Raw genomic sequence first — 56,653 nt, 5'->3', positions numbered from 1 at the left:
GGTAGAAGTGGATGTGCTGCTGGATGACGGCACGGTAGGCCGTGCGGCTGTTCCTTCCGGTGCTTCCACCGGGGTCCACGAAGCCGTGGAACTGCGGGATGGGGACAAGGACCGTTTCGGAGGCAAAGGGGTCTCCAAGGCTGTGGACAATGTGAATGACACCATTGCCGACGCCATCATCGGTCTGGATCCCACCCGTCAGGTGGAAATCGACGAAGCCATGATCCGTCTGGACGGCACCCCCAACAAGGGCCGTCTGGGTGCCAACGCCATCCTGGGTGTATCCCTGGCTGTGGCCAAGGCTGCGGCTCTGTCCATCGGCCTGCCTCTGTATCAGTATCTGGGCGGGGTCAACGCCAAGGAACTGCCTGTTCCCATGATGAACATCCTGAACGGCGGTGCCCATGCGGACAACAACGTGGACATCCAGGAATTCATGATCATGCCCGTAGGGGCTGACAGCTTCGCCGAAGCCCTGCGGATCAACGCGGAAATCTACCAGGCTCTGAAGAAAGTCCTGAAGGGCAAAGGCCTGGCTACGGCCGTAGGGGATGAAGGGGGCTTTGCACCCAACCTGGAAAGCAACGAAGAAGCCCTCCAGGTGATTGTGGAAGCCATCGAAAAAGCCGGCTACAAACCCGGTGAACAGGTACGGCTGGCCATCGATACTGCTGCCAGCGAACTGTTCGAAGACGGCAAATACAACCTGAAAGGGGAAGGGGTCGTGAAGACTTCTGCCGAAATGGTGGAATGGTACGCTTCCCTGTGTGAAAAATACCCCATCATTTCCATTGAAGACGGCCTGGCCGAAGATGACTGGGACGGCTGGAAACAGCTTACCGATGCCCTGGGCAAAAAAGTCCAGCTGGTTGGGGATGACCTGTTCGTCACCAACGTGGAACGGCTGAAGAAGGGCATTGAAATGGGCGTGGCCAACGCCATCCTGATCAAACTGAACCAGATCGGTACCCTCACCGAAACCCTGGATGCCATTGAAATGGCCAAACGGGCCGGTTATACCGCCATCGTCTCTCACCGGAGCGGTGAAACGGAAGACACCACCATTGCTGATGTGGTGGTGGGCACCAACGCCGGACAGATCAAATCCGGGGCACCCTGCCGGACCGACCGGGTGGCCAAGTACAACCAGCTGCTGCGGATCGAAGAAGATCTGGGAGCCGCTGCCCAGTACAACGGGATGGATGTGTTCTACAACATCAGATAAAAACGGTCAACGGTCAGCTGGCAACGGTCAGCGGCCGGATGACAAAAAGGTGTGCTGCATGGAGCGTGCAGCACACCTTTTTTACGAAAGGAAAAACAATGATGGACAAACAAGCTGTTTCTGCGGCTTTTGACCGGTATGTCTCTCTTTTTGACCCGGATACTCCGGGGATTTTGAGCAAACAGCGCCATTCCCGGATCGTCTGCGGCCTGTGCGGTCAGCTGGCCCAGGCGCTGGGGTGGTCCCGGGCGGACCAGGACCTGGCCTGGGTGCTGGGGCTGCTCCATGACATCGGCCGGTTCGAACAGGCCCGGCGGTTCCATACCTTCATCGACTACAAATCCATGTACCATGCCCGGTACGGGGTATGGTACCTGTTCGAACAGGGCCATATCCGGGACTTTCTGCCGGAACCGGAGCCGGAACGGGATAAAATCCTGGAGCTGGCCATCCTGTGGCACAACGCCTATGCCGTCCCTGGTGGAGTCACCGGCCGGGCCAGGGATTTTGCCCTTTTGATCCGGGATGCGGACAAGATCGACTTGTTCCGGGTTTACGCCGGGTACCTTGACCATCCGGAACAGGTGTGGCAGATGTCCCTGAAAGATCTGGGCCGACAGGAAATTTCCCCCAAAGTCCTGGCAGAAGCCCTGGAGAAAAAACTGGTCCACACAGAAGTGAAAAAGAATGCCCTGGACTTTTTCACCGGCTGTCTGTGCCAGATCTTTGATTTTACCTATGCCCCCAGCCTGGCCCTGGTCCGGCAGCAGGGCTATTACCAGAAACTGCTGGATTTCCAGCCGGGGAACCCCCAAAGTGCCCGGCAGCTGGACCGGGTAAAAGAAAAAATCCATGAGGTGATATGATTTCCAGCGGCTGCTGACCGTTGACAGCAGGCCCTCTTTTTCTTCATACAAATTCCATATTCCTATGATACAATAAGTATACAATATAATCTGACAAAGACTTTGCAAAAGGAGGAATCACTTTGAACCAACCCATGGGCAGCAGCTATGAGGCATGGCGGCCGGTGCTGGAGAAGGTGCTGGAACAGCTGGTCCGGGACATTAAGGCCTACAACCAGAAAGAAAAGGACGCAACCGGCGAAAACGCCTATGAGCACCTGATCTACCGGGTGAAAGGCACCGCCAGCATGGAGGAAAAATGCCAGCGGAAAGGGCTGCCGGTGACGGCTAAATCGGCCCTCCATGATATCCACGATGCCATCGGACTGCGGATCGTTTGCCGGTTCCTCAGCGACATCGACCGGAATCTCCGGCTGCTCCGGGCCATCCCCGGCTGCACCATCATCCAGGAAAAAGACTACGTACACAATGTAAAACCCAACGGCTACCGGTCCTATCACCTGATCCTTCGGCTGGAGGAACCCTTCCCGGATGTGGAAGGGAATAATCCGGGGATTTTCTATGCAGAGGTCCAGCTCCGGACCATCGCCATGGATTCCTGGGCCAGCCTGGAACACGAAATGAAGTACAAAAAGAGCATCCGGAACCCGGAACTGATCGGCCAGGAACTGAAGCGGTGCGCTGACGAACTGGCGGCCTGCGACCTGTCCATGGAGACCATCCGGAAGCTGATCCGGGAAAACGGATGATCCATTGACCCAGAAAGGAGTCAACCCCAGATGAAAATTTTGCTTGCAGAAGATGAAAAAGCCATGTCCATGGCCCTGTGCGCCGTGCTGGAACATTCCGGCTATGAAGTGGATCCGGTGTACGACGGACAGGCCGCTGTGGACAAAGCCCGGGAAAAGGTCTACGATGCCATGATCTTCGATATTATGATGCCGGTGAAGGATGGAATCACCGCCCTGACGGAACTCCGGAAGGAAGGGGACCGGACTCCAGTGATCATGCTCACTGCCAAAGCAGAAGTGGACGACCGGATCACCGGCCTGGATGCAGGAGCCGACGACTACCTGACCAAACCCTTTGCCATGGGGGAACTGCTGGCCCGTCTCCGGAGCCTGACCCGGCGCCAGGAAGACTTCAACCGGGATACCCTCCAGGCCGGTACCGTGACCCTCAACTGTGCGGAAGGGGAGCTGTCCAGCAAGAGCAGCGTCCGGCTGTCCCCCAAGGAAACCCAGCTGATGAAGTACTTCATGCAGCACCCGGGGAAACCCTGCGAAACCCGGATGCTTTTTGACCGGATCTGGCAGGATGAACAGCAGGAAGACCAGGGCATCGTATGGATCTATGTGTCCTACCTGCGGGAAAAACTCAAGGCCATCGGGGGAAATCTCACCATCGACGGCCATCAGGACGGATCTTTTGTGCTCCAGACGCCGGCCCTGGCCAATTAAGGAGAATTTATCATGGATATGATCCATCGTCTGCGCCGGAAATTCCTGATCCTGGCCTTTGCTGCCGTGGTACTGATCCTGGCCGGGGCCCTGGGACTGATCAACGGCATTACCTATATGAAAATGCGGTCGGAAGTGAACACCCTCCTGACGGCCATTGTCCAGAACGATGGAATCATGCCCTCCCATCAGCCGGGTACCAGCACCGAAAGCTGGCTCAGTGATCCGGAATGGTACAATGACACCCCGGAATTCGCCCATCAGACCCGGTATTTCAGCGTTATTATGGATGAAAGCGGAAAAATCCGCCGGCTGAATCTGTCCAACATCTCCGCCTTCAACGAACTCCAGGCCCTGGAAATTGCCCGTTCCCTGGCGGACAGCACCCAGAGCCAGGGACTGTTCAAGAACAAACGGGCCAGCTACTGCTACAGCGTAACCCCCCGGAATGACGGAGGCAAACTGGTGGTGGTCATGGACTGCACCCGGGATGTGGGGGCCGTGGATGCATTTATGCGGTATTCCCTCCGGTTCGGCCTGGTCTGTGTGCTGCTGTACATGCTGGTGCTCATGTTCCTGAGCAATTACGCTATCCGGCCCTTTGTGGAAAACGTGGCCAGCCAGAAACGGTTCATTACCAACGCAGGCCATGAACTGAAGACCCCCATTGCCATTATTTCCGCCAACGCGGAAGCTCTGGAACTGATCAGCGGCAAAAGCCAGTGGACGGACAACATCCTGTTCCAGGTGAAGCGGGTGACCCGGCTGATCAACGAACTGATCATGCTGGCCAAAATGGGAGAAAAGAATGAGCGGGAACTGAAAAAGGAAACCATGGACATCAGCCACACCTTTACGGAAGTGGTCCAGTCCTTTGCTCCGGTGGTGGAAGGGGAGAAGAAAAAGCTGGTGACGGAGATCCAGCCGGATATCCTGGCTGAAACCGACCCCAAGTATCTTTATGAAATCTTCACCATCCTCCTGGACAATGCGGCCAAATACTGTGACGACGGGGGAACCATCCGGGCCCGGCTGGAAACCCACGGGAAACAGGGGTTCCGGGCCCAGGTGTCCAACGACTACAAAAACGGGGCCGGAGTGGATTATTCCCACTTTTTTGAACGGTTTTACCGGGGAGACGAAAGCCACAACAGCAAAAAGGCCGGCTACGGCATCGGGCTTTCCATGGCAGAAGAGGCCACCCGGCTCCTGGGCGGGAAGATCCAGGTGGAATACAAGGATGGGGTCATTACCTTCGGGGTGACCTTTTAAGAAAAAAGGGAGGTCTTTTTCATGAAGGTGGCCATGCTGGGCACCGGCGCCATTGCTCCTGTGGCCCTGGCCGCCATGAATGCGGCAGTCGGCATAAGTGTGGAAGCCCTCTGGTGCCGGCAGAACAGCCGGCAGCGGGGAGAAACCCTGGCCCGGGACTATGGGATTCCCCGGGTATATACGGACTGCCGGGCTCTTTTCCGGGAAGCGGATGTGGATACGGCGTACATCGCTCTGGTGAACCCGGTCCATTTTGCTTATGCCCGGGAGGCCCTGCTGGCCGGAAAGAACGTAATCCTGGAAAAGCCCTTCTGCACCCGGTGGGCCCAGACCCGGGAACTGGCGGACCTGGCCCGGGGAAAAGGGCTTTTTCTCCTGGAAGCCATGCCCCTGTGGCACGGGGCCCTGTTCCGGAAGATCCGGGAGCTGGTACCGGCCTTGGGGCCCATCCGGCTGGTCCAGGGAAACTATTCCCAGTATTCCAGCCGGTATGACCGGTATCGTAAGGGGGAAGTGCTCCCTGCCTTCGACCCGGCACTGGCAGGAGGGGCCCTGTATGACCTGAACGTGTACAACATCGCCTGGACCGCCGGGCTCTGGGGCCTGCCGGAAAAGGTCCTGTATGCCCCCAACCGGGGGTGGAACGGCGTGGATACCTCCGGAGTGCTGCTCCTGGGATACCCCGGGTTCCAGGCATCCCTCTCCGCCGCCAAAGATTCTGACAGCCCCTCCGGGTTCCTGGTCCAGGGAGAAAAAGGCTGGCTGAAAGTGGAAGGGAAGCCCATCCACCCGGAAAAACTGGAGTGGACCCTGATTCAGGGCCCGGACCAGGACCAGTTCAGCACCGCCGCTGTGAAAAAAGCCCAGAACACAAAAACCTGGACCCCGCCGGAACGGGAAAACCGGATGGTGGAAGAGTTCGAGGATTTCACCCGGATCGTGGACGGGAAGAAGAAAGAAGAGGCAGAGAAATTTTTACAGATGACTCTCGCCGCCAGTAAAGTGCTGGAAAGAGCAGCTGGTCATACGATTTGACCGTCCCTGTGGATAGGAAATTTCCGAAAGTTGATGAACGAGTGCCCGACTCCAACGTTGTAGGGGCAGGCCAAAGGCCCCCCCTTCCCGGCCTGCACCTTTTCACCCTTTGTATGGCGGGCGGTCCTGCGGAGCCTTATCGAAAGGTCCGCTTAACCACTGTCCCTTAGTGTAAAGAAGCAGGGACGCCGCTGGAGTTATAGAGGCGGTCGGGCGATGTTCAAGGTAATCAGTGGCCTGAAGAACGCAGACCTGGAGCAGGCCCTGGCAGGAGATTTGTGCGTTATGCCGCTGAAAACCCGGAAAGAGTACCGGAATGCGGTGAGAGAAGTTCTGAAAAGCCGGTATTCGTCCCTCACCTAGATACCCATTCAGTGCAGAATTGCCAATTACGGTCCCAGCAGCAGCCCCATAGGACAGTTGGCAGCAGCACTGAACTGGTGATAAAGACGGTTCCAAAGTCCGCCCTGTGAGGGGCGGGGGACCGTGCGAAGCACGGTGGTGGGGGCATCGGCGACAGCCGATATTTTGCAGGACCGGCCGAAAACAAGGGAGTGTCTGGCAGAAGTAGAAATATGATGAACGCAGTATCCATTGCTGTCTCTCAGGTAGATAGTTTCCATACCACCGTCAAGGTATTCGGTCCTTTCAGAACCTCATGCCCCCACCACCGGGCAAGCCCGGTCCCCCGCCCCTGCAGGGCGGACTTGGCCTTCGGCTTTGCTGGTATTCTGTGCGGGTATACATCGATTTTTCGGGAGCTGGGAGGGCCTTCGCGGGTGTATGGGTATAGAAGTTTTGCCCTCTGGGCGGTCGGGACGGGTTTGCCTGCGGCGAACCCCTACATCGTTGGGGTCAGAGACTCGTACATCTGGCGGGCGGCCGGGCCTGCCGCCCCTACGGTTGGTGCACCCAGCCCCTTAACCACTTAACCACTGTCCCCGCTCCTTGACCATTTCCCCAACCAATGCTAAAATGATAGAATCTGATATGTGGAGGGAATACCTGTGGCTTTAGATATATTGATGGTTCTTGATGTGATCGTGAGCGTCCTGCTGATCGGGTCCATCCTGCTCCAGTCTGGCAAAAGTGCCGGGTTCAGCGGTCTGGGCGGGGGAGAATCCCTGTTTGGGGGCAAACCCACGGACATGGATGAGGCGCTGGCACGGATCACCGTTGTGCTGGGGCTGATTTTCGCTGTTATCAACGTGGCAATTGCCCGCCTGCAGTAAGCAATTAAAGAACGTTCACACATTTCACAGTGGCATTGCCTGGCAGGGTAATGCCATTTTTGCTATGGGGAAGGAGGCGATGGGGATGCTCCAGGGCGCGGAACCGTATTTCTGGCAGGGGCAAAACGGCAAAGGGGTGCTGCTGGTCCACGGCTTTACCGGCAGCCCTTCGGAACTCCGGGAACTGGGGGAGGACCTGCACCGGAAGGGGTATACGGTGGAAGGGCTTCTCCTGGCAGGCCACGGCACGGATCCCCATGATCTGCTGGAGGTAACGGCGGAACAGTGGGAAGCCCAGGTGCGGCAGGGAGTGGCCCATCTTCGGGAAATCTGCGCCCAGGTAACGGTCATCGGCCTTTCCATGGGCGGGCTGCTGACCCTGTATGCCGGAGCAGAGACAAAAGCGGACAAGCTGGTGGTGCTCTCCACCCCCATCTATCTCTACGACTGGCGGGTGTACTTCCTCTGGCTGGCGGACCGGCTGCCCTACTGGGCCATTCCCAAAAATCCCCGGACCATCGACGCTCCTGCCCGGTACAATGTGGCCTACCGGTGCATGCCCATCAAAGCGGTCCACCAGCTGGTGCGGCTGCTGAAGGCGGTGAAGGGAAAATACCTGCCCAAGGTTCGGCAGCCCCTTCTGATCATCCAGTCCCAAACGGACCACACGGTGCGCCCGGAAAGTGCCCTGTACATCCAGGAACATGCCGCCTCAGACCAGAAACAGCTGCTGTGGGTAAAACAGGCCCGGCATGTGATGACATTATACAAAGGCCGGCAGGCCATTTATGCTGCCATCGAGGCCTTTTTGGAGGAATAGAAAATGGAAAATGACAGAGATACCATGTGTTTCGGCTGTGGGAAGGACAACCCGATGGGGCTCCATCTCCACTTCCGCACCGACGAAAACGGCTGCTACACCAGTTTTGTGCCCCAGCCGGTGCACCAGAGCTATGACGGCCGGATGCACGGGGGACTGATCTCCACCCTGCTGGACGAAACCATGGGGAATTACCCTTATATGTATGAACACAAAGTTGCCTATACGGCCCGGCTGGAAGTCCGCTTCCGGCAGCCGGTACGGATTGGGGAACGGATCCATGTGATCACCAAAGTAAAAAGACGAAAGGGACAGCTGCTGGAAATGACCGGCCAGGTAATCCGGGAAGACGGAACCGTGGCGGCCGAAGCGGACGGCAAGCTGATGTATGAGGAGAGAGAATGATCAATACAGAAATGGAAACAAAGATCCTGGGGTACATGAAGGACCATCCCACCGCCCCGCTTTCCGCCGATGAACTGATCCAGGCGCTGGCCTTGAAGGGCGCGGACCTGAAGCTGTTCTGGACGGTGATGGAAGAACTGGAAACCCGGGGCCAGGTGGTGAAGACCCGGTTCAACACCTACGGGCTGCCGGCGGCCATGGGCCTGGTGGTGGGCCGGTGCCAGGTGACCAGCAAGGGCTTTGCCTTTGTGATCCCGGAAGAAAAAACGGAAGACGGGGACCTGTTCATCCCGGCCAGCAGCCTCAGCGGGGCCATGGACGGGGATACGGTCATGGCCCGGGTGATGAAAAGTGTCTTTGACGACCGGCAGGAAGGGAAAATCATCCGGATCCTGAACCGGGCCCATCACAAACTGGTGGGAACCTTCAGCAAATCCGGGGAATTCGGCTTCGTGATCCCGGACAACAAACGGGTGGGCCGGGACATTTACGTGCGCCGGAAGGACTTCAACGGAGCCCGGGACAAGGAAAAGGTGGTGGTGGAAATCACCACCTGGCCGGACGAACGGCGGAACGCGGAAGGAAAAATCGTGGAGATCCTGGGGAAACCCGGGGATATCGGCCTGGAAATCCTTTCCATCATCAAAGACAACGACCTGCCCACCAAATTCCCTGCTCCTGTCCAGGAAGCGGCAGAAAAAGTGGAGCAGAAGATCAAAAAGAAGGAAATCCAGAACCGGCTGGACCGGCGGGACTGGAACATCATCACCATCGACGGGGTGGATTCCAAGGACTTGGACGATGCTGTGTATGTGGAAAAACAGGGGGACAACTACTTCCTGGGGGTCTATATCGCCGATGTAAGCTATTATGTGCAGCCCCACTCCCTGCTGGACCAGGAAGCCTATGAACGGGGCACCAGCGTGTACCTGGTGGACCGGGTGCTGCCCATGCTGCCGGTGGAACTGAGCAACGGCATCTGCAGCCTGAACGAAGGGGAAGACCGGCTGACCATGGCCTGCGAAATGCTCCTTGACGGGAAAACCGGCCGGACCATTTCCTTCACCATTGCGCCCAGTGTGATCAACAACCACCACCGGATGAACTATCCGGATGTACGGGCCATCCTGGTGGACCAGGACGAAGCCCTGCGGAAGAAATATGTGGATATCGTCCCCATGCTGGAAGATATGGGACGGCTCCAGCAGGTACTCCACAAGAAACGGGAACGCCGGGGCGCCATCAACTTTGAACTGCCGGAACAGAAGGTGCTGCTGGATGAGCAGAAGCATCCGGTGGCCATTGTGAAGCGGGAACGGTCCGTGGCGGAAATGATGATCGAAGAATTCATGCTGGCGGCCAACGAAACGGTGGCCGGGTTCATGGCCAAGCACAAACGGCCCTTCATCTATCGGGTCCACGACCTGCCGGATCCGGAAAAGATCCAGAACCTGGCCAAGCTCATGGCTCTCTTCGGAGTCACCCTGAAGGTGGAAGAAAAAATGCGCCCCAAGGATCTCCAGCGGGCCCTGGACAAGGTGGCCGGCAAGCCGGAAGAAAAGCTGATTTCTACAGTGGCTCTCCGGAGCATGCGCCAGGCGGTGTACCAGACGGAAAACATCGGCCATTTTGGCCTGGCAGCCCACTTCTACACCCACTTTACCTCTCCCATCCGCCGGTATCCGGATCTGATGGTCCACCGGCTCCTGCGCCGGCAGCTGGACGGGGAACGGCTGACCCGGCAGCAGGCGGAAGAGCGGACCCAGCGGCTGAGCCTGGTGGCTTCCCACTGTTCCATCCGGGAACGGGGGGCCATCGATGCGGAACGGCAGACGGTGGATCTGAAAATGGCCGAATACATGCTCCAGTTTGTGGGTCAGGAATTCACCGGGACCATTTCCGGGGTGTCCTCCTTCGGGTTCTTTGTGGAACTGGACAACGGGGTGGAAGGCCTGGTCCATGTATCCAGCCTGACGGACGACTATTATGACTATATCGAGGGTCAGTACGCCCTGATCGGCCAGCATCTGGGGAACCGGTACCGTCTGGGCGACCAGGTGAAGATCCAGGTGCTCCAGGTGGATGTGGCGGAACGGAAAATCGACTTCGTCCTGGCCGGCCTGAGCCCGGAGGCGGCGGACCAGATGCGCCGGGAACTGGGACGGCAGAAAAAGACCAAGACCGGTATCGCTACCGGGAAGCTTCGGAATGACACCACCGGCCGGAAATCCGGAGACCGGAAGGAATTCGGAAAGAAGAACAGCCGCAGCCGGAACCGGAAAAAGAAAAAGAACACGGCCCAAAAAGGCCAAGAAACCTCTTTGAGTCAGCTGGTGCCCCAGGGCACGGAAAATGCTGGGAACAGCAGCTCCACCAAAAAGAAAAACAACCGCCGGCGGCGGAGAAGAAGGGATCGGAAACATGGAAAAGCCAGTGAAGGTAATCGCAGAAAACCGGAAAGCCAGGCATGACTACAACATCCACGAAACCTATGAAACCGGCATCGTGCTCACCGGCACGGAGGTGAAATCCCTCCGTCAGGGCAAGGCCAACCTGAAGGATTCCTATGCGGCAGTGACCAAAACCAGCGAGGTGTACCTGTACAACCTCCACATCAGTCCCTATGAACACGGGAACCGGTTCAACGTGGATCCTCTCCGGGACCGGAAGCTGCTGATGCACAAACGGGAAATCCAGAAACTGATCGGGAAGACCAAGGAAAAGGGCTTTACCCTGGTGCCTTTGCAGTTGTATTTCAGCCACGGGCTGGTAAAGTGCAAGCTGGCCCTGGCCACCGGGAAGAAGCTCTATGACAAGCGCCAGGCCATGGCCGACCGGGCTGCCAAACGGGATATCGACCGGGCTATGAAGGAAAGGAACCGGTGATAAGGGGCTGCGGAGGCAGCCCCGTCAACGGTCAGCGGCCGAAGGAATGAACCCGCCTTTACAAGACGGGTTCGTTAGAGACGAATACGACGCAGAAAATCTGGCAGTATGGGGCCTACCTTTCTCAGACGGATTACCGCATTGGCAGGAATCTGCAGAAAAAGTGGCAGGTGAATGTGGGAGTAAATTATCAGTTTTAAGGGAAAAGTAACGGGCAGGAGGCTGCTGCAGAAGCAGTAGCCTTTTTGTTTCCACAAAATATTCACGCAATTTGTATACAAAATACGAAAAACATTGGAAATTTTTTTTTTCCATGCTACAATGTAATCAGCGGGCAGACGGAACCATTCCGGGTTGCCCAAATTGTGTGTTTCCCATTATAGGAGGTATTGATATGAAGGTTTTATGTTATGGTGTAAGAGATGTAGAACTGCCGATTTTTGAGGCCTGCAACAAGGAATTCGGTTACGACATCAAATGTGTCCCTGATTATCTGAATACGAAAGAAACTGCCGAAATGGCTGCTGGCTTTGACGCAGTAATCCTGCGGGGCAACTGCTTCGCCAATAAACAGAACCTGGACATCTACAAGAAACTGGGCGTAAAATACATCCTGACCCGTACCGCCGGCACGGATCATATCGATAAGGAATATGCCAAGGAACTGGGCTTCCCCATGGCTTTCGTTCCCCGTTATTCCCCCAACGCCATTGCTGAACTGGCTGTAACCCAGGCTATGATGCTGCTGCGTCATACCGCTTACACCACTTCCCGTACTTCCAAGAAGAACTTCAAGGTTGATGCCTTCATGTTCTCCAAAGAAGTCCGGAACTGCACCGTGGGTGTTGTTGGCCTGGGCCGGATTGGCCGTGTGGCTGCTCAGATCTTCCACGGCATGGGCGCTACCGTTATCGGGGAAGACGTTTTCGAAATCAAAGGGATCGAAGACTACTGCACCCAGGTTTCCCTGGATGAAGTCCTGGAGAAATCCGACATCATCACCATCCATGCTCCGTACATCAAAGAAAACGGCGCTGTGGTTACCCGCGACTTCCTGAAGAAGATGAAAGACGGCGCCATCCTGGTCAACTGTGCACGCGGCCAGCTGGTGGATACCGAAGCTGTCATCGAAGCTGTGGAAAGCGGCAAACTGGGCGGCTACGGCTGCGACGTTCTGGATGGGGAAGCCAGCGTATTCGGGAAAGACCTGGAAGGCCAGAAACTGGAAAACCCGCTGTTCGAAAAGCTGGTTGACCTGTATCCCAGAGTCCTGATTACTCCGCATCTGGGCTCCTACACCGATGAAGCCGTAAAGAACATGGTGGAAGTTTCCTACCAGAACCTGAAGGATCTGGCTGAAACCGGCGACTGCCCCAACAAGATCAAATAATTTTGCTTCTTCCCAAGGGTGCTGCAATCTGTTGCAGCACCCTTTTCGTGTTATAATAAGGGAAATATGGAATTTCGGGAAAGAAGGGGTCCCTATGCTGGACAAAATCGATCTGAAAACGAAAATTTCCAAAGAAGCATACGCAGAAAAAATAGCAGAGGAAGAAAACCGTCTGGGATTCCTCCAGCGGACAGTCCGGGATGCCAAGATCCCGGTGATCGTGCTGTTTGAAGGGTTCCGGGCCTCCTGGCGGAGCCAGCTGATCAGCAAGGTGATCCATGCCCTGGACCCCCGGGGGTTCCGGGTGTATTCTGCCTCCAAGACCACGGAAAAACAGAAGGAGAGCCCGTTCTTCCTCCAGTTCTGGAAGGAGCTGCCACCGGCCGGGCAGATCTGCATCCATCACCGGGCCTGGTATTTCCTGCGGAACGAACATGCAGTGGGGGATCCGGACGAGGCTTCCGAATGGTACAATGTAAGTTTTGACGAAATCAACAGTTTCGAAAAGGAACTGGTCCAGGGGGGCTATGTGCTGGTGAAGATCTTCACCCACATTTCCAAGAAAAAACAGAAGGAAAACATGGAAAAGGGCCAGGAAACCATGGGCAGCCGGTGGGAAAAACTGGCACCGGGAGGCATCGAAGGAGTCGACTACGACAAATACCGGGATGTGTACGAAGACATGCTGGCGGCCACCAATACGGATCTGGCCCCCTGGCACATCGTCCCCATGGAAGACAAACGGACCGGTACGGAAGCGGTCTTCCGGGTGCTGATCACCGCCCTGGAAGAAGCCCTGAAGGACCGGGAGCGTCCGGTGGATCCGGAAAAAGGCCCGGCCAGGGAACTGACCATTCCGGATATCCTGTCCGGGTACACGCCCTACCAGCCCATGGAACAGGAAGAATACAGCAAAAAGCTGAAAAAATACCAGAAACGGCTGGGGGAACTCCAGTTTGAACTGGCCAAACGGAAAATCAGTACCATTGTGGCCTTTGAAGGCCAGGATGCCGGGGGCAAAGGGGGCGCCATCAAACGGCTGTCCGAATCCTTCGACCCTCTGGGCTACCGGGTGAACCCGGTGAGTGCACCCAACGAATGGGAAAAGCAGTTCCATTATCTCTGGCGGTTCTGGACCAGACTGCCGGCTCCGGGAGAAATTGCCATTTTCGACCGGACCTGGTACGGCCGGGTGTTGGTGGAACGGGTGGAAGGCTTTGCCAAAATCAGCGAATGGCGCCGGGCTTATGAAGAAATCAACGATATGGAAGCCCAGTGGGTGAAGCAGGGGATCATCGTCCAGAAGTTCTGGATGCAGATCGATTCGGAAGAACAGCTGAAACGGTTCCAGGCCCGAGAGAACGACCCCAACAAAACCTGGAAGATCACCCCGGAAGACTGGCGGAACCGGGACAAATGGGATGCCTATGTGGATGCGGTGAACGAAATGCTCTATCGGACCGATACCAAAGGCGCACCCTGGACTGTGGTGGAAGCCAACAATAAACTGTTTGCCCGGCTGAAAGTCCTGGAAACCATGATCCAAAGGATGGAAGCTGTGCTTTAACGTTTACAAACCAGTAAAAAAACAGTACAATGAGGGTTGCTGGAAGTTCTTTCCAGGGTTTCCTGCTGTGCAGGAAAAATTTGACCAATGAGGTGGGAAAGATGGCTGATTTTGCCTTTGCAGAAGCGAAAGGTGTGGAATGGGGCTGTTTTCCTGCCTGGAAACAGTGGGGTGTGGTCCACGGATTCCTTTGCCGGACAGGGGGCTGCAGTTCCCTGTTCCCAGGTGGACTGAACCTGAGTTACAACGTGGGAGATGACCGGGAGAAGGTACTGGCCAACCGGCAGAAAATGGCGGCGGCCCTGGATTTTCCCCTGGAACAGGCAGTGGCCTGTCAGCAGGTCCACAGCACCCATGTGGCGGTGGTGACGGAACAGGATGCAGGGAAAGGCACCCTGACTCTGGCTGATGCCATCCCGGAAACCGAGGGGATGGTCACGGACTGTCACCGGCTGCCTCTGTTGATTTCCTATGCGGACTGTGTGCCCATTTTGCTGGCGGATACCCGGACCGGGGCGGTGGGAGCCGTCCACGGCGGTTGGCGGGGCAGTGTAGGGAAAATCGTCCCCCATGCCCTGAATGTGATGAAAGAAGCCTTTGGCACAGAGCCTGGGGATGTGGTGGCGGGCATCGGCCCTTCCATCGGTCCCTGCTGCTATGAAGTGGGCCAGGAAGTGGCGGACCGGGCGGCGGAATATCCCTCCTGCCTGACCCCTCACGGACCCGGCCACTACATGCTGGATCTGTGGCAGCTGAACACCCTGGAACTGCTGGAAGCAGGGGTGCCCCGGGAACAGATTTACCGGGCGGACTGCTGCACCAGCTGTCACAAGGACCGGTTCTTCTCCTACCGGGCGGAAAAGGGGAAAACAGGCCGCCTGTATGCGGTGATCTATCGAAAATAAAGGAGATGGGGATACCCATGTTGAAGGATAATATTGCGGCCGTGGAAGCCAGGATCCAGGAAGCTCTGGGCAAGCGGACAGAACCCAAGGCCACCGGGGACAAAGTGACCATCCTGGCGGTGACCAAGAACCATCCGGCGGAAATCGTCACGGAAACCCTGGCAGCCGGTCTTACGGAGATCGGGGAAAACCGGGTCCAGGAAGCCATGCACAAACAGGCGGTACTGCCGCCGGGGGGCAACTGGCACCTGATCGGCCATCTCCAGACCAACAAGGCCAAACACGCGGTGGAGCATTTCTGCCTCATTGAAAGCGTGGACAGCCTGAAGCTGCTGAACCATCTGGAAAAAGCGGCGGCGGAACTGGACAAGATCCAGGATGTGCTGCTCCAGATCAACGAAGCGGGAGAAGAACAGAAAAGCGGCTTTGCCCCGGAAGATTTCCGGGCGGCGGTGCCGGAACTGAAGAATTACCCTCACATCCGCATCCGGGGGGTCATGGTGATCGCCCAGGCCACGGACCAGGTGGAAGAGACCCGTCCGGTGTTTGCTGCCGGTTACCGGGATTTCCTGTTCCTGAAGGATGCCCTGCCGGATTCTCCAGTGGATATCCTGTCCATGGGCATGACCCACGACTACTGGATCGCCGTGGAAGAAGGGGCCAACGAAGTACGGGTGGGTTCCGCTCTCTTTGGAGCCAGGGACTACTCTTTAAAATTTTAAACAGAAATGGTGGATCGTATGAAAAAAATCAGCAAGCTCTTGGAATATTTCGGCCTGGTCAACGGAGAAGACAAGCAGGAAACGGACGAAACCATGGAAAACCAGCAGCAGGATGAGGGGAAAGTGGTCCCCATGTTCGGCAGCGGCTCGGCAGGCACCTGGCGGGACAAAAGTTCCGACCGGGAGTACGACAAATATGACAGACCCTACGAAAAGACCTATGAAAAACCTTACGACAAAGTGTTCGACAAGGACTACGACAGCACGGCGGACTCTTCCCGGGAGGAAACGTCTTCCAGCCGGACCGGGGACAAAGTGCTGTCCATGCCGGTGAACCGGAATCCGGTGAGCGTGGTGGTCATCGAACCCATCGACTTCAATGATTCCCAGAAAATGGCGGACTACCTGTGCAAGAACCAGCCGGTGGTGATCAATTTCGAGGATACGGATGCGGACGTGCGGAAACGGATCATCGACTTTATCAGCGGCACCATCTATGCGTTGGACGGGACCCTGCGGAAAATCGGCCGGAATCTGCTGGTATGCGCGCCTCCCAATGTGGATATCGACACGGAAAATACCAATTTTGGATCGGAAGGGAGCAATGATCCATGGCAACGATAAACGGTATCAGTAAAATCACTTTCATCGGCTGCGGCGCTATGGGGGAAGCCATCCTGAAGGGCATCCTCCAGGGAGGCCTGGTCCGGAAGGAACAGGTGACCGCTGCTGTGCCCACTGCCAAACGGCAGGCTTATCTGAAAGAAACCTACGGGATCCCGGTTACCGGGGACAACAGTGCCGCGGCTGCAGATGCGGATCTGGTGATTTTGGCGGTGAAGCCCCAGATGGCCAAAGAAGCGGTAACTGCTGACCTGGTGGCAGCCCTGCCGGAGAAGGCCACTATCCTGTCCATTATGGGCAGCTATGACCTGGCCATGCTCCACGCCCTGGTGCCCGGCCATCCTGTAATCCGTTCCATGCCCAACACCCCTCTGTCTGTAGGGATGGGGATGACGGCCCTGACGGCGGACGGAAAGGTGGCTCCAGAAGTGATGGACGCTGCGGAAGCCATTTTCCAGTCCTGTGGGGAAACGGTCCGGGTGGACGAAAAGGCCATGGAAGCCATTACCGCCATCAGCGGCTGCGGCCCCGGGTATTTCTTTGTGGTCATGGATGCCCTGGCAGATGCCGGTGTCATGGCTGGCCTGCCCCGGGCACTTGCCATCAAACTGGCGGCCCAGACCATGGCCGGCAGCGGCGTCATGGGCCTGAAGACCGGGCTCCATCCTGCCCAGCTCCGGGACCAGGTGACCAGCCCCGGAGGCACTACCATTGCAGGGATCAAGGCCCTGGAAAACCACGGAGTGAGAGGAGCGTTTTACGATGCGGTGCAGGCGGTCCTGGACCGGAGTGCCGCATTGAAGAAATAACATGGCAAACACCACACAACAACGGGAAACAGTATTACGGTATTTCAAGGCCAGCGGGGATGCGGAACTGGCAGCCCAGCTGCTGGATCTGGCGGAAGGGGCCCGGAAAAGCCGGCGGGCCAGGGTATCCGGGTTCCTGGATCCCCACGGCCAGAATGTGGCGGAAATCGTTGCCGCCAACTATCCCCAGGTACGGTATGAAATGAACGGAGGCTTCCAGAATGCCGAACGGCAGAAGGTGGCCTTCATTGCGGACGAATTCTACGGCCAGCCTGATTTTGCCATTACGGCCCTGGAAATCCTCTGGGACAAACGGTATTATGACATCGGCCACCGGGATGTGCTGGGAGCCTTCATGGGCCTGGGCTGCAAACGGGAAATCCTGGGGGATATTGTGTTCATCGACGAGGGGGCCCAGCTGGTGGTGGATACCCCCATGGTGGATTTCATCCTGAGCAACCTGACCAAAATCGGGGCAGCCACGGTGGAAGTGAAAGAAATCCCCCTGACGGACCTGAAGGAAAAGGAACAGAAGATCAAACTGATTTCCGCCACGGTGGCGGCCCTGCGGCTGGATGCGGTGGCGGCCAGCGGCTATGGGGTATCCCGGAGCCGGATGGCGGATGAGATCAAGGGCCAGAACGTGAAGCTGAACTGGCAGGACGCCAAAAGTCCTTCCCAGACGGTGAAGGAGGGGGATGTGATCTCCTTCCGGTCCCGGGGCCGGGTGGAACTGGCGGAAGTCCGGGGGACCACCAAAAAGGGACGGTATGCCATTACCCTGAAACGGTACATCTAAGGAAGGATGTCATTATGATTTTACTGATTCGGCACGGGGAAGCGGATCATCATGTGAAGGAACTGACCGGGGGCTGGACGGATTCGGCTCTCACAGTGCTGGGACAGAAGCAGTTCCAGCAGCTGGCGGACTGCCTGGCCTGGGACTTTTCCGGCCGCAGCCTGCCCCGGATCGTATCCAGCGACCTGCAGCGGGCCCGGACGGGAGCGGAAATCATTGCCCGGAAGCTGGGAGCAGAACCGGTGGAATGTTTTTCCTTCCTCCGGGAAAAGAACAACGGAAAGGCAGCGGGGCTGAACAAAAAAGAGGCCCTGGCCTTTTACCACCCGCCGGAAACCGGCCGGGAGCTGGATCATGTGAACTATGACGGAGGAGAGACCCGGCGGACCTTCTATGAACGGACCATTCAGGGGTTCCGGGAACTGGAAAAGGAAGGCCGGGACCTGATCATCGTGTCCCACAAGGGAACCATCCAGAACATCCTGTTTGCCTGGCTGGGGCTGAGCATCGAAGAAGTGGCGGAAAAACAGATATCCTTCGACATCCGGCCCGCTTCGGTGACAGTGCTGGGCATGAACAAGTGGGGAGAGCATGCGGTATTCGCCCTGAACGACACCTCGTACCAGTGGAAAAAAGGACCTGTAGGGATTTTCAACTTCCCCTTTGGGGCATAAAAAAGGAGATGTTGCACGTGAAAAATATGCGTGCAACATCTCCTTTTTTTATGCTTCCTCCACTTCCGCTTCTTCCATTCCCGGATACTGGTTCATGGCGTCGATCCGTTCCCGGTATTCCTGGTCAGCGGCGTAGCGCTTGTTTTTGGCCCGGCCGATGGTCAGGAAGGGGACGATGATGATGGCAATGGCCAGGTAGCCGCAGTAGCCATACCCGTATTTGATGATGTTGGTCAGACCCACCATGGAAACCGTCATGGACAGGCAGATAATGAACAGGGTCACCAGAGCGGACCGCTTTACGGCGCTGCCGGTGATCTTTTTCAGGCAGTCCATTTCAGAGAAACGGGCGGTGAATCCGAACACCGTGGTCACCCCGGTGGAGATCAGGCAGAGCATGAGGGTTACGGAATAGAGAAGGGTCAGCCAGGGCATGCCCATGGCTTTCAGGCTCATGAGAGTGGGCAGGGGCGTCCTGCCGTAGACCCCGGTCCAGCCCAGGAGCATGCACACGGCCATGGTGAGGGCGGTGGCGTTCATGGCAAAGGACATCCACATGGAATCTGCACAGTTCTTCCGGGTCACCAGGGGAGTGCCCACCACGATCATGGTGGGGATCACCACGCACTGGAAACCGGAATAGGTGAAAGCGTGGAGAATGGCGGTGGGCAGTTTGGCCAAGCCGTTAACGGCAAAATCCTGGGCCATGGCATCCAGGAAGAACCGGGTGCCTTCCACCTGGCCGCCCATGGCGATGCCCACGGAGAAAATGGTAATGGCCATGGCCAGGATGGCAATGCCCATGTAGGTGGTGGCCCGGCGGACCAGGTCAGCCCCGAAAATGGTCAGTACAAAGATTACGGCGCCCACCACACCGATGCCGGTATAGTAGTTGAGGCCCGTCTGGGCGGCCAGGGCGGAGGCGGCCCCGGAAATGGTGGCGGATACGGCCATGAGCACCATGATGTAGAAGAACCCTTCAAAAAGGAATTCAATGCCGGGTACCGGCCGGTACAGATTCTGGAAAAGCTGCCGGTAGCTGGTGAGGTGCCGGCTGTTGTACATGTTCATGGCCTCTTTGATGGTGAGGGTGAACAGGAGCATGGTTACAATGGCGGTAATGGGGCCCAGCCAGCCCAGGCTGATGAAGTAGACGTTTTCCTGGTTGCCGGTGGCGAATCCGCCTCCCGCATGAGAGCTGAACAGCACCGCTCCCACCGAAAAGCACAGGGAGAGGGAGGCCCCTTTGATGGCAGATGTTCCGTTGATCATGATTGTTTCCTCCTTGGAATGACAGTTTCCAGAGAAACGAAAACGCCTTCCGTCTCTCTGCATTGGCAGCAAAGAGACGAAAGGCGTTGGATCCTTCCGCGGTACCACTCTGTTTCGTCCTGGGGACGCGCTCTCGGATACGGCCGGTGGCGATATCCATGCTCTGTAACGGGAGTTCCCGGAGGGACCTACTGCAGGTTCGGTCCAGCCGCTCAGCAGGCAGTTCGGCCCGTCCCATCCACTGCCTCGCAGCAACCGGCAGCTCTCTGGAGCAGGGATTCAGGCGTACTAGTCTGCGTCATCACGTTTCGGCGTTTGTTGACTATGGATGAAATGATACCATGGATACAGTATACTGTCAATGGGGTTACGAAAGAAAAATTATATCAATCCTTTTCGCATATTATTGTTATCAGCGTTCCTTTTCACTTAACCACTTAGCCACTTAGTCTCTTGTCCGCTTAAAAGTGTTATAATATATGGTAAACAATGAATATTTCCATATTGCAGAAGGGAGTCCTGTTGTCATGCTGCTTCATAAAATGATGGATCATTTTCTCCTTTATTATCTGGGGCATTTTGACAAGCACTGTTTCAATGTCCAGATCCATGGAGAGGAGTATACCATTGGTGAGGGGAAGCCGGAATTCACCCTGATCATCCACAAAGACATTCCCAAAAAGGCCCTGCTGGAGTCCACGGAACTGGCTCTGGGGGAGGCCTACATGCGGGGAGACATCGAAGTGAAGGGGGACCTGTTCCACATGCTCTGCACCCTTCTGGAACAGGCGGACCGGTTCTCCCTGGACCGGAACAGTCTCCGGAACATCCTGTACATGTCGGAAAAGAAACAGGACCAGGCCAAAGAAGTGTCCTCCCACTACGATCTGGGGAATGACTTCTACAAACTGTGGCTGGATCCCACCATGAGCTATTCCTGTGCCTATTTCAAGTCCGACAAAGATACCCTGGAACAGGCCCAACGGAACAAGGTGGACTACATCCTCCAGAAGCTGTACCTGAAGCCGGGGATGACCCTGCTGGACATTGGCTGCGGCTGGGGCTTCCTGCTGCTGGAGGCGGCCAAAAAGTACGGAGTGAAGGGCTATGGCTGTACCCTCAGCAAAGAACAGTGGAAAAAGAGCCAGGAACGGATCAAGGCCCTGGGCCTGGAGGGCCAGGTGACCATCGAACTGACGGACTACCGGGACCTGGAGGCCAAGGATCTCCAGTTCGACCGGGTGGTCAGCGTGGGGATGATGGAACATGTGGGCCGTTCCAACTATTCCACCTATATGGAAACAGTGAACCATCTGCTGAAACAGGGGGGAATCTTCCTGCTCCATACCATTACCGGCCACGATGAAGTGGTGTCCGATCCCTGGATCCGGAAATACATCTTCCCGGGGGGCACCCTGCCTTCCCTTCGGGAACTGATCCACCATGCCTATGATGCGGATTTCCGGGTGCTGGATGTGGAAAGTCTCCGCCGCCATTACTGCAGGACCCTTCTGTGCTGGTACAAGAACTTCTGCAAGGTCCACGAACAGGTGGCCCGGTGGAAGGATCCTTCCTTTGTACGGATGTGGGATCTGTACCTGTGCGGCTGTGCAGCGGCCTTTCAGATTGGCTACATCGACATCCACCAGGTGCTCATGACCAAAGGGAACAACAACAGCCTGCCCATGACCCGGTGGTACTGAATCAATAATAATTATCAGTTGCGATAACTTCGAATTCATAGTATAATCACTATAGACTGATAAAACAATATTTTTTTCATAAAGGAGGCTGCATTATGAATATCGCTGTATTGGTGAAACAGGTACCTGCCGTTTCGGATATCCAGCTGTCCGGGGACAACAACCTGGTCCGTGTGGGGGCACCTTCCATGCTGAACCCTGTTGACCTCCACGCCATCGAGGCGGCCCTGGCCCTGAAGGACCAGGAAGGGGGCACGGTAACCCTTGTGACCATGGGCACTGCCCTGGCCAGTGACATCCTCCGGGAAGGGATCGCTCTGGGGGCGGACAAGGGGATCCTGCTGTCCGATGAACGGATGGCCGGGTCCGATACCTTGGCTACCGGCCAGATCCTGGCAGCGGCCCTGGCCAAACTGGGACCGTTGGACCTGGTGCTGGCCGGGAAGCGTTCCACGGACGGGGACACCGGGCAAATCCCTCCGGCCCTGGCCCAGCGGCTTGGCATGACCCTGCTTTCTTATGCAGATGAACTGGAAGTAAAGGACGGCCAGGCCACCATCCGCCGGCTGAACCGGGGCGGGGTGGAAACCCTCCAGGCGGCTCTGCCGGCAGTGATCTCCGTAACGGAAAAATGCGGGAATCCCCGGACTCCCGGCATCCGGGGCAAAATGGCCGCGAAAAAGGCCGTGTTCCCGGTATGGCGTCTGGAAGACATCGACCTGGCTCCGGAAAAAGCCGGGAAGGCCGGCTCCGCCACCAAGGTTACGGAACTGTTCGCTCCGGAACCTCAGCCGGTGGGCACCATGATCCAGGGAGCCACCCCGGTGGAAGCTGCCGCCAATCTGGTGGACGAACTGCGGAAGAAGAACCTGCTGTAAGGAGGCGTTATCATGGAATGGAAAAACAATATCGGAGTCTATCTGGAAACCTCTGACGGCAGGCTCACCTCCCTCAGTGTGGAACTTTTGGGGAAAGCCCGCCAGCTGGCGGCCGCCCGTCCCAATCAGGTGCTGGGCATCCTGGCCGGGGACAATCTGGAAGAAGCGGCCCGGGAAGCCATTGCCTACGGAGCCGATGGGGTGGCCCTGCTCCAGGCCCCCAGTCTGGCCGCCTTTGATGGAGCCCTTTATACGGAAGCGGTGGCCAAAGCCCTGAGCCTGTATACTCCCAGTGTGCTGTTCATCGGTGCATCCCCCAATGGCCGTGACCTGGGCGGCCGGCTGTCTGCCCGGCTGGAGGCAGGGCTGGTGGCGGACTGCATCGATGTGCGGTACGAAGGGGAGGATGATACCCTCACCTGGATCCGTCCCGCCTACACCGGCAAACTGTTCGTGAAGATCCAGACCACCACCCGGCCCCAGCTGGGTACGGTCAGCGACAAGATCTTCCACGGCAACCCCAAGGATGAAACCCGGAAAGGGGAAATCTTCCCGGTTCCCCTGGACAATGCTGAAGCCATTCCCGCTGTGAAGGTGCTGGATTTCACGTCTCTGGAACAGCTGAAGGAAGTGCTGGACCTGGATACGGCGGATATGGTGGTAGGGGCTGGCCGGGGCGTCCAGAACGAAGAAGGGATGCGGGAAGTCCAGGCCTTTGCCAAACGGATCGGCGCCGCTTTCGGGGTTTCCAAACCGCTGGTGGACGCAGGCTGGGCACCCTATGAATGGCAGGTGGGGGTCACTGGCAAGAAAATCGCCCCCAAGATCTACATCGCCCTGGGGATTTCCGGGGCCATCCAGCACAAACTGGGGATCCAGGACGCCGGGCTGATCATTGCCGTAAACAAGAGTCCTGATGCCCCTATTTTCCAGTTTGCCCATTACGGCATTGTGGGGGATCTGTTCGATGTGATGCCGGAACTGGAAAAACTGCTGAAGAAGGACTGACCCTTGACAAATCCTACAAAACTTCTATAATTAACCCTGCGGAATACCCATACGAGGTATAGGGTATTCCAGCAGGAGGTCTATTATGGTAAAAATGATTGTTGGTGTCGAAGGCATGGCCTGCGGCATGTGTGAATCCCATATCAACGAAGCCATCCGGAATGCGTTCCCGGTGGATTCCGTCTCTTCCTCCCGTTCCAAAAAGGAAACGGACATTGTGGCCAAAGACCTTATTCCGGAAGAAAAAATCCGGAAAGTCATTGACCAGACCGGTTACCAGGTCACCAGCTACCGGGTGGAACCGTACGAAAAGAAAAAGGGATTCCTGGCCTGGCTCTTCGGCTGATGCAGGAGACCTATGAGAAAAAAGGATAATTTTGCCGGCACGCTGCCCGGCACCGGGAAGAGTCTGGTGGCTTTTCCCGAAACCTATGTGGTATTGGATCTGGAGACCACCGGCCTGGATCCGGAACGGGACCAGATTATTGAAATCGGTGCCTTGGAAGTGGTCCGGGGGAAGCGGGGGAGGACTTTTTCCACCCTGATCCAGCCCCGGACTCCTTTGTCCGGCCATTACGTTTCTCCCTTCATCACCCAGCTCACCGGCATCACTGACGATATGCTGGCAGCTGCCCCCCAGCCCCGGCAGGCCCTGGAAGCTTTCGGAAAATTCCTGGGCAGCCGGGTGGCGGTGGGCTACAATGTGGGGTTCGACATGGGCTTTCTCCAGCAGCAGTTCCAGGACCAGCTGTACCGGCCTCTGGCCAATGACTGGGTGGATGTGCTGCCCATGGCCCAGACCCTGTTCCCGTTGTGGGACCATCACCGGCTGAACAACCTGGCCGCCTGGTACCATGTAGAGAACAAGGAGGCCCACCGGGCCCTCAGCGATGTGGAAACCACCGAAACCTGTTTCCGGAAACTGAAGGAAGACGCCGGCCGCCAGTATCCCTCCCTGGAGGATTTCCTGGAGAAGGTGCGGCAGAAGCTGAACAAAAAAGACGAAGGCGAGCAGCTGAGCCTGTGGTGAAGCTGCCGGAAAAGGAGAGAAAGATGGATCAGGGAATCGAAGAACTGGCCTGGGAAATGGCCAGGGACTGGAAAGAAAAAGGCTACAGAGACCGGGAAACCTGCGCCGCGGATATGGTGCAGATCATTGAAGAAGAGCAGGACCGGTTCAATCATCGGGAAGCCCAGGAAGAATATTAAAATTTCCTTGACAAACTTTTTCCCGGTGGTATAATGTAAACAATTTCAAAGAGCCAATGGCAATGACGAGGACAACCTGTCAGGGATACAGTACAGAGAAGCCCGGAAGCTGAGAAGGGCCCGGAAACAAATGACAGTCAACCACCTGGGAGCCATCTGCTGAACAAAGTAGGCAAGGTCGTATATCCTGCGTTAAAGGATGCCGAGTGGAACTGGCCCAGCCAGTTCAATAAGGGTGGAACCGCGAGCTTATGGCCCGTCCCTGTAAGGGACGGGTCTTTTTTGTATGTCCGTCCTGACCTTGCTGGTATTTTCAAGGAGGAAATCACTATGTCCAACATTAAAGTAAGCCTGCCGGATGGCAGCGTGAAAGAATTCGAAGCCGGCAGCTCCCTGCTGTCCATTGCCAAGAGCCTGAACCAGAAACTGGGGAAGACCGCTCTCCTGGCTAAAGTGGATGGGGAAAACAAAGACCTGAGCGATGTACTGGATCACGATGCCAAAGTGGAATTCGTGACGCCGGACAGCGAAGAAGGGCTCCATGCCATCCGCCATACCGCTTCCCATGTTATGGCCCAGGCCATCCAGCACCTGTTCCCGGGCACCAAGTTCGCCATCGGTCCTGCCATTGAAAAAGGGTTCTACTACGACCTGGACAGCGACCATGTGTTCACTCCTGATGACCTGCGGGCCATCGAAAAGGAAATGAGCAAGATCATCAAAGCCAACTATCCTCTGGTCCGGAACGAAATCCCCAGAGCGGAAGCCCTGGCCAAATTCAAGGCGGAAGATGAACCCTACAAAGTGGAACTGATCGAAGACCTGCCGGAAGATGCGGTGATCAGCACCTATACCCAGGGTGATTTCACGGACCTGTGCGCCGGTCCTCACTGCCCGTCCACCGGCCGGGTGAAAGCCTTCAAGCTGATGAGCATTGCCGGTGCCTACTGGCGGGGGGATGAACACAACAAGATGCTCCAGCGGATCTACGGCACGGCTTTTGCCAGCAAGGAAGACCTGGAAGCTTACCTGCACATGATGGAAGAAGCGGAAAAACGTGACCACCGGAAACTGGGCAAACAGCTGGGTCTGTTCATGCTCAGCGATTACGGCCCCGGGTTCCCGTTCTTCCTGCCCAATGGCATGATCATCCGGAATACCCTGATCGACTACTGGAGAGAAGTGCACCGCAAATACGGCTACCAGGAAGTCATGACCCCCATGATTATGAACCGGCAGCTGTGGGAAACCTCCGGCCACTGGGATCATTACAAAGAAAACATGTACTTCACCCAGATCGATGGGGACGATTACGCCATTAAACCCATGAACTGCCCCGGCGGCATGCTGGTATATGCCAACGAACCCCATTCCTACAAGGAACTGCCCCTGCGGGTGGGCGAACTGGGCCTGGTGCACCGGCATGAACTGTCCGGCGCACTCCATGGTCTGTTCCGGGTACGCTGCTTCACCCAGGATGATGCCCACATCTTCATGATGCCCAACCAGATTGAAGACGTGATCCAGGAAACCATCCGTCTGTTCGATGAAGTATACGCCACCTTCGGCCTGACCTACCATGCAGAACTGTCCACCCGTCCGGACAACTCCATGGGGGACGATGCCACCTGGGAAATGACCACCAACGCCCTGCGGAAAGCCATGGACGACTTTGGCCTGAAGTATTCCATCAACGAAGGGGACGGCGCCTTCTACGGCCCGAAGATCGACTTCCATCTGAAGGATTCCATCGGCCGTACCTGGCAGTGCGGTACCATCCAGCTGGATATGCTGCTGCCGGAAAAATTCAACCTGACCTACACCGGGGAAGACGGCCAGAAACACCGTCCTGTTATGATCCACCGGGTAGTGTACGGCTCCATTGAACGGTTCATCGGCATCCTGATCGAAAACTACGCCGGTGCCTTCCCTGCATGGCTGGCTCCGGAACAGGTCCGGGTAATGCCCATTACCGACAAGTACAACGAATACGCCAAACAGATCGTGGACAAACTGGAAGCCCAGAAGATCCGGGCCCATCTGGACGACCGGAACGAAAAAGTGGGCTACAAGATCCGGGAAGCCCAGGTCAAGAAAGTTCCTTACATGCTGATTGTAGGGGAAAAAGAAGTGGAAAGCGGTACCGTTTCCGTCCGCAGCCGGGACAACGGCGAACAGGGTGCAATGCCCGTGGACGAATTCATCGCCAAACTCCAGGACGAAATCAAGAACCGGAAGTAATCATAAAAAAACAGGGTTGCTGCATAAATTGTGCAGCAACCCTTGTTTTTTGTCAGCTGGCAACTGTCGGTGGAAATCAAATTTGCAAATTGATTTTGAACAGCATGAACTGTAGGAGGCGCAGGCCCGGCGCCCCGCATACCACATGGACAATCGCTGATTTGGCAGGCGGCCGGGCCTGCCGCCCCTGCGGGAACGATTTATACAGCTGCAGACTGCAGCCGGGGTGTGAATTTTTTCACACCCCCGTTTTTTCCTTACAGCATATGAGCCCGGAGATATTCCCCATCTTCCGGCATCAGATAGGCCGGTGCCACGTCGAATACGGTCAGGCAGCCGGTACGGCCTTCCTGATGGAGGCGATGGGCGGCCCGGGCGTAGGCTACCAGCACACTGGTGGTGAATTCCGGGTTGGAATCCAGTTTCAGGCTGAATTCGACCACATGCTTGTGTTCCCGGTTGTGTCCGGTCACTCCGCTGCGGATCACGAACCCGCCGTGGGCCAGACCGCTGTGGTTCTTCCGGAACTCTTCCTCATCGATGAAATGGACGGTGGTATCATATTCATCAAAGTAGTTGGGCATGGTCACAATAGCCTGTTCCACGGCCTTGGGATCGGCCCCTTCTTCCAGCACCACGTAACATTCCCGGGTGTGTTTCTGCCGGGTGGTCAGTTCCGGCTGGCTGCCGCTGCGCACGGCTTCCAGGGCCGCTTCCACCGGTACCGTGTACTGTTTGGCGTTTTTGACTCCGGGGATCCGCCGGATGGCGTCACTGTGGCCCTGGCTCACACCCTTGCCCCAGAAGGTGTAATCTTTCCCGTCCGGCAGGATGGCATTGCTGTACAGCCGGGCCAGGGAGAACAGGCCAGGATCCCAGCCTACGGAAATGATTCCCAGGTGTCCGGAAGCTTTGGCCGCCTTGTCCACCGCCGCAAAATGTTCCGGAATCCGGGCATGGGTATCGAAGCTGTCGATCACATTGAACAGCCCGGCCATTTCCGGAGTCTGCACCGGCAGATCCGTGGCACTGCCGCCGCAGAGGATCAGCACATCGATGCTGTTCTTCCAGTCTGCCATGTTTTTCACATTCACTACAGGCACATGAGCCGAGGCAATCTTCACCTGGGCAGGATCCCGGCGGGTGAATACCGCTGCCAGTTCCATATCCGTCGCTTTTTCCAGGGCACATTCCACCCCTTGTCCAAGGTTTCCGTAGCCTAAAATCCCAATGCGAATGGTCATAACCAATTTCTCCCCTCATGGTATACAAAAAATAAATGTATACAGTATTTGATAAAATTGCTGATATTCAGCTGTAATATGTTTCATATTCTATCATAAAAGGAGGGCAGTTGTAAATACAAAAGAACCGAAAAGACCTATGGCCGCAGACAGCGGCAGTTATTCTTCTTCCTGATCCGCTTTCTGCTCCTGTTCCCGGGCCATCTTGATTTTGGCCATGATCCCGTCCCATTGTTCCGTTATGGCTCTGGCCATAAGCCGCTTGCCCCGAAAATTCAGGTGCAGGCCGTCCAGGGCGTATCGGGTGGGCAGGTCCTGGTTTTCGTCGAACTGGGTTCCCAGGTCGATGAACCAGGGCAGGCTCCGGATCCACTGGTTCACCTTGGCCATTTCCGCCCTCCAGCCTTCCGCCGTGGGTTCATCGAAGGCCCGTTTGATGTTGGCCGGGTTCACCGGAGGCAGGGTCATGAAAATGGGGGTGATCCCGTTGTCCTCGCATTTTTCCCGGATGCCCTTCAGATCGCTGATCACGCTTTCTCCGCTGACCCAGCCCCGGAGGCTGTTGCTGCCGGTCATGATGATCAGGTATCTGGGATGGAAGGGGACCACGTCCTTGTCGAACCGGGCCAGGGTGGCTTCGCTGGTGTCCCCGCTTTCTGCCAGGTTGATGGTGTCAAAGGGCAGATAATACTGATAGCTGTAGGTGAAATCACTGGGAGAATAGGACAGATCGCCTCCCCCGTGGGATATGCTGTCCCCCAGGGTCCCCACCTGCCAGTTGTCCTCCGGATTCACGGTCATGGGCTGGGGCGGGCAGAACTGGCCCACCGGGTTCCCGGCTTCGTCCACACCCCGTACCCGCCAGTACATGGTGTAGGGCGCATAGTGGGATTCGTCATCGTACCAGTCGAAACCGGTGGATCTGCCCCGTTCCAGCAGCTGCTCCGGTGCGGCTTCCCGGGTGGGGGAAACGGAGCTGGTGTTCAGCACTTCCACCTGATAGTTCCGCACCCCGTGGAGGGGCACCCAGTTGTACACCGGGTACAGCAGGGTGGTGCCGTTGCCGCTGTTGAACCGGCTGATGGGTTCCGGATACAGGGCGGTTTTCTTCTCCGGATCCACATGGACCTTTTCCACAGGCGACAGGGCGGAAACCGGCTTTTCGTCCAGGTTGAAGGACTGGATCTTCACGGAAACATCCCCCCGGGTGCCCGCCGGCAGGGACAGGTTGTATCCGGCCACATAGGTCCGGTCATCGGGCAGGGCTGTGCCGTTGGGCAGGGTTACCGATACATTGTAGTACACCGTCCCCAGAATGGGTTTCCAGCGGAGGGTGGGGTGGAGAGAAGCGGGATGGGCCGCCGTATAGTGGGTGGTGAACTGGGGCACCGGCTGCCGGCGCAGAACGGGAACCGCCGTTTTGGCTGCAGCCACCGGTTTCCGGACGGGAGGCAAGGCAGCCGCCCGGGCCGGAAGTGTCAAAAATCCGGCCCCCATGCATCCAAGGAGCACCGCACGGCAAAGAGTATGGGAAAACGTATGCATAGGAAACAAGACCTCATTTCATATTGTAGTTACAGGGAATATTGTAGCATATTTGGGGGGTGAGGGGGAGGTGAACGAGTGGTTGAGTGGTTAAGTGGTCGGGGATTGGGTGCACAGCCTGCAGGGTCACTTTTCCCGATTCGCCTGAAAGCTGTTTCTTTGGTATAATGGACACAGAACAGCTTGTTTCAGACCGTAGACCTGTTCCAGGTGATTTTATAGAAAGAGAGGGTAAGGAAGGGCAGATAGGGGATTACTGGGTCAATACATCCGGAAACGGAATCATCCGTCTGCTGCTTCAACAGATACAACCGGAAACCCGGGAAAATCTCTTCCATCTTCTTCACAGGGAAGTGGAGGACATCTACCGGTTCGAGATCCTGGATCGAATGCGGGCGGGATTTTCCGTATCCCGTCTGGAATCTCTGCTGGACCATCTCCTGCAGGGAAATGCAAAGGCGTTTGCCGACGGAATGGAAAAATACCTCGAGTAGACAAATACATGCAATCAGGGGGGAAGTCTTTTGCAGCAGCTGCAGCTTGTTTTCAAAAAGAAATGTGTCCATTTTTCAGCTTTCATGAAAAACCGGGGAAAAGATCGTTTGGGTTCTACTCTTTTTTTGGTCCTGGTACTTTACAGTTTTGCTTTTTTATCGATATTCGGTGTATCCAGACAAATTCCTATTGCTTTCCAGGATTATTTGCCCCTTGGTAAATCCCTGGCCGTGGTTTTTGGCCTGGTTTATTTCCTTACCGGCATTTTCCCTTTGAAAGAATTCCGTTCCAAAGCAAGGGCGGCCTTGTTGGCCATACTCAGCTGGCTGGCTGGATACAGCTGGATTTTTTCCATCTGGTCCACAATCCGTACAACATCACCATGTATACCAGACTGTATGTCCGGTATTACCGCAGCGGCATCATGTTCTTCCTGTTTCTGCTGATGGTGGAACTTCTGCTGGCCAATCAGAAGAAAAACAGGTTGCTGCTGTGGATCCAGCAGGGGGCCGCTTTTTTTCTCACATTCTTCCTGCAGCTCTGTCCTTTGGTTTATGTTGGATATTTTATGAAATACCGCAGCCTTTTTGACGATATCTCGCTTCTTTCCATTCTAGCCACCAATGTTAAGGAAGCCGGAGAATACCTGCGTTCCATGTTTTCCGGAGGCCAGCTGGCCATTTTCGCCTGTGGGCTGTTGCTTCTTCTGGCAATCAGCTGGAAATTCAGCATACGGGAACCTCGGAGGAAAATCCTCTACACCAAACTCCAGCAGGCCGTCCTTGTGTTTTTTGTCTTTGTCATGTTTTTCACCGTTGCCTATAAAGGCAGTGCCTATTTCCCTCTGGATGTGTATGTGGGGCTGCATAAACTGGAGGGGGGCCCCATGCACGCATTCGATGCTCTGAAGAAAAACATCCGGAAGAATCAACAACAGATTTCTTTAGACAAAGAGAAAGCCCTGCCCATGAAGTTGCCGGGAACAGTGATCCTGGTGGTGGGAGAAACTGCCTGTCGGGATTATATGGCTGCCTTCAACCCAGAATACCCCTTGGAAACCACCCCTTGGGAATCCAGCATACGGCGAACCGATGGTTTTTTCTTCTTCCCCCAGGCCTATTCCAACTTTTCCAATACTGTGATGGCCCTCAGTCAGTCCCTTACCAGCTCCAATCAGTACAACAACATGCCTTTGGGAGAATCCGTGGATCTGGTCAGTTTGGCCAAAAAAGCCGGTTACCATACCTACTGGTTTTCCACTCAGGGAAAGGGCGAAGTGTGGGATGCGGCCATTACCACACTGGCCAGTCAGGCGGATACCCGGAAATGGATGCCCTGGAAGCATGATGGCCAGCTGTTGGAACTGTTGAAAATGGTACCGGCCGATCAGAACAATTTCATCATCCTCCATTTGAATGGAAGTCACTATCGGTATCGGGACCGGGTGCCCAAAAAGTTTGCCCAGGACCACACCTTCTCTCAAGTCCCGAAGGAAGAGGGAGAGTTCGACACATCTCTGGCCTATACGGATGAAGTGCTTCAGCAGGTATATCAGTACAGCCAGAAACATCTGAACCTTCAGGTGATGGTGTATTTTTCCGATCATGGAGAAAACATGAAATACAAGCATGTTTCCCATCCGTTTACCTTCGATATGGTGCGGATCCCTATGTGGATTTATCTTTCCCCGGCGTACCGCAGAGCCTATCCTGCCACAGGAAAGGCTCTTCAAGCCCATGAAAACACCGTGTTCACCAACGACCTGATTTTTGAAACCGTATGCGGGCTGATCCAGGCTCCGTCCAACCATTACAATCCCCAGTATGACCTTTCCCATCCTGCCTATGCCATTACCAAAGACACCGCAAAAACCATGAGAGGGGAATACAGCATACAGGAAGATTCGATTTGGGAAAAGAAAACAGGAGAGGAAGACTGATTGCGCACCAGTTGCAGGGGCCGCAGGCCGGTTGGCCCGTTTCCGCACGGGTGTACGATGTTTTGCAGGCTGCCCGGCGTGCAGCCCCTACGGTGCCGGTGAACCCATGGTGGTTTGGATCTGCCTTCTTTTATTTTCCCCCTTGCTTTTCCTCAAAAACCTGCTATAATTAGGGCTGTAAGAAGTTTTTAATAAAAATTATTAAAAAGTAGGCTTATCGGATTAACAGTCCGATGGCCACAGTTTCAAGGGGAGGCTTTTCTTATGAAAAAATTCATTTGCAGAGTGTGCGGTTATGTGTATGAAGGCGAAGAAGCTCCGGAAAAATGCCCGCAGTGCGGCGCTCCGAAAGATAAATTCGATGAACTGAAGGAAGGCGTCAAGGAATACGCTGACGAACACGTGGTCGGCGTTGCCAAGGGCGTGGATGAACGGGTTCTGGAAGGGCTGCGTCAGCACTTCACCGGTGAATGCTCTGAAGTGGGCATGTATCTGGCCATGAGCCGTGTGGCAGACCGGGAAGGGTATCCGGAAGTGGCGGAAGCCTACAAACGGATCGCTTTCGAAGAAGCGGAACACGCTGCCAAATTCGCTGAACTGCTGGGTGAAGTGGTCACCGACAGCACCAAGAAGAACCTGGAAATGCGGGCTGCCGCTGAACAGGGTGCCTGCGCCGGCAAGAAGGAAATCGCCACCCTGGCCAAACAGCTGGGCTACGATGCCATCCATGACACCGTCCATGAAATGGCCAAGGACGAAGCCCGTCACGGCCGTGTATTCGATGGTCTGCTGGCCCGTTACTTCGCAAAATAATCCGGTTTGCAGCCGGTAAGGCTGCATCCTGAAGTCCCGCTGGGGAGGGACCGGGGCCTGTTGGCGCCCTGCCTTCCCGGCGGGATTTTTTCTGCTGTCTGTGGCTCCTGGAGGTGCACCCATGTATTTATCCAGTATGCGTATCCAGAATTACCGAAATTTCAAAGACATCACCATGACCTTCCATCCCCTGGCCAATTATCTGGTGGGGGAGAACGACATCGGCAAAAGCGGGTTCCTCCGGCTCCTGTCCTATATGGCCAACGCCTGGACCCTGCCGGAAAACGACTATGACGATCCCAAACAGCCCATCCGGATCACCCTGGATCTCCATCTGCTCCAGAGCCCGAATGAATACTTTGCCGACACCCCCCAGGACCATCCGGAAAAAATCCGGGTACGGCTGGAAATGAAGGTGACGGATATCTGTCCCCATCTCTATGATGGGGAGACCGGACAGGAAATGCCCCTGGAAACTATCCGCCGGCTCCGCTACATCAGCTATTCCGCCATCAGCCAGGAGGACCAGGCGGTGCGGCCCCAGGTGTACCGGGCTCTGGAAAAGTGCCTGGCCCAGTGGGAAGCCAGCCACTGCGGTCCCCTGCCGGAGGAGGAACGGCAGTTTATCCAGCACGAAGTGAATGTGGGGTATTTCGATTCTTCCTATTATGAATGCATTTTCTACCTGTCCCGGATTCTCTGCCGGAGCAACCGGCATCGGGCGGACAATCTGAAGTTCATTTCCCTGGCGGCTCTCCGGATCATTACCCAGGTGTACCAGATGGCCCACAGCCGGGCGGTGCCCCTGGAGCATACCATCATTGTGGATGGCAAGGGCAAACGGTATCTGCCCCTGATCATTTCCATCGATGAGCCGGAGATCCACCTGCACCCCTATATGCAGCGGTCCATTCTCCAGTATTACCAGCAACTGCTGAACAACGAGGATCCCCAGTTCTGCGCCCTGCTGAAGGACCTGTTCGGGCTGGACGGGCTCCGGGGCCAATTGTTTGTGGTGACCCATTCCACCGACTCCCTCATTGACGACTACCGGAACATCCTCCGGCTGTACCATGACCGCCGGGGGCTGGTCAAGGCGGCCTGCGGGGCCAGTTTCCATGTCAACCGGGAAATCGAGAAGCATCTGATCATGCATTTCCCGGAAGTGAAGGAGGCACTTTACGCCCGGAGCGTGATCCTGGTGGAAGGGGAGACGGAATACGGCTGCTTCCAGCTGTTCGGCCGGACGGTGGGGGTTCCTTTCGATTATTACGGCATTTGTCTCATCAACGCCCGGGGCGAAAGTTCCATTGCCAAGATCAAGAAGCTGCTGGAATATTTCCGGCTGCCGGTGGTGGCTTTGTACGATGCGGACGTGAAGGAGGCCCACAAGCGGGAAAAAGGGGTGTACTTCACCGATGGAGTCTGTTTTGAAATGGACTTGTCCCAGACCATGCTCCAGCGTGGAAAGCGCCAGGCTCTGGACCGGATCATCGACGTGGCATGCGGCGGCACGGGCCGGACCAGCTACGACATGGTGAAAAAGGCCTGTCACAAGCTCCAGCTGGATCCCCGGGACTTTCCGCCCGGTCCCCTGTACAAGGCCAAACCCCATCAGGGACCGGTATGGGTGTATTATTTTGCCTGGCTCTACAGCAACAAGGGGGTCATCCTGGGACGGCTCATCGGCCAGTCCCTCCAGAAGGAAGAAGTGCCTCCGGCTTTCGTACGGGTGATCCAGGACGCCGGGCGTCTGGCTACGGTGCCGGAAAGGGCATAATTATTGATGAATTTTGAAAAATATGGTACCCTTAGAAAGGAATGTTGTATATCTTTGCACTGAGGGGGAGCCTTATGGAAAATTTCTGGATTGCGGCAGGGGCGGTGCTGCCTTTGATGATCTACATGGCCATCGGTCTTCTGGCCCGGCGGAAGTATCACTTCAATGAAAGTCATATTTCCAACTTCAACAAAATCGTCTTTGGTGTGTTCCTGCCCACCAACATGTTCTATTCGGTGTATTTCACCGACATTGGCAAGGTGATGCGGCCCGGGTTCGTGCTGTTTGCGGTGGGAGCCCTGCTGACGGTGTTTGTAACGGGCTGGGTGCTGGTGACCGCCCTGGTGAAGGACAACAAAAAGCGGGGGGCCATGATCCAGGCCTTTTACCGGAGCAATTTCATCCTGCTGGGGGTGCCCCTGGTGGAAAATCTCTACGGAACGGAAGCGGCGGCTGTGCCTCTGATGCTCTGCGCCATCATCATCCCCATCTACAATGTACTGGCGGTGTTCACCCTGGAAACTTTCCGGGGCGGCACCTTCAATCCGCTCCATATCCTGGCCGGGGTAGCCCGGAATCCCATGATCATGGGAGCGGTGGCCGGGCTTCTGTGCAAGCTGCTTCCCTTTCCGCTGCCCGTGGCCCTGCTGAAATGCATCAAGGCCATTGCCGGCAGCACCACTCCCTTTGCCCTGATCGTTCTGGGTGCTTCCTTTACCCTCCAGGGGGCCATCAGTGAAATCCGGGAACTAGCCTTTACCGTGGCCGGCCGTCTGGTGATTGCGCCTCTTATTGTAATCGGGGGTGCGGTGGCGCTGGGATACCGGCAGGTGGACCTGGCGGCGCTCATGGCTATGTCCGCCACTCCCTGTGCGGTGGCGTCTTTTGCCATGGCTCAGCAGATGGACAGTGACGGAGAACTGGCCGGAAACTGCGTAATCTTCAGCTCAGCCCTGTCCTGCATCACCATGTTCCTCTGGGTTTTTATCACGAAAAACCTGGGACTTTTGTGAAAACAAGAAAAATTTCGGTGTGAAAATACAGGCATTTTGGGGCGGAAAATGATATAATAAATGACAAGACAGCAAGTATCACGGAGGAACCCAACAACTATGGTGAAAATCAATTCTTCCCTTTCCAAAGAAAAACGGATCCTGAAAGCCGCTGAGAAAGTCTTTTCCCACAAAGGATACACCCAGGCAACCCTGGATGAGATCATCCAGATCGCGGATACCGGAAAGGGGACTGTCTACAAATATTACAAGAACAAGGAAAATCTGTTCTATACCCTGGTGGAGGCCAAAAACCGGAAGCTGATGAAGGCCATGGAAACGGCCGTGGAGGAAGGGGAAACTTTTTCCGATCAGTTCCGGGGCTATGTGGAAGCGTTCCTGCATTTTTTGGAGAAGAATGAGACCCTGTGGTCGGTGATCCTGTTCGAACTACTGAACCAGCAGGCCGGCTGGCGGCTTCTCTGGGATGAAAAGAAACAGGACTGGCGGGCTGGATGTCCGGTGGGGCAAAAAGCCGGAAGAAAAGGATGTGGCCATGAAACGGCGGTATGCGGAGCTGATTTATGGGGAAATCCAGCTGCTCCAGAGCATTTTCCAGAAAGCCATCGACAGGCAGTATCTGAAGCCTCTTACAGATTTGCAGCTGATGAGCCAGAATTTCTATTTCAGTATTTTCATGCTCAGCAACCAGGGAGCCTTTACCAAAGAAAACCGGGAAAGGGTCGTGGATGGTATGATCGACCGGTTCCTGTACGGACACAAAGAAAAAACTGCCGCCCGGTAAGGGAGGCAGTTTTTTTGTGGCAGAATGGCGGGCGGCCGGGTGTGCCGCCCTGCGGACCCGATGAATATCATATCCACGGTCCCGTAGGGGCCGCACGCCGGGCGGCCCGGAATCCCGCACTTTCTTACAGACGGTGGGAGGAATTCAGCACATCCCGCATTTTGTGGGCCACCATCATCTTGATGGCTTCCCGGCCCTTGCCCAGATAGGAGCGGGGATCGAAATCTTCCGGATGTTCATACAGGTACTTCCGGATGGAAGCGGTCATGGCCAGACGCAGGTCGGTATCGATGTTGATCTTGCAGACCCCGTAGGTGCCGGCCTTTTTCAGCATGTCTTCCGGACAGCCCTGGGCACCGGCCAGTTTGCCGCCGTATTTGTTGCATTCTGCCACGAATTCCGGGATAACGGTGGAAGCTCCATGGAGCACCAGCGGGAACCCGGGAAGCATGTTGGTGATCTTTTCCAGACGGGCAAAATCCAGTTCCGGTTTGCCTTTGAACTTGTAAGCCCCGTGGCTGGTGCCGATGGCGATGGCCAGGGAGTCCACACCGGTCCGTTCCACAAATTCCACAGCCTGGTCCGGATCCGTATAGGTGGCGTCTTTGGTGTTGACCTTTACGGCATCTTCTACGCCGGCCAGTTTGCCCAGTTCGGCTTCCACCACGACCCCTTTGTTGTGGGCATAGTCCACCACCCGTTTGGTCAGTTCGATGTTTTCTTCAAAAGGATATTTGGAGCCGTCGATCATGACAGAGGTAAAACCGCCGTCCACGCAGGCCTTGCAGATATCGAAATCAGCGCCGTGATCCAGGTGCAGGGCAATGGGCAGACCGGTGTCTTCCATGGCGGCTTCCACCAGGTGCAGCAGGTAGCTGTGCTTGGCATATTTCCGGGCCCCGGCGGATACCTGCAGGATCAGGGGAGATTCTTCTTCTTTGGCAGCATCCACAATGCCCTGGACGATTTCCATATTGTTGACGTTAAAGGCGCCAACGGCATAATGGCCTTCGTAGGCTTTCTTGAACATTTCTTTCGTGGTTACAAATGGCATGGTGAAACCTCCTTGAGTATCAGTTATTTTTTATTATACCATACTTTCCGGAAATCGGGCGGCAGGGGAGCGGTGATTTCCACCGGTCTGCCCGTAAAGGGTTCCCGGAAGGCCACCTTCCAGGCATGGAGATAATGGCGGCCGGGAGCCCCGGGGGTGCCGTAGAGGGTATCCCCCAGAAGGGGGTGGCCGGCGGCTGCCGCATGGACCCGGATCTGGTGGGTGCGGCCGGTTTCCAGCTGGAACCGGACCAGGGACAGGCCCTCCTTTTCGCCCAGTACCTGGTACCGGGTACGGGCAGGCTGTCCATCCGGGTCCACCTGCCGTTCCACAATGGAACCGGGCCGGCGGCCGATGGGCCAGTCCAGGATCCCTGCCGGCTGTTCCCAATGGCCCAGGGTCAGAGCCAGATAGGTCTTTTCCAGCCGGTTCCGGGACAGCATATGGTGGAGACAGGCGTTTTTGGCAAAAAGCACCACTCCGGATGTTTCCCGGTCCAGCCGGGATACCGGATGGACGGCGCTGGAAATGTGATGGGTCTGGAAATACCAGGCCACCCGGCGGCTGAGAGCGGGAGTCCGTTCCTTTCCTGCATTGTGGGTCACCAGGCCGGCCGGTTTGTCCACAGCCAGATACAGCTCCGTTTCCTCCAGGATGGACAGGGGTGCTTCTTCCGGTTCCAGGGTGCAGGGTTCCGGCAGAAAGGTCCAGGAAACCCGGTCTCCCGGCTGGAGCAGCAGATCCCGCTGGATGATTTCCTCGTTCACCTGGAGGGCACCGGCGGCCTTCAGCTTCTTCCAGTAGGTGCCGGAAAGGCCCTGGTCCCGGAGAAAGGATTTCAGTCGCTGGGGCAGGGCGGACGGGGCGAGACAAAGTTCCATTACAGCACCTTCTGGCCCAGGATGCAGGCCAGGATCCCGAAAAACAGGCTGAGCCCCATGTAGAGAGCTGCGGTGATTCCGGCTCCCTTATCCACCAGCTGCTGGCTTTCCAGGGCAAAAGAGGAAAACGTGGTGAACCCGCCGCAGATGCCCACTTTGAGGAACAGGGCCAGCCGGGGATGGAGGGAGTTCCGGGCGGCCAGGGCCGTTACCAGGCCGATGAGAAAGGCACCGGCAATATTGATGAAAAAGGTCTTCAGGGGAAAGCCGCTGCTGTGGCTCAGGGGCAGCAGCCCGATGAGATACCGGCAGATGGCGCCGATACAGCCCCCCAGACCAACGATCACACATTCAGTCATGGAAAAGTCTCCTTTGCATAGTCATACGGCATATTATACCATACTCAGTGCAGAGTGCAGAGTGAAGAGCACGGACGCTGAAAATCCAATGACCCATTGCGATGCCGTAGGGGCCGCACGCCGGTTGCCCGCCAGATCTGGATTTCGTGGTGCTGATGGTGCTGCCGGTGTGGATTTTCTTCAACCTGCCCCTGATGCTGTTGTATGAAATCAGCCTGGGGCTGATCCGGGTACTGCTGAAATGCTGAGGAACCTGTCCTTTTGGAGGCGCTCATGGTATAATAAACAGGATGGAATGAGGGGATACCTCTTAATAAATTGAATAGGCTGTCTTAGAAATAGAGTCTTCCTTTCAAGACTCTATTTCTGTAAGATGGAAGAAACAGAACCAGAAAGGATTTTCACATGCAGAATTCTGAAGATACAGCGAAACTGAAACAGCTCCAGGCCATCCTCCGGGACCTGGGCAGTGTGGCGGTGGCTTTTTCCGGAGGGGTGGATTCCACCTTTCTCCTGAAGGTGGCGCATGATACACTGGGAGACAAGGTACTGGCCGTAACGGCCCGTTCCTGTTCTTTCCCGGAACGGGAACTGAAGGAAGCCAAAGCTTTTTGTGAGAAAGAAGGGATCCGCCATCTGGTAGTGGATTCGGAAGAACTGTTCATTCCGGGCTTTTCCCACAATCCCACCAACCGGTGCTATCTGTGCAAACATGAACTGTTCGAAAAGATCCTGGAAGTGGCCAAAGAGAACCACCTGGCGGCTGTGGTGGAAGGTTCCAACCTGGATGACGAGGGCGATTACCGTCCCGGGCTCCAGGCCATTGCGGAACTGAAGATCGCCAGCCCCCTGCGCCGGGCGGGCCTGTACAAAAAGGAAATCCGGGCGCTTTCCAAAGAGCTGGGGCTCCCCACCTGGAACAAGCAGTCCTTTGCCTGCCTGTCCTCCCGGTTCGTCTATGGGGAAGAAATCACGCCCCGGCGGCTGGGTATGGTGGACAAGGCAGAACAGCTGCTGCTGGATATGGGCTTCCATCAGCTGCGGGTGCGGATCCACGGGGGGAACCTGGCCCGGATCGAAGTGATGCCGGAAGAACTCCGGAAAGTGCTGGATCACCGGCTGGAGATCACGGAAAAACTGAAGGGATACGGTTTTGCCTATGTGACACTGGACCTTCTGGGCTACCGGACCGGCAGCATGAATGAAACCCTGTCCCCGGAAAAGAAGGCCTGACCATGGAAGCGAAAGAGATCCTGGAAAAAGTCCGGAACGGAGAGATTTCCGTGGAAGCCGCGGAAAAATTCTTCCGGCAGAAGCCTTTTGACGACCTGGGCTTTGCCAAACTGGATACCCACCGGAAGATCCGTACGGGCTTCGGGGAAGTGGTGTTCTGCAGCGGAAAAAAGGATGAGCACCTGCAGCAGATTTTCCGGAAACTGGCGGAAGAGGAAGGCAATGTGCTGGGGACCCGGGCCAGCCGGGAACAATATGAACTGATCCGCGCCCTGTGTCCGGATGCGGTATATGACTCCCTGTCCCGCCTGGTGAAAATCATCCGGAAACCGGTGGAACTCCGGGGCTCCGTAGCAGTGTGCACGGCCGGTACGGCGGATATCCCGGTGGCGGAAGAGGCGGCCCAGACGGCGGAATTCTTCGGTAGTAAAGTGAACCGGGTCTATGATGTGGGAGTCAGCGGACTCCACCGGCTCCTGGCCAGCCTGGACCCCATTCAGGAAGCCAACTGCGTCATTGCGGTGGCGGGCATGGAAGGGGCCCTGCCCAGTGTGCTGGGAGGCCTGGTGAGCAATCCGGTGATCGCCGTCCCCACCTCCATCGGCTACGGGGCCAGCCTCCAGGGGATTTCGGCTCTTCTCACCATGCTCAACAGCTGTGCCAACGGCATTGCGGTGGTGAACATCGACAACGGCTACGGAGCCGGATACATGGCCACCCAGATCAACCGGCTGGCCTGCGGAAAGGAACGGTGACGGTATGGAAAAAATGCTCTATCTGGAATGCAAAAGCGGCATCAGCGGGGATATGACCGTAGGGGCCCTGCTGGATCTGGGTGCGGATGAACAGGTGCTCCGGAAGGCCCTGGCCTCCCTGCCCCTGACCGGATATACGGTGGAAATCAGCCGGGTAAAGAAGGCCGGCCTGGACTGCTGTGACTTCCTGGTGCGGCTGGATGCAGAACACGAGAACCACGACCACGACATGGACTATCTCTACGGTTTTGCCCAAAACCGGGAAGAAGCCCCGGAAAGGGAGGAGCATCATGGCCACCATCATCATCACCATGACCATGAGCACCAGATGGCAGGGACGGAACCCCATCATGCCCATCATCATGAACACCGGGGCCTCCGGGACGTGCTGGATATCCTGTCTCAGGGAGACCTGACGGAAGGGGCCCACAACCTGGCAGTGAAGATCTTCACCATCCTGGGGGAAGCGGAAGCAAAAGCCCATGGCACCACCCTGGACCAGGTCCATTTCCACGAAGTGGGGGCTGTGGATTCCATTGTGGACATTGCCGCTGCGGCGGTGTGCCTGGACAATCTGGGAATCCATGAAGCGGTGATCCCGGTGCTCAATGAGGGGACCGGCAGCGTCCGCTGTGCCCACGGCATCCTGCCCATTCCGGTGCCGGCGGTGGCCAGCATCGCCGCAGCCCATCATCTGCCCCTCCACATCATGCCTTTTGCCGGGGAATACGTAACACCCACCGGGGCGGCCATTGCAGCGGCCATCCGCACCCGGGACCATCTGCCGGAAACCTTTACCCTTGCCAAAGTGGGCCTGGGCGCGGGAAAACGGGAACAGGCCATGCCCAGCATCCTCCGGGCCATGGTGCTGGAGGTGCAGCCAGAAGAGGAACAATCTCCCTGGGAGGAGGATTCCATCTGGAAGCTGGAAACCAACCTGGACGACTGTACCGGGGAAGCCCTGGGCCGGGTAATGGACCGGCTTTTTGCCGCCGGAGCCCGGGATGTGCAATATGCTCCTGTGCAGATGAAGAAAAACCGTCCGGGCTGGCTGATCACCGTCCTGTGCAAAGAGGAACAGAGGAAGACCATGGAGGCCCTGCTGTTCCGGGAAACCACCACCATCGGGATCCGCCGGAGCCGGATGGAACGGAGCATTCTCCGACGCCGGGAAAAGACCGTGGAGACGGCTCTGGGACCGGTGGCCGCAAAGGAAGTGCAGGTGCCGGTGCTTTCTCCGGAAGGGGCCCTCACCGGAGAAACGGAAACCCGGCTGTATCCGGAAGCGGAATCCATGAGGGAATTGTGTACCCGTACCGGCCGCAGCTGGCAGGCAGTGTGGCAGCAGGTGCTGGGAGACCTGGCCCGGGCTGCCCAAAAGGAGGGCTGACCCATGCATATGGCGGATGCACTCCTTTCTCCCGGAATAGCCGGGGTGATGTACGTACTTTCAGGGACCGCGGCCTGTCTGGCGGCCCGGAAAGTAAAAAACAGTGAGGACCCGGCTCTGGTGCCGGAAATGGGGGTACTGGGGGCCTTTGTATTTGCCGCCCAGATGCTGAATTTTGCCATCCCGGGCACCGGCTCTTCCGGCCATCTGTGCGGGGGCATGCTCCTTGCAGCTGTAGTAGGCCCCTGGGGGGGCTTTCTGACCCTGATCGGGGTGCTGGTGCTCCAGTGCCTGGCTTTTGGGGACGGGGGCCTGCTGGCGCTGGGAGCCAATGTGTGGAACATGGCTTTTTACGGCTGCTTTGTGGGAGGCGGACTGGTATGGCCGTTTCTGGTCCGCCGGGGAATGACCCGAAAACGCATCATCCTGGCCAGTATCCTGGGCAGTGTGGTGACCCTCCAGATGGGGGCTTTTTCCGTGGCGGCGGAAACCACTCTTTCCGGCATTGCGGAACTGCCTTTTTCCACCTTCCTCCTGCTGATGCAGCCCATCCATCTGGCCATCGGGCTGGTGGAAGGGATGATCACCGCCGCCGTGCTGGTGTTTCTCTATGAAAACCGTCCGGAACTGCTCCGGTCCCCGGCTGAACAGACGGATGCCCCGGCTGTGGGAAACCGGAAAAAAGTCCTGGGAGTCCTGACGGCTGCCGCCCTGTTCATGGGAGGGATCCTGTCCCACTTTGCTTCGGAAGATCCTGACGGCCTGGAATGGTCCCTGGCCCGGATCACCGGTTCCACCGAACTGGAAGGGACGGAGCAGGGCGTCCACGGGTTGACAGCCTGGTTCCAGAACCTGACGGCCCTGTTCCCGGATTACCAGGTGCCCGGTCTCAGTCCGGCTCTGGGCACGGCTCTTTCCGGAATCCTGGGCACCCTGGCCGTATTGGGCCTGGTGTGGGCGCTGGGCCGGAAGCTGCAGAAAGGAAGGACCCATGAAATCTCTGGACAGGGCCATTGAAGCCATCCATTGGCTGGATGACCTGGCTGCCCGGGACACCCTGCTGACCCGGCTGTTCCCTCTGGCCAAGCTGGCCGCCCTGTTCCTGTATCTGGGATTTTTGACCAGCCTGGAGAGAGGGGCGCTGCTTTCCGGGCTGCTGATGCTTTTGCCCCTGCCTGTGCTGTACCGGGCGGGGAAGATTCCCTTCCGGAGCGCTTTCCGGCAGGCATTGCCGGCGGTGCTGCTCCTTGCCGGGCTGGGACTGGTGAACCTGCTCTATGTCCAGGCTCCGCCGGTTCCGGTGGGACCGTTCCGGATCGGCGCCGGAACCGCCGCCTTCCTGGTCCTGGTACTGAAGGGACTGGGCTGCGTGCTGGCCGGGTATCTGCTCTTGGCTACCACCAGTCTGGAACGGCTGGCCTGCGCCCTCCAGAAACTGCCCCTGCCCCAGGTACTGATCATTTCCACCCTGCTTACCTGGCGGTACCTGGTGCTGCTGCTCCAGGAAGGCCGCCGGATGCAGCAGGCCTATGCTCTCCGGGCACCCCGGACCAGAGGGATCCCCTGGAAGATCAGCGGCAGTTTACTGGGACTGCTGTTTCTCCGGAGCCTGGACCGGGCCCGGACTGTCTACGAAAGTATGGAACTCCGGGGATTCCAGGGCCGCTTTCCGGAAACCGGAGCCGAAAGTTCTGTTTGCGCCAGCCTGCTGCTGGTGATCCTGACCCTGGTCTGGTGCCTGGTGTGCCGGAACCTGGGATAACTTGTCTTGCCATTTCATCCATTCTGCTGCTGAAGGAGTCCTGCCCATGTCTGCCATCCTCAAACTGTCCCATATCCGCTTCCAGTATGCCCTGCCGGGCCCGAAAAAAGCCGCTGTCCCGGTATTCCACGACCTGTCCTTTACTCTGGAACCAGGGGAAAAGGTGGGGCTCATCGGCAGCAATGGGGTGGGAAAGTCCACCCTGCTGAAACTGCTGGTGGGTCTTCTGCCCTTGCAGGCAGGGAACCTGGAGGTCTGCGGCCTGCCCCTGGACCGGGACCATCTTCCGGCCATCCGGGAAAAGACCGGGTACGTGTTCCAGGATTCGGACAGCCAGCTGTTCCTGCCAACGGTGGAAAGCGACGTGTCCTTTGCTCTGCGGAACCGGGGCGTGCCCCGGGAGGAAGCGGAACGGCGGACAGCAGAAGTCCTGGCCCAGGTGGGGATGGCGGACATGGCCCGGCGGCAGATTTACCGGCTGTCCGGAGGCCAGAAGAAGCTCACGGCCATTGCGGGCCTTCTGACCCAGAAACCGGACCTGCTGCTGATGGATGAACCCTCCGCTGCCCTGGATCCCCGGAACCGGCGGAACCTGATCCGGATCCTGGGTCAGCTTCCCTGTGCCCAGCTGATTGCTTCCCACGACCTGGACTTCATCTGGGATACCTGTGACCAAGTGATCCTGCTGCACCAGGGACAGGTGGAAAGAACGGGACCCACCCGGGAAATCCTCCAGGACGGTCCCCTGTTGGAAGCCTGCGGTCTGGAACTTCCCCTGCGTCTGCAGGAAATCTAGTCCTTGACAGTTGTTGGCATATACCATATACTTTCGTTAGTGGCATATGCCATTTATAAGGAGAGATGAGATGCCAAGACCTGTACGGAAACGAACGATTTACCAGAAGCCGGATTGTACTTTCTTTACCGCAGAAGAAGCCGGAAAGAAAACGGTCCAACTGACTCTGGACGAACTGGAGGCTCTGCGGCTGATGGACGAAGTGGGACTGGACCAGAAGGAATGCGCCCTGCGGATGCATGTGGGACGGAGCACCTTCCAGAACATCCTGAACGAAGCCCGGAAAAAAGCGGCCGGCGCCCTAGTCCATGGCTGGAATATCGCCCTGTATGGGGGCCAGGTGGAAGTTTCCGACGATGCAGAGCTGGGCTGCTGCCGGTTTGCCCTGCGGACCCTGGAACGGATAGGCGGCATCTCCCAAAGGGAGGAGAAAACGATGAAACTTGCAGTGACCTACGATCCGAAAAACGGAGAAATCTTCCAGCATTTTGGCCGGACGGAGTATTTCAAAATCTATGATCTGGCAGACGGGAAGGTACAGAAGGCAGAAGTGCACAGCACCCAGGGACAGGGGCACGGGGCTCTGGCCGGTGTGCTCCAGCAGCTGGGTATCGATGGGGTGATCTGCGGAGGCATCGGCGGCGGCGCCCAGGAAGGGCTGAAAAAGGCCGGAATCGCCTTTTACGGTGGCTGCAGCGGCCAAGCGGATCAGGCGGTAGAAGATTTCCTGGCGGACAAACTCCAATACCAGGAAGACATCCAGTGCGACCATCATGGGGAACATCATCATGGAGAATGTCATCATTGATGGATGATCCTGCTTCTAAGGGACCTGTTGCGTGCAGCAGGTCCCTTATGGTATTATAAAGAAAAATTCCTGATTACAATTTATTCTACAGGAGGACCATTATGAAGACAAAGATGATCGTTTCTGCTCTTTTGACGGCGGCCGTCCTGCTGGCATCCGGGTGCGGAGGCTTTTCCGGCAGTTCCCAGAGCAATGCCCCGGCTTCTTCCCAGGCTTCCGCCCAAAAAGCCCAGGCACCGGGATTCACCCTGAAGGATACAGCCGGGACTTCCCATTCCGTCCAGCCGGGAGACGGGAAGGTGTATGTGATCAATTTCTGGGCCACCTGGTGCCCGCCCTGCCGGAGTGAAATGCCGGAAATGAACGCTTTTGCCCGGAAGCACAAGGAAAAAGTCCGGTTCTACGCTGTCAACCTCCAGGAAGAAGGCGCCCAGGTCCAGGATTTCCTGAAGAACAACGGATACACCATGCCGGTGCTCCTGGACCGGGACGGGAAAGCCGCCACCCTGTACAAGGTCCGGGTGATCCCCACCACGGTGATCCTGGATGAAAAGGGCAATATCCTCCAACGCCATGAAGGGGTGGCCACCGCCCAGCAGCTGGAAGACGTGCTGAAAGGGAAGCTGTAATGGGTTCCCTGACCCTGGGAGCGGCCTTCGGGGCCGGCTTCCTTTCCTTCGTCTCCCCCTGCGTCCTGCCCCTGCTGCCCACTTTCCTGCTGCTGCTCACCGGTTCCGGCATGGGAGAGGCCCAGTGGAGGGGACGGCTCCTGGCCAATACCCTGGCCTTCCTGGCCGGATTCACGGCGGTGTTCCTGGCCATGGGGGCCACCGCGACGGTTTTGGGCCAGCTGGTGCTGGACAATTGGAAAGTACTGGAAAAAGCCGCCGGGGTGATCCTGATCCTTCTGGGACTCTTTATGAGCGGTTTATGGACTCCGCTGTTCCTGCTGAAGGACCGGCGTCCTTTCCTTCAGCAGAAAAAACAGGGGGTATTGGGTTCCTTCCTGCTGGGAGGTTCCTTTACCCTGGGGTGGACCCCCTGTACCGGCCCCATCCTCACCGCCATCCTGATGGCCGCCGGCAGCCGGCAGACCGCCCGGGAAGGGCTGTTCCTGCTGCTGGCCTATGCCCTGGGGTTCTGTGTACCCTTTCTTCTGGCGGCCCTGTCCTGGGAGAAAATCGGACCCCACCTTCGCCGGCACTACGCTTGGCTGCCCCGGATTCAGAAAGCCCTGGGCCTGTTCCTGATTCTTTTCGGCATCCTGATGCTCAGCGGTATGACCCTGCGGATCATGGCCTTCCTGGCAGGGTAGGGAGGCCATGGATTTTCCTTCGTAATATTCTCTATTTTCAGATTTCTTCTCCATATAGAGTATGCTATAATGATTTTACAGTATACTGTAGAAGAATACGATACAATTTTTTACCAAAAGTTCTGTAAAGGAGGCTGGTTTGTATGGATGGAGAAGGAAAGAAGAAAAAAATCCCTCTGGCGGGGCAGATTTTCATTGCCCTGATCCTGGGTATCATTGCCGGGCTGGCCCTGCAGGGGAACGTGGCTTTTGCCGTCACCTACATTAAACCTTTTGGCACAATCTTTCTGAATCTTGTGAAATTCATCGTAGGTCCCATTGTGCTGTTTTCCATTATGGCAGGGGTGGTCTCTCTCAGTGATATCCGGAAACTGGGTTCCATCGGCGGCATTACCCTGGTCTATTACTTTATTACCACCGCCATTGCCACCACCATCGGCCTAATCATCGCCAACAGCTTCAAGCCCATGTTCCCGGTACTGTCCACAGCGGATCTGGCCTTTAAGGTGAAAAACACCAGCACCGGCCCCATGAAGATGCTGGTTGACCTGTTTCCCTCCAACTTCCTGGCGCCGCTGACCAGTGCCAACATGCTCCAGGTAATCGTTATGGCTCTATTAATCGGCATCGCCATTATCGCTCTGGGCCAGAAAGGGGAGAAGGCTGCTGATTTCATCAACACCTGGAACGATGTGTTCATGAAGGTCATGGAAATGATCCTGGCCCTGTCTCCCATCGGTGTATTCTGTCTGCTGTGCCCGGTGATTGCCCAGAACGGCACCGCTGTCATCGGTTCCCTGGCCAAAGTCATCCTCTGTGCCTACATCGCCTATGCCCTCCATGCCATCCTGGTGTATTCCATGGCAGTACGGGCCATCGGGGGCATGAGTCCCCTGAAATTTTTCAAGGGCATGATGCCTGCCATGCTGTTTGCCTTTTCCAGTGCCTCTTCTGTAGGGACCCTGCCCATCAACATGGAATGTGCCAACAAGCTGGGGGCCTCCAAAGAAGTCACCAGTTTCGCCCTGCCCCTGGGAGCCACCATCAACATGGATGGGACGGCCATTTACCAGGGCTTGTGCGCCGTGTTCATTGCGTCCTGCTACGGCATCGACCTGACCCTGCCCCAGATGCTCACCATTGTGGTAACCGCCACCCTGGCCTCTGTAGGGACGGCCGGAGTGCCCGGTGCCGGGATGATCATGCTGGCCATGGTGCTGGCGTCTGTGAACCTGCCGGTGGACGGCATTGCCCTGGTAGCCGGTGTGGACCGGATCTTCGACATGGGCCGGACCACCCTGAACATTACCGGAGACGCCTCCTGTGCCATTATCGTGACCCATTTGCTGAAAAAAAGAAATAGATAGAAAAAGAAGGGTGCTGCACGTTCCATGCAACACCCTTTTTCATGTAAAATGCCGTACCCGCAGCTTGATTCCACAGCTCTCTGCCACTTTCCGGCTGGCTTCGATCTGGTCCGGGGGCAGCACGTCCACCACGGTCATCCGGGTATCCGGGATCATTTTTTTGCATTCCCGGGCAAAATCCAGCATGGCCTGGTAGGCTCCCGGCAGGGTGGGGCGGGTCACCTTGTTATAGTCCGCCTCATCCGGGGCGTTCAGGCTGATGGAAACCGCATCCAGCACCTGGGCCAGTTCCGGTACGATATCCCGGCCGTTTTCCAGGTTCCCCAGCCCGTTGGTGTTCACCCGCAGCTTCAGTTCCGGATGGATCTGCCGCACATACCGGGCCGTTTTCAGCATCAGATCCAGGGCACAGGTGGGCTCCCCGTATCCGCAGAACACCAGCTCTTTGAACCCGGTGAAATCAAAAGCATCCACCGCTGCCTTTACCTGTTCCCAATTGGGGTTCACCTTGTGCCACAGGGTGGGCGCATCCCCGATGCCCTCATGCTGGAACCGGACGCAGAACGTACACCGGCAGTTGCACAGATTGGTCAAATTGGCATAGACGCCATCTTTATAAGTATAAAGAATCTGAGCCATGATCATTCATCATCCTTTCTCCATGAAACAGTCTGGCTTTTACATCCTGTATGTCCAGGACTCCGGCCACCAGATAATAGAACAGCAGACTGCCTCCGGACTGGAGAGCACTGCCCATAATGGAAGTCACCAGAGCTGCATAGGTCCCAAAAATCAGTCCTTCTGCCAGGTAATACCCGATGGTGGAAATGATCCAGGACAGGAACGGGGCGATCCGGTTCCGGGTGCACAGCAGCTTCTGGGCTTTCCAGGTAAAAGGCAGCGTAATCAGCGCCTTGATCAAAATGGTGGCCGGTGCCCACATGGGTGCCATCAGCAGATCCGCCAGTCCGCCTCCAATGGTTGCCGCCACCAAAGCATAGGGCTGAGGCAGCAGGGACGCAGCCACGTAAATCAGGGTATCACCGAAATGGAGATATCCTCCATTGGATCCCATAGGGATATGACAGATATAGGCGGTGAACAGGCAGATTAGCCCGGCGAACACACCAGTCAGTACCAACAAATGGAGTTTTTCCTGTTCTGTTCGTTGTTGTTTCATCAGGTATTCTTCCTTTCAGCTTGGGAACCATGGGGCAGGGGAGGGGCCAGGAGCCCCAGATAGGGTTCATAATTGATGCCGTCATTGCAAGGGGTGTTTTCCCGCCGGGCATCCCCAATGCCCCTGGCAATGAACCCCACAGCCAGCCGGACTGCTTCTTCCAAAGACCTTTTCTGGAGCAGGGCCCCCAGGACCACCGCGGCAAACAGGTCCCCGGTGCCGGAATAACTGCCTCCCAGATGAGGACTGGAAACCACGGAGGATTTTCCTCCAGCCATTTTTACAATGAAATTCGAAAGAATCGGCGTTTCCCGGTTCTTATCCAGTACAGGGATCCCGGTGATCACCAGGGAACGGCCCTGGAAGCAGCCTGCTTTTTCTTCCAATATAGGGAACAGCGCTTCCGGATCTGTTTGTCCCAGTTTCTGGATGGGCCCTATATCCGTACCGGTGAGGATACAAAATTCCGTGAGATTGGGAGTCAAAAGATCCGCCTGAAAAGCCAGCTGCCGGACGGCCTCAATGGAAGCCTCGGTAAAGCCCCGGTAGGCCCTGCCATTGTCTCCCAGCACCGGGTCGCACAAGTACAGCACCCCGGGTCTGTGGAACCGGTCCAAAAAGGCCCGGACCTTTTCTGCCGCATCAGCAGAGGCCAGATACCCGGATAGGATCCCGGCAAAGGAAACCTGGAGTTCCTGCCAGTGCTCCGTATAGTCATCCATACGATCAGCAAAGGACAGGCACCGGTATCCCGGGTAGCCGGTCTGGGATGTAAGCACTGCCGTAGGCATGGGACAGGCTTCGATGCCCATGGCTGCCAGCACGGCTATATCGGCTGTAAGCGAACATCTTCCCAGGCCGGAAAGATCATTGATGGCTGCAACACGCTGATGCATAACAAAAGCTCCTTTGGATTAATATTGTAACGTTTTGACGAACTCTGTTATAACACAGAAACAATTGAAAGAAAAGGAACGGTTTGGGAAATTCTGGAGCCAAACCGTGTCTGAACGGCCGGAAGCACCGGTTCTCCAAGGCGCTTTATCCACACTATTTTACATAATATATATTATTGGACGTAAATTTTCTGGAAAACCAGAGATCTCAATTTGTCCCTAAACTGAGATTTTTTCCGGTATTTCCTTTGGGATCCTTCTTTCAGGACCGGGTTCCCAGTCCGGCCGGGTCATTTTTCTGCTGATGCGCCGGCCCTGGATTTTATTTTCATACTTCGGGATTTGTCCATACTCTTTAGGATTTATCCATACGGATTCACGGCTTGCACCTGGCTGGATTCCTGATTTTCTTCCAGGTTCCTGTTTCCTTTCTAAACACTCGTTTGACACACAATTGTTTTCCTGTTATACTTATTCTAATTAGATTGGACTCTTGTACCACAAATCCATCCTGTTCAAAGGAGATTTATACCATGACTGATACAGAAATGACGACGGATACGGAACAAAAGAAACCCTCCCGCTCCCATGGGATCAATGCCCGGCAGAGCCAGATCCTCGATTTTATCCGGCAGTACATCTTCACCAACGGCTATCCCCCTTCTGTGCGGGAAATCGGCAGTGCTGTGGGTCTGTCTTCCAGTGCTTCCGTCCACAACAACCTGAAAAAGCTGGCGGAAGCCGGTTTTGTCAGCTGGGATCCGGAAAAGCCCCGTACCTACGGGCTCCGGGAAGAAATCAGCTGGCGGAAGAAAAGCATGGTTCCGGTGCCTCTGGTGGGCGCTGTCCACGCAGGTGATCCCATGCTGGCTGTGGAAAACATCGAAGACACCTACCCCATCCCCCTGGATCTCATCGGCTGCAAGGAAGATGTGTTCATGATGGTGGTGGAAGGAGACAGCATGAAGAATGCCGGGATCCTGGACCATGATTATGTATTTGTCCGGAAACAGAATTATGCCACCAACGGGGATATTGTAGTGGCCCTCCTCAACGGGGAAGAAACCACCATCAAACGGTATTTCCGGGAACTGAAACAGATCCGTCTCCAGCCGGAAAATGATGCCTACCCTCCCATTGTGGGCACCGACAACATCGAAATCAAGGGAAAAGTCATTGCGGTATTCCGTACTTTATAAAGGTTGATGCCTTCCATAGGGCAAATTCCTTTCAGACGCTCAAATCTTTGATTTGAGCGTTTTTCTTTGGCTTTGCCATCCCAGTATAGCACGCATATGAAAAACAGCCTCTGAAGCGAAATTCAGAGGCTGTTTTTTGCTTTCTTATTTTTGCTTTTCCATAATCTGCCGGGCAGCGGCCATCACGGCGATCCGGCCGTGTTCAAAGGTCAGGCCCCCCTGCATGAACACCTTGTAGGGTGCCCGCATGGGTCCGTCGGCGCTCAGTTCGATGGAAGCCCCCTGGACGAAGGTACCGGCGGCCATGATGATGTCATCCTGATAGCCGGGCAGCGGAGAGGGCACCGGCGTCACATGGGCATCGATGGGCGAATGGGCCTGGATGGCTTCGCAGAAGGCACAAAGGTTGTCCGGAGTCTTCAGGGTGATGGTCTGGATAATGTCACTGCGTACATCATCGGGCAGCGGGGACACTTCAAAGCCCAGGGACTGGAAAACGGAAGCGGCAAACATGGAGGTCTTCACCGCCTGGAGAGCTACATGGGGAGCCATAAAGAGCCCCTGATAGAATTCCCGGGCCGTATCCCCCAGGGTGCAGCCCATTTCACCGCCCAGGCCGGGAGCAGTGAGCCTGTAGGAAGCCTGTTCCACCAGATCCTTTTTGCCTACAATGTAGCCGCCGGTGGGAGCAAAGCCGCCCCCCAGGTTCTTGATCAGGGACCCGGCCATCAGATCGGCGCCCACTTCCGTAGGTTCCTTGTCCTCAATGAATTCCCCGTAGCAGTTGTCCACGAAGCAGATGATGTCCGGACGGACCTTCTTCACCGCCTGGCAGATCTCCCCGATTTCCCCTACAGTCAGGGTCTTCCGTTTGCTGCTGTAGCCGCAGGACCGCTGGATGTGGACCAGACGGGTCTTGGGGGTGATGGCAGCCAGGAGGGCAGGGATGTCCGGATGGTCCCCTTCCATGGGGATTTCCTTGTAGGTGACTCCCAGGTCCACCAGAGAGCCGGGAGTCTTCACCGGATGGCCGATAATGGTCTGCATGGTGTCGTAGGGTTCCCCGGTGGCTCCGATCATTTCATCCCCGGGATGGAGATTCCCCAGAAGGGCCACAGCCAGGGCGTGGGTGCCGGATACGAACTGGGAACGGACCAGGGCGGATTCCGTCTTGAAGATATCCGCATAAATCAGGTCCAGCTGGTCCCGGCCCATGTCAGAATAGCCATAGCCGGTGGTGGGCTTCAGGTAAAAATCGGCCACCTGGAACTTGGCAAAGGCGTCCAGCACCTTTTTGGTGTTCACCAGGGCTGCGGCTTCATGGCTTTTGGTATGCTGGGCAACGGTGTCCAGTGCTTTCCGTTCGATTTCATCCCATTGTATATCCATTGGAATTGATTTCCTCCTTAATTGCTTGATTAATTGATGCTTTTATTTCCGGACATAGGGGGCCAATTTCTCTCCCAGGCCCTTGTCCATCCGGGCCCGGATCAGGATCCCGGTTTCCCCGTAGGTTTCCGAAAGGACCTGGGCCTCTTCATGGAGCCGGGCAGCCAGCCTGCTTTCCCCATAGGGAATGGACAGTTCCAGTTCCACCCGGTCCTGCCCTAAAAGCCGGGCCAGGTTTTCCAGCAGTTCCGGTACCCCTTCTCCCGTACGGGCGGACAGGCACAGGGCGTCCTCTTCCTGTTCCAGCCGGTGCCGGAGGCCTTCGTGCTGGGTCAGCCGGTCCACCTTGTTGTACACGGTGAGAATGGGCTTTTCAGTGACTTCCAGTTCCTGGAGCACCTGGTACACCGCCTCTGACTGTTCCCGGTACAGCTCGTGGGAGCAGTCGATTACATGGAGCAGCAGGTCCGCATCCTTCACCACTTCCAAGGTGGATTTGAAAGCGGCCACCAGCTGATGGGGCAGCCGTTGGATAAACCCTACGGTATCCGTCAGGGTGCAGTGGCTCCCATCCGGAAGTTCCAGCTGCCGGGCGGTAGGGTCCAGGGTGGCGAACAGCTGATCCTGGGCATAGATGTCCGAATGGGTCAGGGTGTTCAGCAGGGTGCTTTTACCGGCGTTGGTGTACCCCACCAGACACACCTGCTTCACTTCATTCTTGCTCCGGGCCCGCTGCTGCTGCCGGCGGTTGCCCTTCATCCGACGGATCTGTTCTTCCAGGAAAGCGATCCGGTCCCGGATCCGCCGCCGGTCCACTTCCAGCTTGGTTTCCCCGGGCCCCCGGGTACCGATGCCGCCCCCCAGACGGGACAGGCTGGTGCCCTGGCCCATGATCCGGGGCAGCATGTACTGGAGTTGGGCCAGTTCCACCTGGAGCTTCCCTTCACTGGTCCGGGCCCGTTTGGCGAAAATGTCCAAAATCAGCCCGGTCCGGTCGATGATCCGGACCCCCAGGGCCCGTTCCAGGTTCCGCTGCTGGGCCGGAGACAGTTCGTCATCAAAGATGCACAGGTCGATGTCTTCCTGCTGGGCAAACAGGGACAGCTCCTGGACCTTCCCTTTCCCGATGAAGAACACCGGGTCCGGTTTGGGCCGGGACTGGACGAATTTGCCGATGACTTCCGCACCGGCGGTTTCCGCCAGCTGGGCCAGTTCCTCCACGGAATCCTGGGCGGTCCACCGGGAGGCCGTATCCCCCCAGGCCAGGGAGATCAGCATGGCCCGTTCCGGTCCTTCCGCCAGGTTGTGGCCCCGGGACCGTTTGGCCAGGATCTTTTCCACCGTGTGGAGCACATTCCCAAAGGGCATGGCCGCCACATCCTTCACCTTGAAGGGGCCGAATTCCTGGAGCACCGGCTGCTGGTCCTCATCCAGATCCGTAATCATCCCAAAGCTGAGGAGAGGCTGGCTGGAGGGATTTTCCCAGGCCATGGCGGCCATGGCATCGAACCGCAGGTCCCGGAGGGCGGACAGGTCCACCCGGCTGAGCCGGGGTGCCCCGGAGGGATGGGTGTGGATACAGGCCACCCCGCAGAGCCGGTTCTGGCTTCGGCGGGAATCGGTGCCCGGCAGCTCCACATGGCTGTCGCTGCCTACGGCCACCGCCGTCACCTGGCCCTTCCGGTCCACATAAATGGAGATTTCCCGGTTGATGGCTTCCGTCAAATCCCGCAAAACAAGGGCCAACTCCTCACTGATCAGTTGGCCCTCGTCCGCTCTCAGCTCATAGATCCCTTCCAACTGGGTGAGGACCTGTTTTTTCAGGCCCTCCGTCTTTCCGTAGATCGTTTGAGTCATAGGAGAACTCCTTTTGGTATTATACCCGTGCTTTGGCAGGCTCCATGTTCACCCGGCAGCCCCGGATGGTGTTCCGGTGCATCACTGCCAGGACTTTTTCCGCATGTTCCATGGGCACTTCCACAAAGCTGAATTTGTCATAGATGCTGATCCGGCCAATGCTCCGGGCAGGGATTTCCGCCTCGATGGCAATGCTTTGGACAATATCCCGGACCGTGACCCGGCTGGAACGGCCGATATTTACGAACAGCCGCACCATCCCCGGTTTGGCACCGGTGTTGGCCAGGGCATCCGGCAGGGAGCCTTCCTCTTCCGGTTCTTCCAGGGCTTTGGCTCCTTCCTGCATGAACTTCAGAGCAGCAGCGGCGATATCCTGTACATCATAGTCCTTTTCCAGGGTTTCCACAATGGGCAGATAGTCCTGATACCGGTCCTGTTCCAGGATGGTCTGCATCTTGGATACGATCTGTTCCCGCTGCCGTTCCAGCACGCTGGCGTCGGTGGGCAGGGTGCCCCGGATGATTTTGGTCTTGATGCTCCGTTCAATCAGCTTCAGCTGACGGAATTCCCGGGGAGTGATGAAGGTAAGAGCCACGCCAGTGTTCCCGGCACGGCCGGTACGGCCGATCCGGTGCACGTAGCTTTCGCTGTCACTGGGCACGTCGAAGTTCACCACATGGGTGATGTTGTCGATATCCAGCCCTCTGGCCGCCACGTCGGTGGCTACCAGGATGTCCACCTGGCCGCTGCGGAACTTTTTCATGACCCGGTCCCGCTGGTTCTGGCTCAGGTCCCCGTGGAGGCCTTCCGCTTCGTAGCCCCGGGTGGCCAGGGCGATGACCAGTTCATCCACGCCTTTTTTGGTCCGGCAGAAGATGATCATTTTGCAGTCGTCGGTGGTGTCCAGGATCCGGCACAGGCCGTCCACCTTGTCCCGGGTTTCATAGTAGTACTGGTCGATGGTGGGCGCAGTGACCACTTCTTTGTGGATGGCCACCATCTTGGGGGTACGCATGTATTTCTTGCTGATGCTCAGGATGGGCCGGGGCATGGTGGCGGAAAACAGCATGGTCTGCCGTTCCGGGGGAACGTTTTTGATGATGTTTTCCATATCGTCCACAAAGCCCATGTCCAGCATTTCGTCGGCTTCATCCAGCACCAGGAAGTTCACGTATTCCAGGTCGATGGTGCCCCGGCGGATATGGTCCAGGAGACGGCCAGGGGTCCCGATGACCACCTGGATGCCCCGTTTCAGGCTGCGGATCTGCCGTTCGATGGGCTGGCCCCCGTATACCGGCAGTACCCGGATCCGTTTGGTCCGGCCAATCTTGCTGATTTCGTCCGCCACCTGGATGCACAGTTCCCGGGTGGGGCTCATGACCAAGGCCTGGATGTGCCGGTCCTTTTCGTTGATTTTCTGGATGATGGGGATCCCGAAGGCGGCGGTCTTGCCGGTACCGGTCTGGGCCTGGCCAATCAGGTCGTCCCCTTCCAGAGCCAGGGGGATGGCCCCCTTCTGGATGGGAGAGGGTTCTTCAAAGCCCATTTCCTTCAGGGCTGCCAGGATCTTCCGGTCCAGGTTCAGATCTTCGAAGGAAGTGATTTCCGGTTTGGCAGTTTCCGTTGTTTCCACCGGTTTCTTTTCCATTTCTGTGGTTTCAGTCATAATTTCTCCTTATCTTGTACAGGAGCTGTTACAGCTCCTTTACCCGGTCCATGGCCAGAGACAGTGCATTCATGGCCGCCCGGAGTTTGATGGTGGTCCGGGCCGCCTTGAACCGGCATTCCAGGACCTTG

Annotated in this window: 58 protein-coding genes, 1 pseudogene and 1 other annotated feature (2 of these 60 cut by a window edge); of the genes and pseudogenes, 46 read left to right on the top strand and 13 right to left on the bottom strand. The window is 56.6% G+C overall.

What is annotated here, in order from left to right; all coding sequences use genetic code 11:
• The 20 genes from eno to ACZOF8_RS04910 all read left to right on the top strand — a co-directional run.
• Positions 1–1,225, top strand: the 3' portion of a protein-coding gene (gene eno, locus ACZOF8_RS05005) for a phosphopyruvate hydratase (RefSeq protein WP_022486804.1). It extends 59 nt beyond the left edge of the window; 1,225 of the gene's 1,284 nt are visible here — the last part of the coding sequence; its start codon lies beyond the left edge, outside the window; it ends in the stop codon at positions 1,223–1,225.
• Positions 1,226–1,326: 101 nt separating this feature from the next.
• On the top strand, positions 1,327–2,091 hold the full coding sequence (locus tag ACZOF8_RS05000; protein WP_487426641.1) for an HD domain-containing protein: 765 nt from the start codon (positions 1,327–1,329) through the stop codon (positions 2,089–2,091).
• A gap of 134 nt (positions 2,092–2,225) precedes the next feature.
• Positions 2,226–2,840, top strand: coding sequence for a GTP pyrophosphokinase (locus tag ACZOF8_RS04995; protein WP_347567384.1), 615 nt, complete (start codon positions 2,226–2,228; stop codon positions 2,838–2,840).
• Between the two features lie 30 nt (positions 2,841–2,870).
• Positions 2,871–3,551, top strand: coding sequence for a response regulator transcription factor (locus ACZOF8_RS04990; RefSeq protein ID WP_022486807.1), 681 nt, complete (start codon positions 2,871–2,873; stop codon positions 3,549–3,551).
• Positions 3,552–3,563: 12 nt separating this feature from the next.
• Positions 3,564–4,823 carry a sensor histidine kinase gene (locus ACZOF8_RS04985; RefSeq protein WP_022486808.1) on the top strand — a complete coding sequence of 420 codons (1,260 nt, stop codon included), beginning with the start codon at positions 3,564–3,566 and terminating at the stop codon, positions 4,821–4,823.
• 21 nt (positions 4,824–4,844) lie between these two features.
• Positions 4,845–5,858: a Gfo/Idh/MocA family protein gene (locus ACZOF8_RS04980; protein WP_487426640.1), complete on the top strand. Its 1,014-nt coding sequence runs from the start codon at positions 4,845–4,847 to the stop codon at positions 5,856–5,858.
• A gap of 216 nt (positions 5,859–6,074) precedes the next feature.
• Complete coding sequence (locus tag ACZOF8_RS04975) at positions 6,075–6,221, top strand: hypothetical protein (protein WP_487426639.1); 147 nt, start codon at positions 6,075–6,077, stop codon at positions 6,219–6,221.
• 644 nt (positions 6,222–6,865) lie between these two features.
• On the top strand, positions 6,866–7,090 hold the full coding sequence (secG, locus tag ACZOF8_RS04970; RefSeq protein WP_022488090.1) for a preprotein translocase subunit SecG: 225 nt from the start codon (positions 6,866–6,868) through the stop codon (positions 7,088–7,090).
• Positions 7,091–7,175: 85 nt separating this feature from the next.
• Positions 7,176–7,910, top strand: coding sequence for an alpha/beta hydrolase (locus tag ACZOF8_RS04965; RefSeq protein WP_154488305.1), 735 nt, complete (start codon positions 7,176–7,178; stop codon positions 7,908–7,910).
• Positions 7,911–7,913: 3 nt separating this feature from the next.
• Entirely contained in the window at positions 7,914–8,315 is a 402-nt protein-coding gene (locus tag ACZOF8_RS04960; protein ID WP_022488088.1) for a PaaI family thioesterase, read from the top strand.
• A complete protein-coding gene (rnr, locus tag ACZOF8_RS04955) occupies positions 8,312–10,786 on the top strand; it encodes a ribonuclease R (RefSeq protein ID WP_154488304.1) in 2,475 nt (824 codons plus the stop codon). The genes ACZOF8_RS04960 and rnr overlap by 4 nt, the downstream gene beginning before the upstream one ends.
• A complete protein-coding gene (gene smpB, locus ACZOF8_RS04950) occupies positions 10,737–11,201 on the top strand; it encodes an SsrA-binding protein SmpB (RefSeq protein WP_022488086.1) in 465 nt (154 codons plus the stop codon). The genes rnr and smpB overlap by 50 nt, the downstream gene beginning before the upstream one ends.
• 394 nt (positions 11,202–11,595) lie before the next feature.
• Positions 11,596–12,591, top strand: coding sequence for a 2-hydroxyacid dehydrogenase (locus ACZOF8_RS04945; protein ID WP_022488085.1), 996 nt, complete (start codon positions 11,596–11,598; stop codon positions 12,589–12,591).
• A 94-nt stretch (positions 12,592–12,685) separates the two neighbouring features.
• Positions 12,686–14,158 (top strand): phosphate--AMP phosphotransferase, encoded by a 1,473-nt coding sequence (locus ACZOF8_RS04940; RefSeq protein ID WP_154488303.1) that lies wholly within the window; start codon positions 12,686–12,688, stop codon positions 14,156–14,158.
• A 101-nt stretch (positions 14,159–14,259) separates the two neighbouring features.
• Entirely contained in the window at positions 14,260–15,063 is an 804-nt protein-coding gene (gene pgeF / locus ACZOF8_RS04935) for a peptidoglycan editing factor PgeF (RefSeq protein ID WP_487426638.1), read from the top strand.
• A gap of 17 nt (positions 15,064–15,080) precedes the next feature.
• A complete protein-coding gene (locus ACZOF8_RS04930) occupies positions 15,081–15,785 on the top strand; it encodes a YggS family pyridoxal phosphate-dependent enzyme (RefSeq protein ID WP_022488082.1) in 705 nt (234 codons plus the stop codon).
• An 18-nt stretch (positions 15,786–15,803) separates the two neighbouring features.
• Positions 15,804–16,409, top strand: coding sequence for a cell division protein SepF (locus tag ACZOF8_RS04925; protein ID WP_302157800.1), 606 nt, complete (start codon positions 15,804–15,806; stop codon positions 16,407–16,409).
• Positions 16,397–17,218, top strand: coding sequence for a pyrroline-5-carboxylate reductase (gene proC, locus ACZOF8_RS04920; RefSeq protein WP_022488080.1), 822 nt, complete (start codon positions 16,397–16,399; stop codon positions 17,216–17,218). Before ACZOF8_RS04925 ends, proC begins: the two co-directional genes overlap by 13 nt.
• Before the next feature lies 1 nt (position 17,219).
• The gene (locus ACZOF8_RS04915; protein ID WP_022488079.1) at positions 17,220–18,017 is read left to right on the top strand and encodes a YlmH family RNA-binding protein; all 798 of its coding nucleotides are present in this window, start codon (positions 17,220–17,222) and stop codon (positions 18,015–18,017) included.
• A 14-nt stretch (positions 18,018–18,031) separates the two neighbouring features.
• A complete protein-coding gene (locus ACZOF8_RS04910) occupies positions 18,032–18,691 on the top strand; it encodes a histidine phosphatase family protein (protein WP_154488300.1) in 660 nt (219 codons plus the stop codon).
• Positions 18,692–18,739: 48 nt separating this feature from the next.
• On the opposite strand, the gene ACZOF8_RS04905 is transcribed toward ACZOF8_RS04910, so the two are convergent.
• Positions 18,740–19,963, bottom strand: coding sequence for a YkvI family membrane protein (locus ACZOF8_RS04905; RefSeq protein ID WP_154488299.1), 1,224 nt, complete (start codon positions 19,961–19,963; stop codon positions 18,740–18,742).
• 69 nt (positions 19,964–20,032) lie between these two features.
• Positions 20,033–20,274 (bottom strand) — a binding site (T-box leader).
• A gap of 219 nt (positions 20,275–20,493) precedes the next feature.
• On the opposite strand from ACZOF8_RS04905, the gene ACZOF8_RS04900 reads away from it, so the two are divergent.
• From ACZOF8_RS04900 to thrS, 7 genes are all read left to right on the top strand, one after another.
• Complete coding sequence (locus ACZOF8_RS04900) at positions 20,494–21,666, top strand: class I SAM-dependent methyltransferase (protein ID WP_368509223.1); 1,173 nt, start codon at positions 20,494–20,496, stop codon at positions 21,664–21,666.
• Positions 21,667–21,761: 95 nt separating this feature from the next.
• Positions 21,762–22,544 (top strand): electron transfer flavoprotein subunit beta/FixA family protein, encoded by a 783-nt coding sequence (locus ACZOF8_RS04895; protein ID WP_154488298.1) that lies wholly within the window; start codon positions 21,762–21,764, stop codon positions 22,542–22,544.
• A gap of 12 nt (positions 22,545–22,556) precedes the next feature.
• The gene (locus ACZOF8_RS04890) at positions 22,557–23,552 is read left to right on the top strand and encodes an electron transfer flavoprotein subunit alpha/FixB family protein (protein ID WP_487426637.1); all 996 of its coding nucleotides are present in this window, start codon (positions 22,557–22,559) and stop codon (positions 23,550–23,552) included.
• Between the two features lie 85 nt (positions 23,553–23,637).
• Positions 23,638–23,898 (top strand): heavy-metal-associated domain-containing protein, encoded by a 261-nt coding sequence (locus ACZOF8_RS04885; RefSeq protein WP_022488073.1) that lies wholly within the window; start codon positions 23,638–23,640, stop codon positions 23,896–23,898.
• 12 nt (positions 23,899–23,910) lie between these two features.
• Positions 23,911–24,582 carry a 3'-5' exonuclease gene (locus tag ACZOF8_RS04880; protein WP_487426636.1) on the top strand — a complete coding sequence of 224 codons (672 nt, stop codon included), beginning with the start codon at positions 23,911–23,913 and terminating at the stop codon, positions 24,580–24,582.
• A 23-nt stretch (positions 24,583–24,605) separates the two neighbouring features.
• On the top strand, positions 24,606–24,761 hold the full coding sequence (locus ACZOF8_RS04875; protein WP_012938349.1) for a hypothetical protein: 156 nt from the start codon (positions 24,606–24,608) through the stop codon (positions 24,759–24,761).
• Positions 24,762–25,091: 330 nt separating this feature from the next.
• Positions 25,092–27,002, top strand: coding sequence for a threonine--tRNA ligase (gene thrS, locus ACZOF8_RS04870; protein WP_012938350.1), 1,911 nt, complete (start codon positions 25,092–25,094; stop codon positions 27,000–27,002).
• A 257-nt stretch (positions 27,003–27,259) separates the two neighbouring features.
• Here the strand turns inward: thrS and ACZOF8_RS04865 are convergent, their stop codons facing one another.
• Together ACZOF8_RS04865 and ACZOF8_RS04860 are read right to left on the bottom strand one after the other, a co-directional pair.
• Positions 27,260–28,246 carry a diaminopimelate dehydrogenase gene (locus tag ACZOF8_RS04865; protein ID WP_487426635.1) on the bottom strand — a complete coding sequence of 329 codons (987 nt, stop codon included), beginning with the start codon at positions 28,244–28,246 and terminating at the stop codon, positions 27,260–27,262.
• A 159-nt stretch (positions 28,247–28,405) separates the two neighbouring features.
• A complete protein-coding gene (locus tag ACZOF8_RS04860) occupies positions 28,406–29,791 on the bottom strand; it encodes an SGNH/GDSL hydrolase family protein (RefSeq protein ID WP_278722122.1) in 1,386 nt (461 codons plus the stop codon).
• 86 nt (positions 29,792–29,877) lie between these two features.
• On the opposite strand from ACZOF8_RS04860, the gene ACZOF8_RS04855 reads away from it, so the two are divergent.
• The 8 genes and pseudogenes from ACZOF8_RS04855 (at position 29,878) to ACZOF8_RS04820 (ending at position 36,615) form a co-directional block, all read left to right on the top strand.
• Positions 29,878–30,285 carry a hypothetical protein gene (locus tag ACZOF8_RS04855; protein ID WP_487426634.1) on the top strand — a complete coding sequence of 136 codons (408 nt, stop codon included), beginning with the start codon at positions 29,878–29,880 and terminating at the stop codon, positions 30,283–30,285.
• Between the two features lie 30 nt (positions 30,286–30,315).
• The gene (locus ACZOF8_RS04850) at positions 30,316–30,732 is read left to right on the top strand and encodes a hypothetical protein (protein ID WP_487426633.1); all 417 of its coding nucleotides are present in this window, start codon (positions 30,316–30,318) and stop codon (positions 30,730–30,732) included.
• Complete coding sequence (locus ACZOF8_RS04845) at positions 30,669–32,225, top strand: phosphoethanolamine transferase (protein WP_487426632.1); 1,557 nt, start codon at positions 30,669–30,671, stop codon at positions 32,223–32,225. Before ACZOF8_RS04850 ends, ACZOF8_RS04845 begins: the two co-directional genes overlap by 64 nt.
• A 264-nt stretch (positions 32,226–32,489) precedes the next feature.
• On the top strand, positions 32,490–33,038 hold the full coding sequence (locus ACZOF8_RS04840; RefSeq protein WP_012938354.1) for a ferritin family protein: 549 nt from the start codon (positions 32,490–32,492) through the stop codon (positions 33,036–33,038).
• A 121-nt stretch (positions 33,039–33,159) separates the two neighbouring features.
• A complete protein-coding gene (locus tag ACZOF8_RS04835) occupies positions 33,160–34,818 on the top strand; it encodes an ATP-dependent nuclease (RefSeq protein ID WP_481143854.1) in 1,659 nt (552 codons plus the stop codon).
• Positions 34,819–34,892: 74 nt separating this feature from the next.
• The gene (locus tag ACZOF8_RS04830) at positions 34,893–35,831 is read left to right on the top strand and encodes an AEC family transporter (protein ID WP_441368675.1); all 939 of its coding nucleotides are present in this window, start codon (positions 34,893–34,895) and stop codon (positions 35,829–35,831) included.
• A gap of 60 nt (positions 35,832–35,891) precedes the next feature.
• Positions 35,892–36,041, top strand: a pseudogene (locus tag ACZOF8_RS04825) (hypothetical protein); the annotation flags it as partial.
• Between the two features lie 256 nt (positions 36,042–36,297).
• A complete protein-coding gene (locus tag ACZOF8_RS04820) occupies positions 36,298–36,615 on the top strand; it encodes a hypothetical protein (protein ID WP_487426644.1) in 318 nt (105 codons plus the stop codon).
• 124 nt (positions 36,616–36,739) lie between these two features.
• On the opposite strand, the gene fba is transcribed toward ACZOF8_RS04820, so the two are convergent.
• From fba to crcB, 3 genes are read right to left on the bottom strand one after another with little or no spacing between them, the layout of a single operon-like run.
• Positions 36,740–37,669, bottom strand: a complete 930-nt coding sequence (gene fba, locus ACZOF8_RS04815; protein WP_022488060.1) for a class II fructose-1,6-bisphosphate aldolase — start codon at positions 37,667–37,669, stop codon at positions 36,740–36,742.
• A 23-nt stretch (positions 37,670–37,692) separates the two neighbouring features.
• Complete coding sequence (locus ACZOF8_RS04810) at positions 37,693–38,550, bottom strand: RluA family pseudouridine synthase (RefSeq protein WP_281739027.1); 858 nt, start codon at positions 38,548–38,550, stop codon at positions 37,693–37,695.
• Entirely contained in the window at positions 38,550–38,909 is a 360-nt protein-coding gene (gene crcB / locus ACZOF8_RS04805; RefSeq protein WP_012938360.1) for a fluoride efflux transporter CrcB, read from the bottom strand. The genes ACZOF8_RS04810 and crcB overlap by 1 nt, the downstream gene beginning before the upstream one ends.
• Before the next feature lie 405 nt (positions 38,910–39,314).
• On the opposite strand from crcB, the gene larE reads away from it, so the two are divergent.
• From larE to ACZOF8_RS04755, 10 genes are all read left to right on the top strand, one after another.
• Positions 39,315–40,142: an ATP-dependent sacrificial sulfur transferase LarE gene (larE, locus tag ACZOF8_RS04800; RefSeq protein ID WP_281739028.1), complete on the top strand. Its 828-nt coding sequence runs from the start codon at positions 39,315–39,317 to the stop codon at positions 40,140–40,142.
• A 2-nt stretch (positions 40,143–40,144) separates the two neighbouring features.
• Positions 40,145–40,897: a nickel pincer cofactor biosynthesis protein LarB gene (gene larB, locus ACZOF8_RS04795; RefSeq protein ID WP_074704312.1), complete on the top strand. Its 753-nt coding sequence runs from the start codon at positions 40,145–40,147 to the stop codon at positions 40,895–40,897.
• Positions 40,898–40,901: 4 nt separating this feature from the next.
• Positions 40,902–42,287 (top strand): nickel pincer cofactor biosynthesis protein LarC, encoded by a 1,386-nt coding sequence (gene larC / locus ACZOF8_RS04790; protein ID WP_154488090.1) that lies wholly within the window; start codon positions 40,902–40,904, stop codon positions 42,285–42,287.
• Between the two features lie 3 nt (positions 42,288–42,290).
• Positions 42,291–43,304 (top strand): energy-coupling factor ABC transporter permease, encoded by a 1,014-nt coding sequence (locus ACZOF8_RS04785; protein ID WP_074704307.1) that lies wholly within the window; start codon positions 42,291–42,293, stop codon positions 43,302–43,304.
• On the top strand, positions 43,279–44,049 hold the full coding sequence (locus tag ACZOF8_RS04780; protein WP_487426631.1) for an energy-coupling factor transporter transmembrane component T family protein: 771 nt from the start codon (positions 43,279–43,281) through the stop codon (positions 44,047–44,049). Before ACZOF8_RS04785 ends, ACZOF8_RS04780 begins: the two co-directional genes overlap by 26 nt.
• Positions 44,050–44,095: 46 nt before the next feature.
• Positions 44,096–44,845 carry an energy-coupling factor ABC transporter ATP-binding protein gene (locus ACZOF8_RS04775; protein WP_288310674.1) on the top strand — a complete coding sequence of 250 codons (750 nt, stop codon included), beginning with the start codon at positions 44,096–44,098 and terminating at the stop codon, positions 44,843–44,845.
• Positions 44,846–44,915: 70 nt separating this feature from the next.
• Positions 44,916–45,653: a NifB/NifX family molybdenum-iron cluster-binding protein gene (locus ACZOF8_RS04770; RefSeq protein WP_288310673.1), complete on the top strand. Its 738-nt coding sequence runs from the start codon at positions 44,916–44,918 to the stop codon at positions 45,651–45,653.
• Between the two features lie 101 nt (positions 45,654–45,754).
• Entirely contained in the window at positions 45,755–46,282 is a 528-nt protein-coding gene (locus tag ACZOF8_RS04765; RefSeq protein WP_154488085.1) for a TlpA family protein disulfide reductase, read from the top strand.
• Positions 46,282–46,968 carry a cytochrome c biogenesis CcdA family protein gene (locus ACZOF8_RS04760; RefSeq protein ID WP_154488084.1) on the top strand — a complete coding sequence of 229 codons (687 nt, stop codon included), beginning with the start codon at positions 46,282–46,284 and terminating at the stop codon, positions 46,966–46,968. Before ACZOF8_RS04765 ends, ACZOF8_RS04760 begins: the two co-directional genes overlap by 1 nt.
• A gap of 143 nt (positions 46,969–47,111) precedes the next feature.
• Positions 47,112–48,335 carry a dicarboxylate/amino acid:cation symporter gene (locus ACZOF8_RS04755; protein ID WP_487426630.1) on the top strand — a complete coding sequence of 408 codons (1,224 nt, stop codon included), beginning with the start codon at positions 47,112–47,114 and terminating at the stop codon, positions 48,333–48,335.
• A 39-nt stretch (positions 48,336–48,374) separates the two neighbouring features.
• Here the strand turns inward: ACZOF8_RS04755 and ACZOF8_RS04750 are convergent, their stop codons facing one another.
• The 3 genes from ACZOF8_RS04750 to ACZOF8_RS04740 are packed head-to-tail and all read right to left on the bottom strand — an operon-like array spanning position 48,375 to position 50,411.
• Positions 48,375–48,974 (bottom strand): TIGR04100 family radical SAM protein, encoded by a 600-nt coding sequence (locus ACZOF8_RS04750; protein WP_154488082.1) that lies wholly within the window; start codon positions 48,972–48,974, stop codon positions 48,375–48,377.
• On the bottom strand, positions 48,949–49,515 hold the full coding sequence (locus ACZOF8_RS04745; RefSeq protein ID WP_487426629.1) for a TIGR04002 family protein: 567 nt from the start codon (positions 49,513–49,515) through the stop codon (positions 48,949–48,951). The genes ACZOF8_RS04750 and ACZOF8_RS04745 overlap by 26 nt, the downstream gene beginning before the upstream one ends.
• Positions 49,515–50,411: a bifunctional hydroxymethylpyrimidine kinase/phosphomethylpyrimidine kinase gene (locus tag ACZOF8_RS04740; RefSeq protein WP_487426628.1), complete on the bottom strand. Its 897-nt coding sequence runs from the start codon at positions 50,409–50,411 to the stop codon at positions 49,515–49,517. Before ACZOF8_RS04740 ends, ACZOF8_RS04745 begins: the two co-directional genes overlap by 1 nt.
• Positions 50,412–50,959: 548 nt before the next feature.
• On the opposite strand from ACZOF8_RS04740, the gene lexA reads away from it, so the two are divergent.
• Positions 50,960–51,610: a transcriptional repressor LexA gene (lexA, locus tag ACZOF8_RS04735; RefSeq protein ID WP_154488113.1), complete on the top strand. Its 651-nt coding sequence runs from the start codon at positions 50,960–50,962 to the stop codon at positions 51,608–51,610.
• A gap of 144 nt (positions 51,611–51,754) precedes the next feature.
• On the opposite strand, the gene ACZOF8_RS04730 is transcribed toward lexA, so the two are convergent.
• The 4 genes in view from ACZOF8_RS04730 to ACZOF8_RS04715 are tightly spaced (at most 46 nt apart) and all read right to left on the bottom strand, a layout consistent with a single transcriptional unit that may run on beyond the window.
• A complete protein-coding gene (locus ACZOF8_RS04730) occupies positions 51,755–52,999 on the bottom strand; it encodes a methionine gamma-lyase family protein (RefSeq protein WP_288310670.1) in 1,245 nt (414 codons plus the stop codon).
• Between the two features lie 42 nt (positions 53,000–53,041).
• Entirely contained in the window at positions 53,042–54,856 is a 1,815-nt protein-coding gene (hflX, locus tag ACZOF8_RS04725; RefSeq protein ID WP_487426627.1) for a GTPase HflX, read from the bottom strand.
• Positions 54,857–54,875: 19 nt separating this feature from the next.
• The gene (locus tag ACZOF8_RS04720) at positions 54,876–56,504 is read right to left on the bottom strand and encodes a DEAD/DEAH box helicase (protein ID WP_370834571.1); all 1,629 of its coding nucleotides are present in this window, start codon (positions 56,502–56,504) and stop codon (positions 54,876–54,878) included.
• A 46-nt stretch (positions 56,505–56,550) separates the two neighbouring features.
• Positions 56,551–56,653, bottom strand: partial view of a competence/damage-inducible protein A gene (locus ACZOF8_RS04715; RefSeq protein ID WP_487426626.1) — the 3' portion only. Its footprint extends 1,142 nt past the window's final position; only the last 103 of its 1,245 coding nucleotides appear in the window; its start codon lies beyond the right edge, outside the window; its stop codon occupies positions 56,551–56,553.

The sequence above is a fragment of the Acidaminococcus sp. genome (assembly GCF_057597765.1).
The sequence above is the reverse complement of the archived record's forward strand: the minus strand, read 5'-3'. Positions and strand labels throughout refer to the sequence as shown.

Coding starts and splice junctions, on each gene's coding strand:
- ACZOF8_RS04745 (WP_487426629.1), bottom strand. CDS start 49,515: ATGAAACAACAACGAACAGAACAGGAAAAACTCCATTTGTTGGTACTG.
- ACZOF8_RS04985 (WP_022486808.1), top strand. CDS start 3,564: ATGGATATGATCCATCGTCTGCGCCGGAAATTCCTGATCCTGGCCTTT.
- ACZOF8_RS04840 (WP_012938354.1), top strand. CDS start 32,490: ATGAAAAAATTCATTTGCAGAGTGTGCGGTTATGTGTATGAAGGCGAA.
- ACZOF8_RS04780 (WP_487426631.1), top strand. CDS start 43,279: ATGAAATCTCTGGACAGGGCCATTGAAGCCATCCATTGGCTGGATGAC.
- ACZOF8_RS04925 (WP_302157800.1), top strand. CDS start 15,804: ATGAAAAAAATCAGCAAGCTCTTGGAATATTTCGGCCTGGTCAACGGA.
- ACZOF8_RS05000 (WP_487426641.1), top strand. CDS start 1,327: ATGGACAAACAAGCTGTTTCTGCGGCTTTTGACCGGTATGTCTCTCTT.
- hflX (WP_487426627.1), bottom strand. CDS start 54,856: ATGACTCAAACGATCTACGGAAAGACGGAGGGCCTGAAAAAACAGGTC.
- smpB (WP_022488086.1), top strand. CDS start 10,737: ATGGAAAAGCCAGTGAAGGTAATCGCAGAAAACCGGAAAGCCAGGCAT.
- ACZOF8_RS04880 (WP_487426636.1), top strand. CDS start 23,911: ATGAGAAAAAAGGATAATTTTGCCGGCACGCTGCCCGGCACCGGGAAG.
- ACZOF8_RS04890 (WP_487426637.1), top strand. CDS start 22,557: ATGGAATGGAAAAACAATATCGGAGTCTATCTGGAAACCTCTGACGGC.
- rnr (WP_154488304.1), top strand. CDS start 8,312: ATGATCAATACAGAAATGGAAACAAAGATCCTGGGGTACATGAAGGAC.
- larB (WP_074704312.1), top strand. CDS start 40,145: ATGGAAGCGAAAGAGATCCTGGAAAAAGTCCGGAACGGAGAGATTTCC.
- thrS (WP_012938350.1), top strand. CDS start 25,092: ATGTCCAACATTAAAGTAAGCCTGCCGGATGGCAGCGTGAAAGAATTC.
- ACZOF8_RS04865 (WP_487426635.1), bottom strand. CDS start 28,246: ATGACCATTCGCATTGGGATTTTAGGCTACGGAAACCTTGGACAAGGG.
- ACZOF8_RS04770 (WP_288310673.1), top strand. CDS start 44,916: ATGCCAAGACCTGTACGGAAACGAACGATTTACCAGAAGCCGGATTGT.
- ACZOF8_RS04960 (WP_022488088.1), top strand. CDS start 7,914: ATGGAAAATGACAGAGATACCATGTGTTTCGGCTGTGGGAAGGACAAC.
- crcB (WP_012938360.1), bottom strand. CDS start 38,909: ATGACTGAATGTGTGATCGTTGGTCTGGGGGGCTGTATCGGCGCCATC.
- larE (WP_281739028.1), top strand. CDS start 39,315: ATGCAGAATTCTGAAGATACAGCGAAACTGAAACAGCTCCAGGCCATC.
- ACZOF8_RS04875 (WP_012938349.1), top strand. CDS start 24,606: ATGGATCAGGGAATCGAAGAACTGGCCTGGGAAATGGCCAGGGACTGG.
- ACZOF8_RS04995 (WP_347567384.1), top strand. CDS start 2,226: ATGGGCAGCAGCTATGAGGCATGGCGGCCGGTGCTGGAGAAGGTGCTG.
- ACZOF8_RS04905 (WP_154488299.1), bottom strand. CDS start 19,963: ATGATCAACGGAACATCTGCCATCAAAGGGGCCTCCCTCTCCCTGTGC.
- ACZOF8_RS04785 (WP_074704307.1), top strand. CDS start 42,291: ATGCATATGGCGGATGCACTCCTTTCTCCCGGAATAGCCGGGGTGATG.
- ACZOF8_RS04885 (WP_022488073.1), top strand. CDS start 23,638: ATGGTAAAAATGATTGTTGGTGTCGAAGGCATGGCCTGCGGCATGTGT.
- ACZOF8_RS04750 (WP_154488082.1), bottom strand. CDS start 48,974: ATGGCTCAGATTCTTTATACTTATAAAGATGGCGTCTATGCCAATTTG.
- ACZOF8_RS04835 (WP_481143854.1), top strand. CDS start 33,160: ATGTATTTATCCAGTATGCGTATCCAGAATTACCGAAATTTCAAAGAC.
- ACZOF8_RS04820 (WP_487426644.1), top strand. CDS start 36,298: ATGAAAAGAAACAGGACTGGCGGGCTGGATGTCCGGTGGGGCAAAAAG.
- ACZOF8_RS04720 (WP_370834571.1), bottom strand. CDS start 56,504: ATGGAAAAGAAACCGGTGGAAACAACGGAAACTGCCAAACCGGAAATC.
- ACZOF8_RS04775 (WP_288310674.1), top strand. CDS start 44,096: ATGTCTGCCATCCTCAAACTGTCCCATATCCGCTTCCAGTATGCCCTG.
- ACZOF8_RS04930 (WP_022488082.1), top strand. CDS start 15,081: ATGTTGAAGGATAATATTGCGGCCGTGGAAGCCAGGATCCAGGAAGCT.
- ACZOF8_RS04980 (WP_487426640.1), top strand. CDS start 4,845: ATGAAGGTGGCCATGCTGGGCACCGGCGCCATTGCTCCTGTGGCCCTG.
- ACZOF8_RS04765 (WP_154488085.1), top strand. CDS start 45,755: ATGAAGACAAAGATGATCGTTTCTGCTCTTTTGACGGCGGCCGTCCTG.
- ACZOF8_RS04740 (WP_487426628.1), bottom strand. CDS start 50,411: ATGCATCAGCGTGTTGCAGCCATCAATGATCTTTCCGGCCTGGGAAGA.
- proC (WP_022488080.1), top strand. CDS start 16,397: ATGGCAACGATAAACGGTATCAGTAAAATCACTTTCATCGGCTGCGGC.
- fba (WP_022488060.1), bottom strand. CDS start 37,669: ATGCCATTTGTAACCACGAAAGAAATGTTCAAGAAAGCCTACGAAGGC.
- ACZOF8_RS04910 (WP_154488300.1), top strand. CDS start 18,032: ATGATTTTACTGATTCGGCACGGGGAAGCGGATCATCATGTGAAGGAA.
- pgeF (WP_487426638.1), top strand. CDS start 14,260: ATGGCTGATTTTGCCTTTGCAGAAGCGAAAGGTGTGGAATGGGGCTGT.
- ACZOF8_RS04760 (WP_154488084.1), top strand. CDS start 46,282: ATGGGTTCCCTGACCCTGGGAGCGGCCTTCGGGGCCGGCTTCCTTTCC.
- ACZOF8_RS04730 (WP_288310670.1), bottom strand. CDS start 52,999: ATGGATATACAATGGGATGAAATCGAACGGAAAGCACTGGACACCGTT.
- ACZOF8_RS04810 (WP_281739027.1), bottom strand. CDS start 38,550: ATGGAACTTTGTCTCGCCCCGTCCGCCCTGCCCCAGCGACTGAAATCC.
- ACZOF8_RS04940 (WP_154488303.1), top strand. CDS start 12,686: ATGCTGGACAAAATCGATCTGAAAACGAAAATTTCCAAAGAAGCATAC.
- larC (WP_154488090.1), top strand. CDS start 40,902: ATGGAAAAAATGCTCTATCTGGAATGCAAAAGCGGCATCAGCGGGGAT.
- ACZOF8_RS04830 (WP_441368675.1), top strand. CDS start 34,893: ATGGAAAATTTCTGGATTGCGGCAGGGGCGGTGCTGCCTTTGATGATC.
- ACZOF8_RS04915 (WP_022488079.1), top strand. CDS start 17,220: ATGGCAAACACCACACAACAACGGGAAACAGTATTACGGTATTTCAAG.
- lexA (WP_154488113.1), top strand. CDS start 50,960: ATGACGACGGATACGGAACAAAAGAAACCCTCCCGCTCCCATGGGATC.
- ACZOF8_RS04845 (WP_487426632.1), top strand. CDS start 30,669: ATGTATACCAGACTGTATGTCCGGTATTACCGCAGCGGCATCATGTTC.
- ACZOF8_RS04755 (WP_487426630.1), top strand. CDS start 47,112: ATGGATGGAGAAGGAAAGAAGAAAAAAATCCCTCTGGCGGGGCAGATT.
- ACZOF8_RS04860 (WP_278722122.1), bottom strand. CDS start 29,791: ATGCATACGTTTTCCCATACTCTTTGCCGTGCGGTGCTCCTTGGATGC.
- ACZOF8_RS04895 (WP_154488298.1), top strand. CDS start 21,762: ATGAATATCGCTGTATTGGTGAAACAGGTACCTGCCGTTTCGGATATC.
- ACZOF8_RS04945 (WP_022488085.1), top strand. CDS start 11,596: ATGAAGGTTTTATGTTATGGTGTAAGAGATGTAGAACTGCCGATTTTT.
- ACZOF8_RS04965 (WP_154488305.1), top strand. CDS start 7,176: ATGCTCCAGGGCGCGGAACCGTATTTCTGGCAGGGGCAAAACGGCAAA.
- ACZOF8_RS04990 (WP_022486807.1), top strand. CDS start 2,871: ATGAAAATTTTGCTTGCAGAAGATGAAAAAGCCATGTCCATGGCCCTG.
- ACZOF8_RS04975 (WP_487426639.1), top strand. CDS start 6,075: ATGTTCAAGGTAATCAGTGGCCTGAAGAACGCAGACCTGGAGCAGGCC.